Source organism: Streptomyces sp. NPDC045022, from assembly GCF_056432605.1.
Genome location: NZ_JBWKIR010000015.1, coordinates 130,695 through 186,047 on the forward strand (window position 1 = coordinate 130,695; position 55,353 = coordinate 186,047).

Genomic DNA, 55,353 nt, shown 5'->3' on the forward strand with positions numbered 1-55,353 from the left:
GATCAGCAGGCCGGCGCGCGGCCGGGTACGGCGCAGCGGCTCACAGGCGACGGTCACCGCGAGTGGCACCAGCGGGGCCCAGGGCGCGTGCCACAGCACGACCGGGTCCGGGGCCACGCGCGGGTGGATCCCGAGCGCCCACAGCACCGCTCCGCCGAGCAGCCCGCCCACGGCGATGCGCCAGTCGTCGCGATGGGGACGGCGGAGCACGAGGGGCATGCCTCCATCCAACACGGCCCTCCACCGCTCCGCCTGCTCCCCGGGAACGGTCCCGAACTGCGACTTTCGCTTACGGCGGTCTCGTCAGCGGTGACGACGACCCGTGTGCCGGCCCACGGGAGCCTGGAGGGGTGAGCGAAGGGAGCGAACCATGGTCGTCGCGGTGATCATCGCCTGTGAGGTGGCGTTCTGGGTGCTGCTGGCGGCCGGTCTGGCCTTCCGCTACGCCCTGCGGATGCCGCGCACCGGTCTCGCGCTGCTGCTGTGCGAGCCGCTGCTGGAGCTGGTGCTCTTCGCCGTGACCGCGATCGACCTCAAGAACGGCGCCGAACCCGACTGGCGGCACGGCCTCGCCGCCGTCTACATCGGCTTCACGGCCGGCCTCGGTCACTCCACCGTCAAGTGGGCCGACGCGCGGATCGCCCACCGCTTCGCCGGGGGCCCGCCCCCGGTCGGGCCCCCGAGGCACGGCACGGCCCGCGCCGTCCACGAATGGAAGGTCGCGGGCCGTTGGATCCTGGCCGCGACGGTCGCCCTCGCCCTGCTCCAGGGGGCCGTCTGGTACGTCGGCGGGGACGGGGACACCGGCTCCCTGCGGACCTGGCAGGTGCGGATGCTGTGGGTGATCGGCATCAACCTGATCATCGCCGCGAGCTACACGCTCCTCCCGAAGCGGCAACCGAAGCGGCAACCGAAGCGGCAACCGGAACCGGAACCGGCCGAGCGGCGCTAGCGTTCCCCGCCCGGTACCCACAGCACGTCCCCGGCCTCCCCGTTCGCCGCCCGGGCCAGGATGAACAGCAGGTCGGAGAGGCGGTTGAGGTAGGTCGCGGTCAGCGGGTTCATGGACTCCCCGTGGACCTCCAGGGCCGCCCAGGTGGAGCGCTCGGCCCGGCGGACGACCGTACAGGCCTGGTGCAGCAGTGCCGCGCCCGGTGTACCCCCGGGCAGGATGAAGGAGCGCAGCTTCGCCAGGCGCTCGTTGAAGCGGTCGCAGTCCGCCTCCAGCTTGTCGATGTAGAACTGCTCCACCCTGAGCGGCGGGAACTCCGGGTTCTCCACCACCGGCGTCGACAGGTCCGCGCCCACGTCGAACAGGTCGTTCTGCACGCGGGTGAGAACCTTGACGACCTCCTCGTCCAGCCGCCCCAGCGCGATCGCGCTGCCGATCACCGCGTTGGCCTCGTTGGCGTCCGCGTACGCGGAGATCCGGAGGTCCGTCTTGGGCACCCGGCTCATGTCGCCGAGGTTGGTGGTGCCCTTGTCGCCGGTCCTGGTGTAGATGCGTGTCAGATTGACCATGTGGCCAGCGTAGTTACGCTCCCGCGGTCCGGAAGACGCGTGTGCCCACTGTCACGGCGAGCGCCGCGAAGCCGACGGCGACGAGGACGCCGTACAGCACGTGCGCGCTCGTGTACTGACCCGCGTACGCGTCGCGCACCGCGTCCACCAGATAGCGGAACGGCATGAGGTGCGAGAGCACGTCCAGCCAGGCCGGGGCGAGGGTCATGGGCAGCAGCAGACCGGACAGCAGCATCGACGGCATCGACACCGCGTTGATCAACGGGCCGAACTCCTGCGGGGTGCGGACCTTCATCCCGAGCGCGTACGACAGCGAGGCCAGCGAGAGCGTGAGCAGCGCGACGAAGGCGAAGCCGATCAGGACGCCGGCGAGCGGTGCGCGCAGGCCCATCACCAGCGCGGCCAGCACCAGCAGCACCGCCTGGAAGACGAAGACCGTGGCGTCGCGCAGCACCCGGCCGAGGAGCAGGGCGAGCCGGCTGACCGGGGTCACCCGCATCCGCTCCACCACCCCTTGACCCTTCTCGATGATGACCGTGAAGCCCGCGAACAGGGCTCCGAAAAGGCCGAGTTGGAGCAACAGACCGGGGACGAGCACCTGCCAGGAGCCGCTCTCGCCGCCCAGCGGCAGGTCGGTGAGCAGCGGGCCGAAGAAGAGCAGATACAGCAGGGGCGTCAGCACCCCGAAGAGCAGGGCGAAGCGGGAGCGCAGGGACTGGCGCAGATAACGGCCGTAGACGAGGGCCGTGTCGTGAACGAGCATTCCGGGGTCCTATACGGCTAGGGGGGCGGCGTCGGCCGACGGGGACGGTCCGCGGCCGGTGACGGCGAGGAAGGTGTCCTGGAGCGTGGCGTCGAGCGAGCCGCCGTGCTCCAGCTTGAGCGCGCTCGGTGTGCCCTCAGCCACGACCACGCCCTGGTCGACGATCACCAGGCGGTCTGCGAGGGCGTCGGCCTCGTCCAGGTAGTGGGTGGTCAGGAAGACGGTGGTGCCGTACGTGTCGCGCAGCCGGCGGACCAGGTCCCACAGGTCGGCACGGCTGCCGGGGTCCAGGCCGGTCGTCGGCTCGTCGAGGAAGAGCACCTTCGGGCGGTGGGTGAGCGCCATCGCGATGTCCAGCCGGCGCCGCTGGCCGCCCGAGAGCGCGCCGGTTCTCCGGTCGAGGAGCCCGGCGAGATCCAGTTCCCGGCACAGCTCCCCGGCTCGTTCGACCGCCTCGGCCTTCGACAGGCGGTACATCCGGCCCTGGGTGACCAGCTCCTCCCGCACGGTGATCTGCGGATCGACTCCGCCGGACTGGGCGACGTAGCCGCTCACCCGGCGCACCCCGGCCGGGTCGGTCGCCAGGTCGTGTCCGGCGACGGTGGCCGCGCCCCCGGTGGGCTTCAGCAGGGTGGTCAGCATCCGCAGGGTGGTCGTCTTGCCGGCGCCGTTGGGTCCGAGGAAGCCGAGGATCTCGCCCTGCTGGACGGCGAGGTCGACGCACCGCACGGCGGGCACGGGCCCGGCTTTGGTCTGGAAGGTGCGGGCGAGGCCCGCCGCACTGATGACTGCTGGCATGCCCCCAGAAAAACAGAGACCGTGTAATTTTGCAATGACACCAAGTTTTCACCAGCTCCAGCGAAGTTAGGATGCGGGCATGGCCGAGGGACTCAGGGAGCGGAAGAAGCGGCAGACCAGGCAGTACATCTCGGATGTCGCCACGGGCCTGTTCGTCGAGCGCGGCTTCGACGCGGTGACGGTCGCCGAGATCGCCGAGGCCGCCAACGTCTCCGTCAACACCGTCTACAACTACTTCCCCGCCAAGGAGGACCTCTTCTTCGACCGCTCGGCCGGCGTGGCCGACCGGCTCGCGCGCTGGGTCCGCGGGCGCCCCGTCGGCGAGCCGGCCGCCGGCGCGGTCCTGCGGGAGCTGCGCGAGGAGATCGAGGCGGTCTCGCCCCGGGTCGGCCTCATCCCCGGATACGCGGCCTTCATGAAGGTCATCGAAGAGGCACCCGCCCTGCGCTCCCGGCTGTGGGCCCTCGCCCAGGAGGTGCAGGCCAACCTGGAGCAGGCCCTGCGCGAGGAGACAGGCGCCGCCGCCGACGACGAGCTGCCCCACCTGATGGCTGGCCAGATCGCCTGGGTGCACGGCACGGTCGTCGCGGTCATCGGCCGCGAGATGGTCAAGGGGCGCGAACCACGCGAAGTGTCCCGAGAGGTACTCGCCCTCCTCGACGACATGGAGGACCTGTTGAGTGAAAGGGTCCTCAACTACGCCGTCCGGGGTGCGCCCTGAACGGCGACCGGCCCGCGGGCATGCAGGTCACAGGGCCTGGAGACCTGGGCGCCGGCCGGTCCGTGAAGCGCCAACGAGCATGAACCCGCGAGCAGTTGGCGCTCCGGCCACCAGGACCGCGATCCCGTCCGGCCGGCCGGCGGGAGGATCGCCGAGTCCGTCGATCGAGACGTGACGGGTGTCTCACGCGCTGAGACAGTGACACGCATTACTTACCGTCCTCAACAGGGCACCTGAGCGCTATGGTCCGCCGAGGAGGCAGACGTCAACAGGGTTCAAGGGAGTCGGAGTGGCACGGAAGCTCGCTGTCATCGGAGCCGGTCTCATGGGGTCCGGGATCGCCCAGGTCGCCGCGCAGGCCGGCTGGGACGTCGTCCTGCGTGACGTCACCGACGAGGCACTGGGACGTGGCACCGACGGCATCAAGGCGTCGTACGACAAGTTCGTCGGCAAGGGCAAGCTGGAGGCGCGCGACGCCGAGGCCGCCCTGGCCCGCATCACCCCGACCACCGATCTGGACGCGGCCGCCGACGCCGACGTCGTCGTGGAGGCCGTCTTCGAGAAGCTGGAGGTCAAGCACGAGATCTTCCGCGCGCTCGACAAGATCGTGCGCGAGGACACCGTGCTGGCCTCCAACACCTCCGCCATCCCGATCACCAAGATCGCGGCGGCCACCGAGCACCCCGAGCGGGTCGTCGGTGTGCACTTCTTCTCGCCGGTGCCGATGATGCAGCTCGTCGAGCTGGTCCGCGGCTACAAGACGAGCGACGAAACCCTCGCCACCGCCCGGGATTTCGCCGAGTCGGTCGGCAAGACCTGCATCGTCGTCAACCGGGACGTCGCCGGCTTCGTCACCACCCGGCTGATCTCCGCCCTCGTCGTCGAGGCGACCAAGCTCTACGAGTCGGGTGTCGCGACCGCCGAGGACATCGACCTCGCCTGCAAACTGGGCTTCGGCCACGCCATGGGCCCGCTCGCCACCGCGGACCTCACCGGCGTGGACATCCTGCTGCACGCCACCAGCAACATCTACACCGAGTCCCAGGACGAGAAGTTCGCCCCGCCGGAGCTGATGCGCCGGATGGTGGACGCCGGTGACATCGGCCGCAAGAGCGGGCAGGGCTTCTACACGTACTGAGAAGCAGCGATGCGTCGTACCGGTACCCGTCCGGACGACGTACCGAGGCCATCCGTACACACATATGGCGGACAATCACCCCGGGAGCGTCACTCCCAGGGGTGAATTCGGTATCGGTTCGCTTACAAGCAGCAACCGCACCGCCACTCACACAGTCAGACGTTGCACAGCACCGTCACGGAGTACGCCAACCGCATTCAACGGGGAGCGCATATGTACATCAGGGGCGACCACGCCGAGCTGGTCGTCGGGGGCCGCCTCGACGTCCGCAGCGCGGCGGACGCCCGTACGGTCCTGCACTCGGCCGTCGACGACGGAGTCGGAGACCTGGTGCTCGACCTGTCCGAACTGGACTCCTGGGACGCCACCGGCCTCGGGGTGATCATGGGTGCCCACCGGCGGGCCGGCCGCTGCGGTCGCCGGCTGGTGCTGCGCGACGTACCACCGCAGATGCAGCGCCTGTTGGTGGCCACCCGGCTGCACCGCATCCTCGCCATCGAGGGCGGCATCGGCGTGGAGTCGCTGCCTCGGGTGTAATGCCCGGTTCCGGTGTGAACCGGGCGACGAGGGAGACCCGGGCGCAGCCGCCGAAGCGCACGTCGGGGGCAATCCTCACAAGACCGTGACGTCTCGGACCGCACGGCACCCCGCCCTGTCGGAGATACTGGCCGAAGGTTTAGGGTTCGGTCGCCCGCCGCCTCGCAACCCTCGACCGAGCGGGCCCGGACCAGAAGCGACAGCGCGGTGTGCGGCAGGCCGGGAGGGGCCGGATCACGGGCACACGACGCTTTTGGGGGGCTTGAACCCATGGACCCGAACACCCCGGGACCCGAGGAGCACGGCCAGGCACACAGCCGCCGTCCGCCCCGGGAATCCCTCACCTCCGACATCGTCCCGAACTCGCCCGCGCTCGTCCGCACGGCGCGGCTGGTCTCCGGCGACCTGCTGCTGACCGTCAACCCGGTCGACGGCAGCGAGATAGAGTCCTGCCCGCCCGCCGAACGTCCCGGCCGGCCCCGCAAGCGCCCCGCCGCCGAGCGCGCCGAGGCCGAGCGTGCCGCCCGGCCGCCGGTGCCGCCCGGACCCGCCCAGCCGACGTACTCGCTGCTGGAGCGCCAGGACGAACGCGAGCGGCTGGTCCGGCTGCTGGCCCGGGGCCGTTCCGTACGGCTGACCGGACCCGGCGGCTCCGGCCGTACCGCCCTTCTCGACCTGGTCGCCGAGGACTGCCACGACCTCGCCCCCGACGGTGTGGTCCGGCTGAGCGGCTTCCACCGCACGGCCGGAGAGGTCCTGTACGACCTCTTCCACACCGTCTACGACGCCCCCCGGTACCGCCCGGAACGGGACGAACTGCTCCCCCTGATGCGGGAGATCGGCGCGGTCGTCGTCCTGGACGACGTCGAGTTCGGCGGCACCGCCCTGGACGAACTGCTCGACGCCACCCCCGAGTGCGCCTTCCTGCTGGGCGCCACCCCCGACATCCCCGCGCCCTCCGCCGAGTCGGAGGTCGAGGAGGTCTTCCTCAGCGGCCTCGACCGCGCCGCGGGCGTGGAGATCCTGGAGCGGACCGTCGGCCGGGTCCTCACCGAGGAGGAGGCCAACTGGGCCGGCGACCTCTGGTTCGAGTCCGAAGGGCTGCCGCTGAGGTTCGTCCAGGCCGGCGCCCTGCTAGGGCAGCGCGACCAGCTGCGGGCCAGCACCGGGGCGGTGGACGAGTACGGCGTCTTCGAGGACGCACGCCGGCCGGCGGACATGCCCGTGGACCTCGAGGAGGGCGTCCCGCTGCCCTCCCTCGGCGAGGCCGCGGCCCCCGCCCCGCTGCTGGCCTCCCGGCTCAGCGCCTCCGCCCGCGGCGCCCTCCGCTTCGCGGTCGCCCTCGGCGGCGAGGTGCCCCACCAGGCACACCTGCCGGCCCTGGTCGGCGACACGCACGCCGACGCCGCCCTCGGTGAACTGGCGGCCTGCGGACTGGTCTCCCCGGTCGGCTCCCGCTACCGCCTCGCCGCCGGTGTACAGACCCAGCTGGAGGCCGCCGGATACGCCGACGACGCACCGGCCCAGGCACTCACCGCCGCCCGGCACTACGCCTGGTGGGCCGGCCACCCCTCGGTCACGCCCGAGCGGGTGTGCATGGAGGCCGACGCGGTGCTGGCCGCGCTCGCCGCCGTCGTGCCGCAGACCGCCCCGCCCGCCGAGGGCGAGGAGTCCTGCGCGATACGGCTCGCCCGGACGGCCGCGCCCGCCTTCGCCGCCGGACTCCACTGGACCGCCTGGGAACGGGCCCTGCGCTCCGGCGCGGAAGCCTCCCGGTCGGACGGCGAGGTGTCCGAACAAGCCTATTTCCACCATGAGTTGGGCGTCCTCGCGCTCTGCGGCGGGCAGCTCGACCGGGCGCGCTCCGAACTGGAGGCCTCCATCGGGCTGCGCGGGGCGCTCGCCGACAAGCGGGGCACCGTGGCCGGCCGGCGGGCGCTGGCCCTGGTCGCCGACCGCTCGGGCGAGGTCCCGGGGCTGGCGGCCACGGCGGGCGAGGAGACGCCCGAGGTACGGCACGAGGAGTCGACACCGCCGCCGTACGGCCTCGTCGGCGCCCCCCTGGTCACCCATCAGCCCCCGGCCCCCAAGCCACAGGGCTTCCGGCGCCTGGCCCGCCGCAACATGGTGGCGGCCGGCTCGGGCGCACTGCTCGCCGCCGTCCTCGGCACGGTCGTCACCCTCGGCATGACGTCGAACGACGACGCGGGCAAGAACCCGGCCGGCAAGGTCGACGTAAACCCGTCGGCGAGCCAGGATGTGGACGACGGCAGTCTGGGCGCGGACCCGAAGGACCCCGGCGGGGACGGCGGCACCGGCACGACGACCGGCCGCCCCACGGCACCGGGCCCCGACGGCACGTACGGCACGGCGGACGACCCGGCGCCGCCGGCGGACACGGCCCGGCCGTCGGAGAGCGTCAAGCCGTCCGGCTCCGGCACCTCCTCCGGCTCACCGTCCAAGCCGCCCAAGCCGTCGGGGTCGTCGACCTCGCCGGGCGGCGGTACGACGGGCGGCTCCACCGGCGGTACGACGGGCGGCTCCACCGGCGGTACCACGGGCGGTTCCACCACCGGCGGTACGACGGGTGGGACCACGGGGGGTACGCCCACCGGCGGTTCCACCGGCGGCAGCAGCACCGGCAGTACCACGGGCGGTTCCACCACCGGCGGTACGACGACGGGTGGCGGCACGGGGGGTACGTCCACCGGCGGCACCACGGGGGGCGACACCGGCGGGACGACGAGCGGCACGGACGGGGGCACGACGACCGGCACCGACGGCGGGACGTCGAGCAGCGCGTCGGCGAGCGCGCCGCAGGGCGGCGGCACGGGATCGCCGGACGGCTCCGCTCTGGTGATGTAGCGCGGGCCGCCCCACTGCGTCCGCCGCGACGGCGCGGTTGCGCGCCGTCGCGGCGGGGAGGCTACGGAGGCGGAGCCGCGGTCAGAACAGCCGCAGTTTGTCGTCCTCGATGCCGCGGAGCGCGTTGTAGTCGAGGATCTGGCAGTTGATGCCTCGGTCGGTGGCGAGGACGCGGGCCTGGGGCTTGATCTCCTGCGCGGCGAAGACGCCACGGACCGGAGCCAGGTGCGGGTCGCGGTTCAACAGCTCCAGGTACCGCGTGAGTTGCTCCACGCCGTCGATCTCACCGCGCCGCTTGATCTCCACGGCGACGGTCTGACCGTCGGCGTCCCGGCAGAGGATGTCCACCGGGCCGATCGCCGTCATGTACTCGCGGCGGATGAGCGAGTAGCCCTCGCCGAGCGTCTCGATGCGGTCGGCGAGCAGTTCCTGGAGGTGTGCTTCCACGCCGTCCTTGATCAGGCCGGGGTCCACGCCGAGTTCGTGCGAGGAGTCGTGGAGGATCTCCTCCATCGTGATGATCAGTTTCTCGCCCGCTTTGTTGACGACGGTCCACACACCCTCGTCCTCACCCGCGCCCTCCTTCAGCGTGCAGGGCGGCGACATCCAGTTGAGGGGCTTGTAGGCCCGGTCGTCGGCGTGGATGGAGACGCTGCCGTCCGCCTTGACCAGGATCAGGCGGGGCGCCGAGGGCAGGTGGGCGGTGAGCCGGCCGGCGTAGTCGACCGAGCACCGGGCAATGACGAGACGCATGGTCGGCAACGCTACTCGACGCCCGTCGGTGCGCGCGATCCGCCCGCCCCCCTCCCCGGGGAACACCCCATATGTCCCTGGAAACTCTTGTTCATCCCTGGCCGATTGTGGGCGTAACGGGACCGCTTCATATACGCAATCTGCTGGTGTGGTCACCGACGGTTGCCTACCGTAGTGAACTGGAGGTCGCGATGCCTGTACTGAGCGTGTTCGAAATCGCGAACTCCCTTATCTGTCCGGCAACCCCTGCTCTTTCGGGGGTGCGAGAGGAGAACCCATGTCGCTCGACGTCTCACCGGCCCTACTCGAACAGGCCGAGCGAGGCGAGGTCGACGAAGCAGCATTCGTCGACTGCGTCCGGACCTCCCTGCCCTACGCATGGGAGATGATCAGCTCCCTGGTGGCCCAGCTGAAGGTGGACGGCGGAACCTTCGCCGACAACCAGACGCCCCCGCCGGACGAGCAGGCACGCGGTCAGCTGCTGCGTGCGCTCGCGAGCGACGCCATACGCGGCGCGCTGCAGCGGCACTTCGGTGTGCGGCTGGCCTTCCAGAACTGCCACCGCGTGGCGGTGTTCCCGCTGGACGCCTCGGTGGACGAGACGTTGGCGCGCTTCACGTCGCCGCGTAACCAGTTGCTCAACCAGTCGCCGGAGCTTCGCGACTGCTGACCGGCGCTTCCGGTACGGCCGAGGCGCCGAGCCGCTTGCTTGCCGCTCCATCCGGGGGAGGTGCGTTCAGTACTGGGGCGGCAAGCCCCCCAGGTGGCTTGCGCGCTGGGGGCGGGTCAGCGCAACTGGGGCAGCACCTCGAGGCCGAGGCGGCGCAGATTCTCCTCCGTGGCGGCGAGGTCGCCCGAGCCCTCCATGAGGAGGGCGAAGCGGGAGATGCCGGTGCGCTCCGAGGTGGCCGCGAGCCGGTCGGCGGCGAGCCGCGGGGTGCCCACCGGGTGCAGCCCGCAGAGCAGTTCGGTGTAGGCGTGCGGGTCGCGCATCGCGCGGGCCCGTCCGTCCACCGTCACATGGGCCTCCAGGCCCTGCTTCAGCCAGCCCGGCATCGCCTTCTGCAGGCTCTCCACGGCGTCCGTGCGCCGGTCCGCGAGCTGGCATACCCCGGCCGACACATGGGCGGCAGCCGCGATCTCCTCGGCCGGCCGGCCCGCCGCGCGGGCACAGCGCCGCCACAGGGCGACCATCTCGGCCTTCTCCTCGTCTCCGACGTGCATCCCGAGCAGCATGGGCAGCCCGCGCTCGGCGGCCAGCCGCACGCTCGCCGGCGAGGTGCACGCGATCACGACCTCGGGCCCCGGGGCGTCCGTCAACGCCTCCGACGGGCGGGGCACGACCGGCACCTCGCGGAAGGAGAACCGCTCGCCGCAGGCCCCCACGGACGGTTCGCGCAGCCAGCGCAGCAGCAGATCGAGTGACTCCGGGAATCCGTGTTCGTACGCCTCGAGGCCCATTCCGAAGACCTCCAGGTCGACCCAGGGCCCGCCGCGGCCCACGCCCAGCGTGAACCGTCCGCCGCTCGTCACGTGCAGCAGCGCGGCCTGTTCGCCGAGGGCGACCGGGTGCGCGGTGGGCAGTACGCTGACCGCCGTGCCGACGCGGATGCGGCGGGTGCGACCCAGCAGCAGGGCGGCCAGGGTGACCGCCGAGGGGCATGTGCCGTAGGGCACGAAATGGTGCTCGGCCAGCCAGACGGTGTCCAGCCCGGCCTGCTCGGCGACCTCCGCCGAGCGGATCGCCCGGTGCAGGGCCTCCCCCTGGCCCTGGCCCGGGAACTGGGCGGCCAGCACAAAACTTCCTACGCGCATCGCTCTTCCTGCTTCCTTGGCTCCGACCCGGAGCTCCCCCACCCGGCATAACCGTCTGACACGTGCCCAGGACACGGTCTGGCGGAGAGATTTGCGGATTGTCTGCAGAATGGGCCGCCCTGGAGGGGGACTTGTACGGGTTGGTGCCGTACGCGTACCCCTCTCGGCGGCGCGTAGGCTGGACGTAGCCCGTGCTTCCTGTATAGCTCCGAGAGGTGTCCCGTGTCCCCGCGTCGCAACCGACCGAAGGCAGCCGGATCGTCGGGCCGGAGCGCCGAGGACGACCGCGCTGGCCGGTACGGCGGCTGGCAGTCCACGGAGAGCTGGCAGGGTGACGAGTGGAGCGTGCGCCATGTCGCGGGCGCCAGCGCGGCGGGCAAGGCGTACCGCTGCCCCGGTTGTGAGCAGATGATCCCCTCCGGCGTTCCGCACGTGGTGGCCTGGCCGGGGCACGCGGGCGTCGATGACCGCCGGCACTGGCACAAGGCGTGCTGGAACGCGAAGGACCGCCGCACCACGCGGGTGCAGCGGTCCCGTAACGCGCCGAGGTTCTAGCAGCGGCTAGACGTCCCGGTTCTGCAGCAGCGCGTACGCCCCGGCGTAGGCCGCCGCCGTCAGACCCAGGATGATCCACAGCGGGTCCCAGCCCGTGGGGCCGGAACGGGACAGCGAGTTGTCGTAGAAGACACCGAGCTGGCTCGGGATGGAGTACTCGAACAGCCACTCCTGCACCTTGTGCAGCGAGGACGAGGCCATGAAGAGCGCGATCACCAGCGGCGCGAGCACCGCCGCGATCATGATGGTGATGGCGCCCGCCGAGTGCCGGATGACCGAGCCGACGAGCAGCGAGAGCAGCCCGAGCAGCGCGATGTAGAGGCTGACGCCGACGGTGTCCTTGAGCCAGTCCCCGCCGGTCGGGGTCCGGGCGCCGGTGTTGCTCAGCATGGACGCGTGGAGCATGGCCACGAAGCCGGACGCGGCCAGCGTGACGACGAAGGCGACGGCGAGGAACACGATCGACTTGGCGGCGAGCACCCGGCCCCGGCTCGGGCACGCGGTCGCCGTCGTGCGGATCATGCCGGTGCCGTACTCGGAGGCCGTGGTCAGCACGCCCAGCGTGATGATGCACATGCTGCCGAGAAGCAGTCCGAAGAACCCGAACGACAGCGGATTCTCGCCGGTCAGGCTCGTCGAGTCGGAGTGGCCCTCGACCACCGCGCCGGCCAGCAGGCCGATGCCGACGACGAGCAGCAGGAACACGCCGAGCGTCCACATCGTCGACCGCACCGACTTGATCTTCGTCCACTCGGAGGCCAGCGCGTGCCCGAGGTGGGTGCGCACGACCGGGATCGGCGAGGTGTAGCCGGGATACGTGCCGCCGGGCGCCGCCTGCCAGTCGGGCGCGGCAGCGGGGGCCTGCGGCAGCGGGGGCTGGTGGGTGCTCATCGGGTGACGTCCTTGGGCTGGGTCTGGGCCGGGTCGGCAGGGGCGGAGGAGGCGGCCGGGGCCGGCGGAACCGCGGCGGCGGCCGGTGCGGCGGCGTGCACCGGGGGAGCGGCGGCGGGGGCCTGCTGCGGCGCGGGCGGGGCGGCGGCCGCGCCGGCCGGGGCCCCCGGAGCCGTGGCCGGCGGCTGGCCCTGCGAGGCGGGCTGGGCCGTGGCGGGCTGCGGGGCGTGCGCGGCGGACTGGGCCGTGGCGGGCTGGGCCTGGGCGGCAGGCTGTGCCTGGGCCGGCTGCGGCGCCGGGGCGGGCTGCTGGGCGTGGGCGTACGGGTTGGGGACCGGGGTGCCGGGAGCGGCGCCGTACGGCCCCGCGGGTGCAGCCGGCATCGCGAACGGCTGCCCGCCCTGCTGGGGCGGCGGCGGGGCGTACCAGCCGGGCTGGCCCTGGCCGGGCACCGGCATGGGCGGCTGGGCGCCTGGCGGCAGCGGCTGCCGCAGGCCCGCCTTCTGGTCGACGGTCGAGCGGTAGTCGACGGCGCCCTGCGTCATCCGCATGTACGCCTCCTCCAGCGAGGCCTGGTGCGGCGACAGCTCCCACAGCCGGACGCCCGCCTCGTGCGCCAGGTCGCTGATCCGGGGCAGCGGCAGCCCGGTCACGCGCAGCGCGCCGTCCTGCTCCGGCAGGACGTGGCCACCGGCCTCGGTGAGCGCGGAGGAGAGCTTCTCGCGCACCTGCGGCTCGGTGTCCGGGGTGCGCACGCGCGCGAAGTCCGCGGAGTTGGCCGAGATGAAGTCCGTCACGCTCATGTCGGCGAGCAGCTGTCCGCGGCCGATGACGATGAGGTGGTCGGCGGTGAGCGCCATCTCACTCATCAGGTGCGAGGAGACGAAGACCGTACGGCCCTCGGAGGCGAGGGCCCTCATCAGGTTGCGGACCCAGAGGATGCCCTCGGGGTCGAGGCCGTTGACCGGCTCGTCGAAGAGCAGCACCTGCGGGTCGCCGAGCAGCGCGACGGCGATGCCCAGGCGCTGGCCCATGCCGAGCGAGAAGCCCTTGGAGCGCTTTTTGGCCACGTCCTGCAGGCCGACGACCCCGAGCACCTCGTCCACCCGCCGGGCCGGGATGCCCGACAGCTGGGCCAGGCTCAGCAGGTGGTTGCGGGCGGACCGGCCGCCGTGCACGGCCTTGGCGTCGAGCAGCGCGCCGACCTGCCGCGGGGCGTTGGGCAGCTTGCGGTACGGGTAGCCGCCGATCGTCACCGAGCCGGACGTGGGATTGTCCAGCCCGAGGATCATCCGCATCGTCGTCGACTTGCCCGAGCCGTTCGGCCCGAGGAAGCCGGTGACGGCTCCCGGCCGCACCTGGAAGGAAAGGTTGTACACGGCGGTCTTGTCGCCGTACCGCTTCGTCAGGCCTACAGCCTCGATCATGCTCCGCACCCATCGAATGGTTCAGGACAGCGGGGCACACGCCCCCGTAAGGGTTAGGAGGATATCGAGGCGCTGACGGTTCCGCCCAAAACAAGGTAAAGGCAGAACATGACGGTGTGTGACAGGGGTGTCTACTGGGCGTCCCGGCGTTCGAGGAGGACGTAACCGCCCGTGAGCGCGGCGATCACCCACAGCACCATGATCCCGAGCCCGCCCCAGGGGCCGTAGGGCGTGTCGTCGACGATCGGCACCACCCGCATGACACGGCTGCCGGCCTGGTCGGGCAGGAAACGGCCGATCTTCTTCGTGGCGTCGACATTGCCGAGGATGTTGGAGATCAGGAAGAAGAAGGGCATCAGGATGCCCAGCGACAGCATCGGCGAGCGCAGCATCGCGGCGACACCCATGGAGAAGAGCGCGATCAGGGCCATGTACAGGCCGCCGCCGAACACCGCGCGCAGCACCCCCGGGTCGCCGATCGCGGCCCGGTGCGAGCCGAGCATCGCCTGCCCGAGGAAGAACGCGGCGAAGCTCGTCACCAGACCGACGACCAGCGCGAGCGCGGTGGCCACCGCGATCTTGCTGAACAGGAAGGTGCCGCGCCGCGGCACGGCGGCCAGCGAGACCCGGATCATGCCGGTGCTGTACTCGTTCGAGACGACCAGCACACCGAACACGATCATGGCGAGCTGGCCGAGGGTCATGCCCGCGAAGCTGATGACCGTCGGGTCGAAGGAGAGCCGCTCGCGCACGGGCATGTTGTCGTACTGGCTCCTCGACAGCGCCGAGATCAGCATCCCCAGCGCGATGGTGACGACCACCGCCAGCGACAGCGTCCACACCGTGGACGCCACCGACCGGATCTTGGTCCACTCGGACCGGATGACCTGGACGGCCGCCATGGTTCAGGCCCCTTTCCAGCCGGCGCCCCAGTCCTGCGGTGCGGGACCGGGACCGGCATGCGCGTGGTACTCCACCGTCTCCGCCGTCAGCTGCATGAACGCCTCCTCCAGCGAGGCCTGCCGCGGGCTCAGCTCATGCAGCACGAGCCCGTACCGGGCCGCCAGCTCGCCGATCCGCTCGGCCTTGCCGCCCTCCACCTCCAGGGCCCCGCTCCCCGCCTCCACCGCGGTGATTCCGGCCTCGTACAGCACGTCGAGCAGCCGCTCGCGCTGCGGGGAGCGGATCCGGACGTACGACCGCGAGTTCTGCCGGATGAAGTCGGCCATGGTGGTGTCCGCGAGCAACCGGCCCCGCCCGATGACGACCAGGTGATCCGCCGTCAGCGCCATCTCGCTCATCAGGTGGCTCGAGACGAACACCGTCCGCCCCTGCGAGGCCAGCGACTTCATCAGGGTCCGGATCCAGTGGATGCCCTCCGGGTCGAGCCCGTTGACCGGCTCGTCGAACATCAGGATCCGCGGATCGCCGAGCAGCGCCCCGGCGATCCCGAGCCGCTGCCCCATGCCCAGTGAGAATCCCTTGGCCTTCTTCCGCGCCACCGCGGTGAGCCCGACGGTGTCCAGCACCTCCGCCACCCGGCGCCGGGGAATCCCGTTGCTCTGGGCGAGGCACAGCAGATGGTTGTAGGCGCTCCGGCCACCGTGCACGGCCTTCGCGTCCAGCAGGGCGCCGAGGTACGTCAGCGGGTCCTTGAGCCGGTCGTAGTGCCTGCCGTCGATACGGACGTCGCCGGCGGTGGGGTGGTCGAGCCCGAGGATCATCCGCATGGTCGTGGACTTCCCGGCACCGTTGGGCCCGAGGAACCCGGTGACGATGCCCGGCCTGACCGTGAACGTCAGATGGTCGACCGCCACCTTGTCGCCGTACCGCTTGGTCAGCCCTTCCAGCTCGATCATGCGGCCACGCTAGGACGGGGTCCGGGGCCCTGCCACTCGGAGCGGTCGGCTCGGGGCACGGCCGTGCGCGGGGGTCCCCCTTCCCGGGCCGGACGGGTGCGCACCTGCCTGCGGTCCGCCCCGCCCCCCGAGGCCTGCGCTCCTTCCCTCACGCTACGCGCCACCCAAGGATTCACCCGGAACGGACGCCGGACACCGGTGTCCGACCGCGCCTTCGGACCCGCGCACACGAAAAGGGACGGCGGGACCTGGTCCCGTCGCCCCTCTCGGTGTGGTGCGGCTACCGGAAACTACCGGGACTGCTGCGCCGGGACGCCCCGGGAGATCGGCTCGTCGTCGGTCGACGTGCCGGCCGCGGCCACCGCGGCGCCGGTCAGCGTGGCGAGCATCTCGCGGACGTTCGTCAGCTGGGCGTTGATGGAGTCGCGGCGGTTGGTGAGGGCGGCCAGCTCGCGCTCGGATTCCGAACGGATCCGGTCGGCCTTGGCGTTGGCGTCGGCCACGATGTCCTCGGCCTGGCGCTGGGCCGTCTCCACCGTCTGGCGGGCGCGGCGCTCGGCGTCCGTGCGCAGCTTCTCCGCCTCCAGGCGCAGCTGCTCGGCGCGGTGCTCGATCTCGGCGAGACGCTTCTCGGCCTTCTGCTGACGCGAGGCCAGGTCACGCTCGGACTGCTCGCGGCGCTTGGCCAGGTTCGTCTCGAAGTCGGCGGCGGCCTGGGCGGCCTTGGCGCGGGTCTCCTCGAAGAGGGCGTCCGCCTCCTCGCGCTTGGACTGCGCGTCCTTCTGCGCCTCGGAACGCAGCTGGGAGGCGTCGGCCTTGGCCTTCTCGACGATCCGGACGCCCTCGTCCTCGGCCTTCGCCTTGCGCTCGGTGGCGTAGGTCTCGGCGTCGTTGCGGACCTGCTGGGCCGCCGACTCGGCGAGGTCGCGGTGCTGCTCGGCCGCGCGCCGGGCCTCCTCACGCAGCTCCTTGGCCTCTTCCTCGGCCAGGCGCAGGATCTTCTCGACCCGCGCGCCGAGACCCGCGTACGACGGCTCGGCGTCGGTGACCTGTGCCTGGGCGTTCTGCGTTTCGAGGTGCAGCTCCTCGATGCGCTTCTCCAGGGCGGTGATGCGGGCGAGAGCGCTGTCACGGTCGGAGACGAGCTTGGAGATACGTTCGTCCACCTGAGCGCGGTCGTACCCACGCCGCACAAGCTCGAAGCCGTAGGGGGAAGTGTCGCTCATGGGGTTCCTGTCGAATGAGACCGGTGAGGTGATAAGGGAATCCTAGGGGCCGAAGCGGTGTGTCATCGAGCGGATACGGTTTTGATCCGGAGAATGGCACCTCTTTTGAGTGGCTGACCGCCGGACGGCTTGCCAAGGAATCGGGCAAAGCCCCCAGAACGCAACGGAACGCACCTCGTCCGCTAGCCGTCTGACGACTTGCCACCCGATCGGGGGGCGCCCACGGTCGCGCCCGCCTTGACCCCGCCGTCCTTGCCGGCCGACGGGGCCTCGAAGGACTCCAGCGCCTCCAGGACGTCCTGGACACGGGAGATCTCGGCGTTGATGTCCTCGCGCCGCCGCACCAGGATCTCCAGCTCGCGCTTGCCCTCCTCGACCGTGTGCAGGGCCTCGCGGATCGCCTCCGCCTTCAGCTCCTCGGCCTCCTTGACCAGCCTGGCCTTCTTCAGCTCGGCCTCCTTGAGCAGCCCCTCCGCCTTCTTGACGGCGGCGATGCGCACCTTGCCCGCCTCCGAGCTGGCCTCCGACACCAGCTCCTTGGCCTTCGCCTGTGCCTTCTCCAGCTGCTCCTCGGCCGCCTTGATGAGCGCGTCGCAGCGGTCGCCGGCGGTCTTCATCGTCTCGGCGGCCTCGCGGCGGGCCCGCTCGTGCAGGTCCTCGATCTCGGTGGTGATGCGGTCGCGCAGCTCCTCCGCCCGCTCCCTTATGGCGGTGGCGTCCCGGCGGGCACCGACCAGCAGCTCGTCGGCGTCCGTACGGGCCTTCTCCACCAGGGAGTTGCCCTCTACGGTCGCCTCGGAGAGGATCCGCTCGGCCTCGCTGCGGGCGGCGCCGACCATCGTGTCGGCCTGCGACTCGGCGTCCGCGGTGGTCTGCAGCGCCTGCTGCTGCGCCTCGGTGAGCAGCTTGTCGGCCTCGGCCGTGGTCTCCGTGATGAGCTTGTCGACCTGCTCGGCCGCCTCCGAACGCCGCTTGTTGGCGTCCTTGCGGGCCTCGTCGAGGGTCCGCTCGGACTGCTCGCGCGCGGAGTTGACGAGCCGCTCGGCCTCCGCCGCCGCGTCCGCCCTGACCCGCTCGGCCTCGGCCCGCACCCGCTCGGCGTGCGCCTGCGCGGAGCCGACCGTCTCGGCGGCCTCCGCCCGCAGCCGCTCGGCCTCGCCGGTGGCGTCCCCGATGAGCTGCTCGGCCCCGGCCACGGCCTCCGTACGGACCCGGTCGGCCTCGGCGAGGGCCTCGGTGCGCACCCGGCCGGCCTCGGCGGCGGTCTCCGTCGTGAGCCGCTCGGCCTCGGTGATCGCCTCCGTGCGCACCCGGTCGGCCTCCGCGACCGTCTCGGTCTGCAGCCGCTCGGCCTCGTTGCGGGCCTCGGTGATGAGGGTGTCCGCCTGGGTCGCCGCGTCGGAGCGGATGCGGTTGGCGTCCTCGCGGGCGTCCGCCCGGGTACGGGCGGCCGCCTGGTCGGCCTCGGCGAGCGCGTCCGACGCCTCGGTGCGCACCCGCTGGGCGTAGTCCGACGCGTCCGAGCGCAGCCGCTCGGCCTCCTCGATCGCCTCCGCGACCGTACGCTCGGCGAGCGCCTGGGCGGCCTCGGACTCCTCGTTCGCCTGGCGCCGGATCCGGGAGGCGTCTTCGCCGGCCCGGTCCCGCTCGGCGTAGGCGTCGGTGCGGACCCGGTCCGCCTCCTCCTCGGCCTCCCGGCGGGTACGGTCCGCGGCGTGCTCGGCGGCCGAACGCAGCCCGGCGATCTCCTCCTGTGCCTGCTCGTGCAGCCCGGCGACGGAGTCCCGCACCTGCTGGGCGTGCTGCTCGGCGGCGGCGACCATCTCGGTGGCGCGCCGGTCGGCCTCCTCGACCAGCCGGGTCGCCTCGGCCTGTGCCTCCTCGACCCGCCTGCGCGCCGAGGCCAGCAGCTCCTCGCTCTGCGCGCGGGCCCGCTCACGCTCCTGGTCGGCCTCCTCCCGGGCGGCACCGAGGAGTTCCTCGGCCTCTCGGCGGCGCCGGGCGGCCTCCTCCTGCGCGGCGGCCAGCGTCTCGGACGCCTCGTTGCCGAGCCGCTCGGCGGCGGCCTGGGCCTCCGCGCGCACCCGGTCGGCGGTGTCCTGCGCCTCCACCTTCAGCCGCTCGGCCTCGGCGGCGGCCTCGGAGCGCAGCCGTACGGCGATGGCCTCGCCCTCGGCGCGGGAGGCGGACGCGTCGGACGCCGCCTCGTCGCGCAGCCGGTCCGCCTCCGCCTCGGCCTGCTGCTGCAGGCTGCGGATCCGCTCGGCGGACTCCGAGCGAAGCCGCTCGCTCTCCTCGGCGGCCTCCCGGCGGATCCGGGCGGCCTCCTCCCGGGCGTCGGTGAGCGCCTGTTCGGCGGCGGCCAGCCGCTCCTGGCCCTCGGTCTGCAGCCGGGTCAGTTCCTCGGCGGCCTCGGTGCGGCGGGCCTCGACGGCCCGCTCGGTCTCCTCGCGCAGCTCCCGCGCCGCCCGCTCGGCGTCCGCCCTGACCGACTCGGCCTGCTCGTCGGCCTCGGCGCGCAGCCGTTCGGCCTCCTTGCGGGTGCGTTCCAGGGTCTCCTCGGCCTGCCGGCGCAGCGCCGTGGCGCGCTCGATGGCCTCGGTGCGGACCTTCTCGCTGTCGGTGGTCGCCTTCTGCCGCAGCTCGTCGGCGTCCGCCTTGGCCTTGGCCAGCAGCTCCTCGGCGGACCTGGCCGCCTCCTCGATCTGCGCCACCGCCTCCCGGCGGGCCTCGGCGCGGATCGACTCGCCCTCGGCGACCGCGTCGGCGCGCAGCTGCTCGGCCTCGCCGCGCAGCCGGCGGGCCTCCTCCTGCAGCTCGACCGTCTTGGCGCGGTACTCCTTGGTGTCGTCCTTCGCCGCGCCCTTGAGCTGCTCGGCGATGTCGTGCGCCTCGGCCCGCAGCCGGTCCGCCTCGGTCTCGGCCTCCGTACGGATCCGCTCGGCCTCCTCGGCGGCGGCCCTGGTGGTCTTCTGGGCGTCCTCGGACGCCTTGTTCAGGACGTCCTCGGCGGTCCTGGCCGCCTTGGACAGCTGGCTGGCCGTCTCCTCCGCGGTGATGGAGCGGGCCTTCTCGGCGGCCTCGGCGACGATCTTCTCGGCCTCGGCCCGCGCGTCGGCGACCAGCTGCTCGGCCTCGGACTTGGTGTTCTCGGCCTCCTTGGTGGCCTCTTCGACCAACCGGGCGACCTGCTCCTTGGCGGTGCGCGTCCGCGTCTCGTTGGCGGCCTCGGCGCTCGAGAGGGTCTTGGCGGCCGACTCCTTCGCCTCGGTGACCACCTTCTCGGCCTCGGCCTGCGCCTTGCGCAGCGCCTCCTCGGCAGCCGTCATCCGCTCCTCGGCGGCCCGGCTCAGCTCGGCGGCCTGGCGGCGGGCGGTGTCCGACTCGGTGACGGTGGCGGTGCGCAGCTGCTCGGCGTGCTCGGTGGCCTCCTGGGCCTGCGTGGAGGCGGCGTTCAGCAGGCGCTCGGCGTCCGTGCGGGCGCGCCGCAGGATCTGCTCGGCCTCCGCTCGGGCGGCCTCGGCGTCGCTCTGCAGCCGCTCACGGGCCTCCCGGGTCAGCCGCTCGGCCTCCGCACGGGCGGTGGCCATGGCCTGCTCGGCCTCGGCGCGGGACTCCTCCAGCAGCCGGCGGGCCTGCTGCTCGGTGCGGGCCCGGAGCTGCTCCGCCCAGGCCACGTTCTCGTTGACGTGCGACTCGACGGTGGCGCGGCGCTCGGCCAGCTCCTGGTCGAGCTGCTGGCGCCGGGTCACCGCCTCCTGGTGCAGCTCGGCCTGGAGCCGGGCGGCCTGCTCGGCGTGCTCCTGCAGGATGCGCTGGGTCTGCGCGCGTGCCTGGCTCAGCTCACGCTCGGCGTCCTGGCGCAGCTGCTCGGCCTGCATCTGGGCGTTGCGGAGCAACTGCTCGGCCTGGTAGCCGATGTCACCGCCGTCGTAGGCGGGCCGGGTCATGAGGGTGCGCCGCGCCTCGTGCAGCTTGGCGCGCAGCACCTCGACCTGGTAGCCGAGGTCCTCGGCGTGCTGGATCGCCTTTTCCCGCTCGGTCTTCAGCCGCTTCATCTCGGCTTCGAACCGAGAGAGGTGGTCGACGTCAGCCGCCGGCTCTCGCTCCTGGCTCTCGTAGCCCCGCACTGCGCGGTCCCATCCGTCCCCTGGTCGGCTTCTGCAACGAGCTCCGTTCATCCGCCGAACGGGGCCCCCGGGGAATGGTGTCAGATCAACGGCGGAGCACGGGCTGCTGCCCCGACGCTCGTCCCCCGAAAACCGGACCCCGGCATGCGGTCGCCCCGGCATACAGAGACGACCGCCCCCAACCCTACCGGCCCTTATGTACGGGGGTCAGTGCTCGGGGGACTCAACAGGGGCCGAAGTGACCAGTTCCGTGAGGACGCCATGACAGTCCTTGGGGTGCAGGAAGGTGATTCGCGACCCCATGGAACCGCGCCGTGGCTCCTCGTACAGGACGCGTACGCCCTTGTCCCGGATGTCCTCGGAGTCGGTGTCCACGTCCGCCGTGCCGAAGGCGATGTGGTGGACGCCCTCCCCGTTCTTCGCCAGCCACTTGCCGACCGCCGAGTCCTCGCGGGTCGGTTCCAGCAGCTGGAGGTAGGAGGCGCCGCCGTCGGACGTCTCGTTGATCTTGAGCATGGCCTCGCGCACGCCCTGCTCCTCGTTGACCTCGGTGTGGAAGACCTCGAAGCCGTAGGTGGCCCGGTAGAACTCGACGGTCGCGTCGAGGTCGTGGCAGGCGATCCCGATGTGGTCGATTCGCGTCAGCATGGATTCAGTGCAGCGCTCATCGGGTGGTTACGCAACGTGCGCGCGATCACACCGACGGGCCGATGACGGCACGGAGTGCCACTCAGTACATTCGAAGTAAACCCTCGTTCACTCCTCGGCTGTGCAGGCCGGTAAGGGGATCGCAGCTCATGTCTTCTGGAACGACCAGCTCTGTGATTGTCGCGGGCGCCCGTACGCCCATGGGACGACTGCTGGGCTCCCTCAAGTCCTTCTCCGGAGCCGACCTCGGCGGCTTCGCGATCAAGGCCGCCCTCGACCGTGCGGGGATCGGCGGCGACCAGGTGCAGTACGTGATCATGGGCCAGGTGCTGCAGGCCGGGGCGGGGCAGATCCCGGCGCGCCAGGCGGCGGTCAAGGCCGGCATCCCGATGAGCGTCCCGGCGCTCACCATCAACAAGGTCTGCCTGTCCGGCCTGGACGCCATCGCGCTGGCCGACCAGCTGATCCGCGCGGGTGAATTCGACATCGTCGTCGCCGGCGGCCAGGAGTCCATGACCAACGCTCCGCACCTGCTGCCGAAGTCCCGCGAGGGCTTCAAGTACGGCGCGGTCGAGATGCTCGACGCGATGGCCTACGACGGCCTGACCGACTCCTTCGAGGGCATCGCCATGGGCGAGTCCACGGAGAAGCACAACACGCGCCTCGGCATCAAGCGCCCCGAGCAGGACGAGATCGCCGCCCTGTCCCACCAGCGGGCCGCCGCGGCACAGAAGAACGGCGTCTTCGAGGCCGAGATCACCCCGGTGGAGATCCCGCAGCGCAAGGGCGAGCCGGTCGTCTTCAGCAAGGACGAGGGCATCCGCGGCGACACCACCGCCGAGTCGCTCGGCAAGCTGCGCCCGGCGTTCAGCAAGGACGGCACGATCACCGCCGGCACCTCCTCGCAGATCTCGGACGGTGCGGCGGCCGTGGTCGTGATGAGCAAGGCCAAGGCCGAGGAGCTGGGCCTGGAGTGGCTCGCGGAGATCGGCGCCCACGGCAATGTGGCCGGCCCGGACAACTCCCTGCAGTCCCAGCCGTCCAACGCCATCCAGCACGCCCTGAAGAAGGAGGGCCTGGAGGTGTCCGACCTGGACCTCATCGAGATCAACGAGGCCTTCGCCGCGGTCGCCGTGCAGTCAATGAAGGACCTCGGCGTGTCCACGGAAAAGGTGAATGTCAACGGCGGCGCCATCGCGCTCGGTCACCCGATCGGCATGTCCGGCGCCCGTCTCGTGCTCCACTTGGCGCTGGAGCTCAAGCGGCGGGGCGGCGGTGTCGGCGCGGCCGCGCTGTGCGGTGGCGGTGGCCAGGGTGACGCGCTGATCGTGCGGGTACCGAAGGCCTGAGCGGTACTTTTCGGGGTTCCTCCGGTTCCTCCGGTTCCGCCGGGTTCCGCTGAGTTTCTCTAGGTGAACGGAGCTGTGATGCAGGACGTCTCCTCTCTGGTGGCCCAGGCCAGGGAAGGCCGGCCGCGGGCCGTGGCCCGGCTGATCTCCCTGGTGGAGGGGGCGTCCCCGCAGCTCAGGGAGGTCATGGCGGCGCTCGCCCCGCTGACCGGCAACGCCTACGTGGTGGGCCTCACGGGCTCACCGGGCGTCGGCAAGTCCACCTCGACCTCCGCGCTCGTCACGGCGTACCGCAAACAGGGCAAGCGGGTCGGCGTCCTGGCCGTCGACCCGTCGTCCCCGTTCTCCGGGGGCGCCCTGCTCGGCGACCGCGTCCGCATGTCGGATCACGCCTCCGACCCCGGCGTCTACATTCGCTCGATGGCCACCCGGGGCCACCTGGGCGGCCTGGCCTGGGCCGCACCGCAGGCGATCCGCGTACTGGACGCGGCGGGCTGCGAGGTGATCCTGGTGGAGACGGTCGGCGTCGGCCAGTCGGAGGTGGAGATCGCCTCCCAGGCGGACACCTCCGTGGTCCTCCTGGCCCCCGGCATGGGCGACGGCATCCAGGCGGCGAAGGCCGGCATCCTCGAGATCGGCGACGTCTACGTCGTCAACAAGGCCGACCGCGACGGCGCTGACGCCACGGCTCGCGAACTGAACCACATGCTGGGCCTCGGCGAGTCCCGCGGTCCCGGCGACTGGCGCCCGCCGATCGTGAAGACGGTCGCCGCGCGCTCCGAGGGCGTGGACGAGGTCGTCGAAGCCCTGGAGAAGCACCGCGCCTGGATGGAGGAGCGCGGCGTCCTCGCCGAGCGCCGCAGGGCCCGCGCGGCCCGCGAGGTGGAGACCATCGCGGTCACCGCGCTGCGCGAACGCATCGGCGACCTGCACGGCGACCGCCGCCTCAGCGCCCTGGCCGAGCGCATCGTGGCCGGTGAACTGGACCCGTACCGCGCGGCGGACGAGCTGGTGGCGGGTCTGACGGAGGGCTGAGGGTCGCCGACCCGGAGATCACGCTGCTAGGGCCTTTCGTTTGGATCATGCCGGGCTCGCGGGGCCTGGCGCCGCACCTCGCCGCGTTGTCGTCGGTTGCCATGGCTCCGCCATGACGCCCTCCTCCGCCTTGCGATGCACGGCGCCAGGCCCCGCTCCCTGATCCGGCATGATCCAAACGAAAGGCCCTAGGATGACCGGCATGTTCCTCTCCTTGGCGTAGGGCGCGCACCGGATCGCGGGGCCGGAAGTGACGGCCACCGCGTCCTTCGGTGTCCCCTCCTCCGCCTCCCCCAGAGGAACTTCGGCGTGTCCACGCATCCCTCGCGGCCCTCGTACGCCGCTGTCCTGCGCCTCCCGCACGCGCGGCGCACCTTCGCCTCCGCCCTGACCGCCCGCCTGTCCTACGGCACCGTCGCTCTCGCGGTGCTGCTGTCCGTCACCCGCTGCACCGGGTCCTACGCCGTCTCCGGCGTGGTGATGTCCCTGTTCGGCGCCACGACGGTCTTCCTGATGCCGCTACGGGCGTCCCTCGTCGACCGGCACGGCCCGCGCCGTGCCCTCCCGCCCATGTCGGTCCTCCACGGCACTGCGCTGTGCGTCCTGGCGGTCCTCACCTGGCGCCCCGGAGCCGCTCCCGCGGCCCTCGCCGCGGCCGCGGCCCTCGCCGGCGCCTGCGCACCCCCGCTGGGCCCGACCATGCGCGCCCTGTGGAGCGGACTGGTCCCGGACCGGGGGCTGTTGCCGCGCGCCTACAGCCTGGACGCAGTCGCCGAGGAACTGCTCTTCGTCTCCGGGCCGGCCCTGGTCGGCGCGCTGCTGGCCGTCGCGCCCCCGGCGTCCGGCATCGTGCTCAGCGCGTTCCTGAACGTCGCGGGCACCTGCGTCTTCGTCACCTCCCCGGCGCTGCCGGGTCCACGCTCCCGGCCCCGCGGGCAGCGGCCCGGCGGTGTCCGCGGTCTGCTGCCCCCGATCGCCGTCGCGCTGGGCGCCGGACTGGCCCTCAGCGGTGTCGAGCTGCTGGTGCCGGCCTTCGCCACCGAGCGGTCGTACGGCATCGCCCTGGTGCCCTGGGTCCTGGGCGCCCTGTCGGCGGGCAGCGCGGTGGGCGGCCTGGCCAACGGGGCGGTGGAGTGGCGGACGCCGGCCCGTGTACGGCTGTGCCGGCTCGCTGCGGGCCTCGGCCTGGTGATCGCGGCGGCGGGCCTGGCCCCCGGCCTGTGGACCCTCACGGCGGCCATGGCCTGCGCCGGAGCCTTCGTCGCCCCGACCCTGACGACGGCGTACCTGCTGGCCGAGGAGACGGCACCGAAGGGCGCCGGCACCCAGGCCGGCGCCTGGGTCAACACCGCGGTCAACGCGGGCAGCTCCGGGGGAGCGCTGGGGGCGGGCCTGCTGGTCGGCCACCTTCGGCTCGAGCTCTGCTTCCTGCTGGCGGGCGCGACCGCCCTCGTCTGCGCCGTCCTGGCCGCCGCGGTCGCACCCCGCCGGTGCCGGGTCCTCCCCGAGCTTCGTGCCGAGCGGCTCAGGGGCGCCCCCGCTGCCCCCTCAGATGCTCGGCGATCGGCTTGAGCGCCTTGTCCAGCTCGGTCAGCGCATCCGGCGAGAGCAGATCGATGAAGTGCCGCCGCACGGACGCCACATGGTGCGGCGCCACCTTCTTCATCGTCTCCATGCCGTGCTCGGTCAGCACGGCGTACAGCCCCCGCCGGTCGGACTCGCAGTTCTCGCGGCGCACCAGATTCGCGTTCTCCATCCGCGTGATCTGGTGCGACAGCCGGCTCTTGGACTGCAGGGTCGCGGAGGCGAGGTCACTCATCCGCATCCGTACGTCGTCCGACTCGGACAGGTTCACGAGGATCTCGTAGTCGTTCATGGTCAGGCCGAACGGCTGCAGATCCTTTTCGAGCTGGTACGTCAACAGCCTGTTGACCTCCAGGTGGGTGCGCCAGGCGCACTGCTCCGCATCGGTCAGCCAGCGCGTGGCCGTCTCGGTCTCCATAAATGAAGTCTACCTAAGAAGTTGAATGACGAACTACTTCGGGTGGTGTGACAGTGCGCACGCGTTCGACGTCACACTCCGCAGACTACCGCTCACAGCCCGAAGCGACGCTGGAGGTCCCCCAGCTGTCCGGGAAGGCGCGGTGCGCCCGACGATTGCGGACCGTGTCCACGCGGTGCCGGTCCGCCACCACCCGGCACCCCCGGCTGGGGCGGGACCACCCCCGTGGCCGCCTCGGCCATGAGGGTCTCCGTCGACTGCAGCAGGACCGTCCCCGCGCCCACGAACTCGAACTGGTGCTCCTCGCCGGACACCCCGCCCAGCCCCGTCATCGCACGTAGACCGCCCAGTACGCCCGTCAGGTACCCGTGGTCGTAGTGATGACACGGAGACGGGCAGTCGGCCCACCCGACGAGGGCCTGAGGGTCGACCCGGATCGGGGGTTCCATGAACACCACCGGACCGTTAGATGCGGCCACGAACTTTCCGGTTCCGATCAGGGTCAGAAAGCCCGGCACGATCGACTGCTTGAGCGCGAGACTTGGCTGAAAAGCGAGCAGGTTGCCCGCGCGAATGGTCAAGTTCCCGTCGTCCAGGTCATAGGAATTGACATCGAAGGCCCGGTCAGCCAGCAGCATCTTGCCGGAGCCCGCCGCCACGACCCAGTCGCTCGCGTGCAGTGGCGAATGGAACGAGGTACGGACAAGTCGGTCGAGTCGGCCATGCCCGATGCCGTTGAACTCGATCGCCCCGTAGTAGGCGATCATCTTGCCCTTCTGCAGGAACCACTGCCCGCTCTTGAGCTCGACACAGAACGTGTACGTGTTCACGTTGTCGTCGGCGGGCAGGGTCGCCGGGTCGTGGACCACCGGGCCGCCGGGGGTTCCGTACGCGCTCACAGCTTCTCCTCCGAGGCCTGGACGTACACCGTGCCGCTGCCGCTCAGCTCGAGCTGGAAGGCCTCGCCGGAGCCCCGGCCCACCATGTCCCGCCAGCCGAGCGCGGTGGACAGCTTGTTGCGGACGTCGCCGTGGTGGGCGACGTAGGCCTGCGGATCGACATGGACCGGGCGCTGCGGGGTGATCGGGATCTCGAAGACGCCGCCGTGCGCCATCACGGCGACGGAGCCGCCGCCCTGGAGGGTGGTGGTGAACAGCCCCTGCCCGGTGGCCTGGCCCCGGACCAGGCCCATGACCCCGCCCTGTGAGCCCATGAACATCGTGCCCTGCCGCAGCGTGCCCTCGAAGGCGAGCAGCCGGTCGGCCTCGACGTACAGGGTGTCGCCGGAGAGGTCGATGACGTGGACGTGGTGGCCGCCGTGCCCGAAGAAGACGGTGCCGCTGCCCTCGACCGACATGAGCGGGGTCGCCTCGCCGGCCACCCGGCGCCCGATCATGGACATCAGTCCGCCCTGGCCGCCCTGGACGCTGGGCGTGAAGGACACGTCCCCCTTGTAGGCGAGCATCGCCCCGCGCTGGCTGAACAGCCGCTGCCCGGGCAGCACGGTCGCCTCGACCATCTTGGAGTTGATCTCTCGGAAGGCCATGTCACAGATCCCCCGCGATCGTGTTCCGCTCGCTCGGCTGCACGTACACGAGCCCGTCGCCCTCGAAGCGGATCTGGAAAGCCTCGCCGCCGCCCTCCCCGAGGAGCGTGCGGAACGTCACACCGGACTGGAAGGACTGCCGCACATCGCCCTGGTGGGCGATGTAGGCGCCCGGGTCGACGATCAGTGGGTACTGCGGGCCGACCCGGAGCACCACGGCCGGCCCGTCGGACGTGATCGCCGCCTGGCCGTGCCCCTCGACGGTCGTCGTGAACAGGCCGCTGCCCTGCGAGGCGCCGCGCAGCCCCGTGAACGTCGTGCCCGTCCGGAGCCCCGCGTCGGTCGCCAGCAGGTTGCTCGACTCGACGTAGAGCTTGTCCCCCTGGAGGGCGACCAGGTTGATCTCGGCGGCCCGGTCCGCGAACCAGCAGGTCCCGTGCCCCCTCACCTCCATCACCGTCATCTGCTCGCCGGTGAGCCGCCGGGTCACCATCCCCCGCAGCCCCTCGCCGCCACCGCTCAGCTTCTTGAAGGCCATCTGCCCGTCGTACGCGACCATCGAGCCGTTCTTCGCCTTCACGGCGTCCCCGGTCATGTCGACGGCGAGCACCTTGCTCCCTTGGAGCCGGAACATCGCCACCCAGCGAAAGTAGCGGCGACGCGGGCGGGCGGAACAGAGCCCGTGGGTGGAGAGCCACCCTGGACGGTCCCCTGGGGGCGCCGTTTGTCACAATGGGGGAGCGCTTGTGCGTGCGTTCACAAACCGGCAGTCCGCAACCGGCAGCCGTCGTCGAAACTCCCACCGAAGGTGATCCGTGGACATCAAGACCGCCACCGCCCTCCGCCGCCTCCGCCTGGTCTCCGCCCCCGAGGCCGTGTCCTTCCTGATCCTGCTCGTCTGCTCGGTGCTCAAGCGGACCACGGACTTCAACGCGGTCCCCGTGATGGGCGCGGTCCACGGTGTTCTCTTCGTCCTGTACGTGATCTTCTGGGCGGACGCCTGGAACCGTGCCAAGTGGCCGCTGAGGACCGCGGCCTTCTACTTCGTCCTCTCGGTGCTGCCCACCGGCGGCTTCTTCGCCGAGCGCAGGCTGCGCCGTGAGGCCGAGGACGCCGTCATCGCGGCCCGGGCCCGCAACGAAGGAGTCGTCAACGCATGATCGTCGCCTTCTCCGTGACGCCCCTCGGCGTCGGCGAGGACGTGGGGGAGCACGTCGCCGAGGCCGTGCGCGTGGTCCGCGAGTCGGGCCTGCCGAACCGCACCGACGCCATGTTCACGTCCATCGAGGGGGAGTGGGACGAGGTCATGGACGTCGTCAAGCGTGCCGTCGCCGCCGTGGAGGAGCGCGCCCCGCGCGTCTCGCTCGTCCTCAAGGCGGACATCCGGCCCGGTGTGACCGACGGCCTCACCTCCAAGGTCGAGACCGTCGAGCGGCACCTGGCGGAGTAATCCCGGCACGAGCCCCCACCCGCGAGACCCCGGCCCCTGGAGGCCGGGGTTTTCCGTGCGGGCGACCGAAAGCCGAGACAAGGCTGCCCGGCATATGACCGGCCGGTAGGGTCTGATGACGTGCCGAAGCCACTCAGCCTCCCGTTCGACCCCATCGCCCGTGCCGACGAGCTCTGGAAGCAGCGCTGGGGAAACGTGCCGTCCATGGCCGCGATCACCTCGATCATGCGTGCCCAGCAGATCCTGCTGGCCGAGGTGGACGCGGTGGTCAAGCCGTACGAGCTGACGTTCGCCCGCTACGAGGCGCTGGTGCTGCTCACCTTCTCCAAGGCCGGTGAGCTGCCGATGTCCAAGATCGGCGAGCGGCTCATGGTGCATCCCACGTCCGTGACGAACACCGTGGACCGCCTGGTGAGGTCCGGTCTGGTCGCCAAGCGCCCCAACCCCAACGACGGCCGCGGCACCCTCGCCGTCATCACCGACAAGGGTCGAGAGGTGGTCGAGGCGGCCACCCGCGACCTCATGGCCATGGACTTCGGGCTCGGGGTGTACGACGCGGAGGAGTGCAAGGAGATCTTCGCGATGCTCCGCCCGCTGCGGATCGCGGCGGACGACTTCGACGCGGAGTGACCCGGGGCAAGATCTCCCGGAACGGGTGGTTACGCTCGACCGCATGAAAAAGAGCGTGCTGACCCGCTACCGCGTCATGGCCTACATCACCGGTGCCCTGCTGGTGCTGCTGTGCCTGAGCATGATCGCGAAGTACGGGCTGGACGTCGACGGTGCCGCCGACCTCACCAGGGTCGTCGCCATCGCCCACGGCTGGCTGTACGTCGTCTACCTCATCTTCGCCTTCGACCTGGGCTCCAAGGCGAAGTGGCCGGTCGGCAAGCAGCTGTGGGTGCTGCTCGCGGGGACCATCCCCACCGCGGCCTTCTTCGTCGAGCGGAAGATCAGCCACGAGCTGGAGGCCGGGGCCGACGACCGGGCCCCGGCCGTCGCCAAGGCGTAAGCCCCTACCGCCGTACGAGTGCCGTACGGCGGTCAGCCATCGACATTTACTAGGACGTCCTAGTAAATTCGAAGGTATGGACGCTCACGCCATCGAGGAGGGCCGCCGACGCTGGCAGGCCCGCTACGACGCCGCGCGCAAGCGCGACGCTGACTTCACCACGCTCTCCGGTGACCCCGTGGAGCCGGTGTACGGGCCCCGACCGGGCGACACCTATGACGGATTCGAGCGGATCGGCTGGCCCGGGGAGTACCCCTTCACGCGCGGGCTCCATCCGACCGGCTACCGCGGGCGTACCTGGACCATCCGGCAGTTCGCCGGGTTCGGCAACGCCGAGCAGACCAACGAGCGGTACAAGATGATCCTCGCCGCCGGTGGCGGGGGCCTGTCCGTCGCCTTCGACATGCCGACGCTGATGGGCCGCGACTCCGACGACCCCCGCTCGCTCGGCGAGGTCGGGCACTGCGGCGTCGCGATCGACTCCGCCGCCGACATGGAGGTGCTGTTCAAGGACATCCCGCTCGGGGACGTCACCACCTCCATGACCATCAGCGGGCCCGCCGTGCCCGTCTTCTGCATGTACCTGGTCGCCGCCGAGCGGCAGGGCGTGGATCCCGGGGTGCTCAACGGGACCCTGCAGACCGACATCTTCAAGGAGTACATCGCGCAGAAGGAGTGGCTCTTCCAGCCGGAGCCGCATCTGCGCCTGATCGGCGACCTGATGGAGTACTGCGCCGCCGGCATCCCCGCGTACAAGCCGCTGTCCGTCTCCGGCTACCACATCCGCGAGGCCGGGGCCACGGCCGCGCAGGAGCTGGCGTACACGCTCGCCGACGGCTTCGGATACGTGGAGCTGGGGCTCTCGCGCGGGCTCGACGTGGACGTCTTCGCGCCGGGTCTGTCCTTCTTCTTCGACGCGCACGTGGACTTCTTCGAGGAGATCGCCAAGTTCCGTGCCGCGCGGCGGATCTGGGCCCGCTGGATGCGGGACGTGTACGGCGCGCGGAGCGACAAGGCGCAGTGGCTGCGCTTCCACACCCAGACGGCCGGGGTCTCGCTGACCGCGCAGCAGCCGTACAACAACGTGGTGCGCACGGCCGTGGAGGCGCTGGCCGCAGTGCTCGGCGGCACCAACTCCCTGCACACCAACGCCCTGGACGAGACCCTCGCGCTGCCCAGCGAGCAGGCCGCCGAGATCGCGCTGCGCACCCAGCAGGTGCTGATGGAGGAGACCGGGGTCGCCAATGTGGCCGACCCGCTGGGTGGTTCGTGGTTCGTCGAGCAGCTGACCGACCGCATCGAGGCGGACGCGGAGAAGATCTTCGAGCAGATCAGGGAACGGGGCCTCAGGGCGCACCCGGACGGGCGGCACCCGATCGGGCCGATCACCTCCGGCATCCTGCGCGGGATCGAGGACGGCTGGTTCACCGGGGAGATCGCGGAGTCCGCCTTCCAGTACCAGCGGGCCCTGGAGAAGGGCGAGAAGCGGGTCGTGGGCGTCAACGTCCACACCGGATCGGTCACCGGCGACCTGGAGATCCTGCGGGTCAGCCATGAGGTGGAGCGGGAGCAGGTGCGGGTGCTGGGCGAGCGGAAGTCCGCTCGGGACGAGTCCGCCGTCCGCTCGGCCCTCGACGCCATGCTGGCCGCCGCCCGCGACGGTTCCAACATGATCGGACCGATGCTCGACGCGGTCCGCGCGGAGGCGACCCTGGGCGAGATCTGCGGGACGCTGCGGGACGAGTGGGGGGTGTACACGGAGCCCGCGGGCTTCTAGGCGCCGTCGCCTGGTGCGGGCGTACCAGGGGGCTCCGCCCCCTGGACCCCCGGCCTATGCCCACCCACCACCCGACCCGGTCGGCCGGGTGGTGGCCGTCGCGCGGGGCTCGGTCGGTCGGGTGGTGGCCGTCGCGGGCGGGACCGGCCCGGTGGTGGGCGTCGCGCGGGGCTCGGTCGGTCGGGTGGTGGCCGTCGCGGGCGGCACCGGCCCGGTGGTGGGCGTCGCGCCGGGCTCGGTCGGCCCGGTGGTGGGTGTCGTGTTGGGCTCGGTCGGCCGGGTGGTGGCGGTCGCGCCGGGGTTGGTCGGCCGGGTGGTGGCCGTTGCGCGGGGCTCGGTCGGTCGGGTGGTGGCCGTCGCGGGCGGGACCGGCCCGGTGGTGGGCGTCGCGCCGGGCTCGGTCGGCGGTGGTGGATGTTGCGCCCGGCTCGGTCGGCCCGGTGGTGGCCGTCGCGCCGGGCTCGGTCGGTCAGGTGGTGCGGGTTTCGTCCGGCTCGGTCGGTCGGGTGGTGGCCGTCTCGGGGGGGACGGGAGTGGGTGTCTCGGGTGAGGTCAAGCCCAGGAGCAGCATGCGGGTGAAACTGCGTACCCAGTCCTCGTCGGCCGGTTTGCCGCTCACCAGGGTGCGGTGGACCACCGCTCCCGCCACCACGTCGAAGATGAGGTCCACCGTTCGGGTGGCTTCGGCGGGATCCGGCTCCGGGGGAAGTTCACCACGGCGCTGGGCCCGCGCGCGCCCCTCCAATACCAGACACATCTGGCGGTCGACGATGGACGCGCGGATGCGCTCCCGCAGGGCGTCGTCGCGGGTCGACTCCGCGATCACCGCCATCAGGCCGCTCTTGGCCTCCGGGCGGGCCAGGATGGCCGCGAACTGCAGCACCACACCCTCGATGTCGGCGGCGAGGCTGCCGCGGTCGGGGAGCCGGAGTTCGTCGAACAACTCCGCCACGGCGTCGACGACCAGTTCGTTCTTGCCGGCCCAGCGGCGGTACAGCGTGGTCTTCGCGACCCCGGCCCGCGTCGCCACGTCTCCCAGGGTGAGCTTGGACCAGCCCAGTTCCACCAGCGCCTCCCGTGTCGCGGCCAGGATCGCGGTGTCCGCGGCGGCGCTGCGCGGACGTCCGGTACGGCTGGCGGGGGTGCGGCTCTGCATCCCCTGACCATAAACCGACGGTTCCTGTGGCGTCGTGAGGGAGATCACCGGGGTGTGGTGTCGCGAGGTGCCCGCATGCCATTACGCTACGAGTCGTAGCGAAAGCTGGCGACGGACGTACGCGAGCGACGACCACGGCGTGGGGTGGGGACCCGGCGCCGGACACACCTCTTTTTTCATTCCGGCGCGGTAACGGGGGAGGATAGGCGCATGCAGCCACGGAACATGTCCATGAGCGGCGTCGTCGACCTCGCCGCGGTCAAGGCGGCCCAAGAGGCCAAGGCCAAGGCCGAGCAGGCGCGCGCCGAAGCCGCCCGGCAGGGCGGGGCGGGGGCCGTCTCCCCGGCCGATCTCGTCATCGACGTCGATGAGGCCGGATTCGAGCGGGATGTCCTGCAACGATCCGCCGAAGTGCCGGTCGTCATCGACTTCTGGGCCGAGTGGTGTCAGCCCTGCAAGCAGCTGAGCCCGGTCCTGGAGCGGCTGGCCGTCGAGTACAACGGGCGCTTCCTGCTCGCCAAGATCGACGTCGACGCCAACCAGCTCCTGATGCAGCAGTTCGGGGTGCAGGGCATCCCGGCCGTGTTCGCCGTCGTCGCGGGGCAGGCGCTGCCGCTGTTCCAGGGGGCGGCCGACGAGCAGCAGATCCGGCAGACCCTGGACCAGCTGGTGCAGGTCGCCGAGCAGCGGTTCGGGCTGACCGGCCTGACCGTCGACCCGGACGCCGAGTCGGGCGGCGCCCCCGCCGCCGCGGTGGCGGAGGGGCCCTACGAGGCGACGCTGAACGCCGCCGCGCAGGCCCTGGACGCCGGCGACCTGGGCGGTGCCATCCAGGCCTACAAGAACGTGCTCGCCGACGACCCGGCCCACCCGGAGGCCAAACTCGGCCTCGCGCAGGCCGAGTTGCTCCAGCGGGTGCAGGGTTTCGATCCGCAGAAGGTGCGTCAGGAGGCGGCCGAGAGACCGGCCGACGCGGACGCGCAGATCGCCGCCGCCGACCTGGATCTGGTGGGCGGGCATGTCGAGGACGCCTTCGGGCGGCTGATCGAGACCGTGCAGCGCACGGCGGGTGACGGCCGGGACGCGGTACGGCGCCGACTGCTGGAGTTGTTCGAGGTCGTGGGTCCGGAGGACCCGAGGGTGATCATGGCGCGCCGGGCGCTGGCACGGGCGCTGTTCTGACCAGTCACTAAACGCCACGGCTCGTGACGCCGGGGTGAAAGATTCACCGATGAGCTGTCGGAGCGGCCGCGCTTTACCAAAACTTGGTAATCGCGGCCGCTGTTACTCGCAGTAAATCGAGGCCGTTGGTCTGTCTGGATTCGTCCAGGGATCAACGGCTTTGCTCTGCCCTTTGCTGCCACCGAGCGTGGCGCTCCGAGACCGGTCGGTCGTTGCCCGGTTACCCGGCCGTTACTAGCCAGTAACGAACCCCCTTGTGCCGGGGCCGAGAATGCACCACGATCGGCGACGCTCGGTCCATTCCCGCACCCCGGCAGCCGGCCGGGTCACGGGAGACTCTGGGTCCCCACCGAGCAGAGCCGGCGGCAGTGGCGCCGGCTCTAGGGCAGGGGGGTCTTCGCCGGCCGGTGAAGCCTGTCCAGCAAGGTTGTGCGTGATGCGTGTCAGGCGCGACCAGTGGTTGTCGCTCGGGGGTGATCGCCGGTGATTCGGGCGCGATGCGCGCCTCCGAGTACGGGCGCTCTCCTTCCCGAGGACGTAGCACTTCTCCCATCCCTGCCCGGCTAGCCGCCGACTGTGGCGAGTCCGGGAACAGGAGATGTACGTCCGAGAAGGAGGAAATATGGAGTCCCAGGTGCGTGGCGGGACCAGATGGAAGCGGTTCGCTGTGGTCATGGTGCCCAGCGTCGCCGCCACGGCGTGCATAGGTGTGGCCCTCGCACAGGGCGCTCTCGCCGCTTCGTTCAGCGTTTCGGGCCAGCAGTTCAAGGTGACGGCCGACCAGCTCCACGGCGAGGGTTTCGCGCAGTACGGGGCGATCGACAGTGGCTACACGCTCGACGGGAAGAAGACGGCCCACGCCGTCGCCGTCTCGTCGTTCAAGGACGCCACGATCACCAACATGTGCCAGTCCGTGGTCACGCCCGACGTGCCGCTGCTCGGCTCGATCACCCTCCGCCTGGAGGCGGGCGGGGCCGGGCACGACAAGGTGCAGGCCAACAACCTGTACATCGACGTCGACGACCTGAGCGCCGACGCGACCTTCCACGGTATCGACATCGGTGTGGCCGCCAAGGACGCCAGCAAGGGTCCGGGCATGAAGGGCAACGGCGAGCAGGCCAACCCGTACGGCTTCGCTCAGCAGGCCGACTCGGCAGACCTGGCCGGCGTGAAGCAGACGGCGTGGGCGACCACCGCCGGCACCTTCAAGCTCAGCGGTCTGCACATGTCGCTCCACAAGGGCGACGGCAAGGGAATCGAGTGCTACTAGGCACTCCTTGACGGGCGGGGGAGCCGACGGCGCCCCCGCCCGTTCCACCTTCGGCCGCGTCTTCACGCGCGGCACACTTCACCACCACAGCAACGCCGCACCAGGGAGCTGTTTTCCATGAGCGCCGAGACTCCTGCCGCCGCACCCGGCCAGTTCACCCGCCGGAGGCTGCAGTTCCGCGCCTGGCGGGGCACGCGTCCGTTCTGGGCCGGTCTGTTCGTCTTGCTCAGCGGCCTGCCGATCATGTACTTCCCGTACTTCCATCTTCAGCTCGGTCATCTGACGCTGGCGATGGCGACCACGGCGGGGGCCGGCTCTCTGATCATCGGCGTGCTGCTGGTCGTACTGGGCATCAGCCTCTGGTTCCAGAAGCACGTGCGGACGTTCGCGGGTATCGCCGCGATCCTGCTGGCGCTGGTGTCCCTCCCCGTGTCCAACTTCGGCGGCTTCGTCATGGGCTTCCTGCTCGCCCTCATCGGCGGAGCGATGGCCGTGGCCTGGGCGCCGGGCGTGCCCGAGCAGCCGCAGCCGCCGGCCGAGGCCGCACCGGGCCAGGGCGGTGCTCCGGAGGCGGCTTCGCTGCCCCACCAGGGCATGGGCCAGGCGAGTGAGTCGAACGACCTGTCAGGAACGAGCCCGGCCAACGGGGCGAACGGGAGGCACAGTGCCGGCTGACGAGGTGACCCGCGTGACCGATGTGGACGGGTCCCGCGCGAGAACCGGGCCCCGCCACGCGGCCCCCAAGAAGCCGCTGTTCACCAGGTTCCACATGCCGGCCGGCAAGGCGATAGCCTCCGTGGCGATGCCGACCGCTGTGCTCATGGGCATGGGCTTCACGTCTTCGCTCGCCCTTGCCGACAACAACGGCAGCCCGGCTCCGTCGACCTCGGCCAAGAGCCTGACGGCCGACGAGTACAAGGACTGCGTCAAGGCGCTGGAGGACTCCGGGGACGCCTCGGCCTCACCGTCGCCGTCCGCCTCGGACAGCAAGACCGCGGACACCGCCACGCCCTCGACGGACACCGGCGCCAAGGACGCGACCGACGGCAAGGACGCCACTGACACGGGCAAGGCCTCTTCGCCGGATTCAGGTTCCGGCGACAAGGCCACGCCCAAGCCGTCCCAGACCTCCGGCTCGGCCGACTCCGGCTCCGGTTCCGGCTCCTCGGACACCGGCACCGGATCGGGCACCGGCACCGGATCGGACACCGGCACCGCACCGGGCTCCGGCGGCGACACGGCCACGCCCAGCCCGTCCGCGTCCGAGAGCCACGGCGGCCTGCTGGACACCATCGGCGACATCCTCACCGGCGGCAAGGAGGACTCCGGTACGTCCTCCGCGAGCCCCACGCCGTCGGCGTCCCCGTCGTCCGCGTCCCCGTCGTCCGGCGCGCCCGCCGCCCCGACCGCCAAGAGCGACTCGCCGGCGTCCGGGTCCGGCACGGGCAGCGCCTCCGACACCGTCAAGGACACCGTCTCCGAGGCCGGCAAGACGGTCCAGGACACGGTGAAGAACACCACCGACACGGCGGCCAAGACGGCCGAGGACACCGCCAAGGCGGCCCAGGACGCGACCGGGTCGGCGACGCCGACCCCGTCCGCGAGCGCCGGCACCTCCGCGGACGACTGCCCGGTGGCGACCGACGACGAGAGCGGCGTCGACAACAAGACCCCGGTGGCGGACGACCCCTGGTACCTCAACGCCAGCTCCCTGCTGCTCAAGGGCGCCGACTACCAGGGCGTCGTCGAGGTGAAGACGGCCAACGGCACCAAGAAGAAGGTGCTCAAGTACGTCATCTCCGGCGGCACGGACATCGGCGACCTGCACCAGACGGTGAACGACAAGCAGGCCGGCAAGACCTACCACGTGCAGGCGTCCAAGGGCTCGACGTCCACCATCCGCGACGGCGACACCGTGATGTACACCGAGAGCATCTCGGGCAACCTGTTCGGGCTGATCCCGATCACCTTCAGCCCCGACAGCCCACCGCCGCTGAACATCCCGCTGATCTACTTCACCAACGTCAAGGTGGTCCAGGCGGCCCAGTTCGGCGGCACCCTGCACATACCCGGCATGCACGTGTTCACGACCGACTGAGCGGTCGCACAAGCCCGTTCGGGAGCCGCACACGGCTGAGGGCGCCCCCTGTCCCAGGGGGCGCCCTCAGTGCCGTACAGGGCCCTTGCGGCGCTTGTCAGTTGCTGCCGCCGAGGTGGTGGACGCGGAGCATGTTGGTGGTGCCCGGGACACCGGGGGGCGAGCCGGCGGTGATGATCACGGTGTCGCCCGCGTCGAACCGGCCCAGCTTGGCGACCTCCTGGTCCACCAGGTCGACCATCTCGTCGGTGCTGTTCACGAACGGCACGACGTGCGACTCCACGCCCCAGCTCAGGGTGAGCTGGTTGCGGGTGGCCTCCTCGGTGGTGAAGGCGATGATCGGCTGGCAGGCGCGGTAGCGGGAGAGCCGGCGCGCGGTGTCACCCGAGTTGGTGAAGGCGATCAGGCCCTTGCCGCCGAGGAAGTCGGCGATCTCGGCGGCCGCGCGGGCCACCGAACCGCCCTGCGTACGCGGCTTCTTGCCCGGCACCAGCGGCTGCAGGCCCTTGGAGAGCAGCTCCTGCTCGGCCGCCTGGACGATCTTCGACATGGTCTTGACCGTCTCGATCGGGTACGCGCCCACGCTCGACTCGGCCGACAGCATGACCGCGTCGGCACCGTCCAGAATCGCGTTGGCCACGTCGGAGGCCTCGGCGCGGGTCGGGCGCGAGTTGGTGATCATCGACTCCATCATCTGGGTCGCCACGATCACCGGCTTGGCGTTGCGCCGGCACAGCTCGATGAGGCGCTTCTGCACCATGGGGACCTTCTCGAGCGGGTACTCGACGGCGAGGTCACCACGGGCGACCATCACGGCGTCGAACGCCGCGACGACGTCCTCCATGTTCTCGACCGCCTGGGGCTTCTCCACCTTGGCGATGACGGGGACGCGGCGGCCCTCCTCGTCCATGACCTTGTGGACGTCCTGGACGTCCTTGGCGTCCCGGACGAAGGACAGGGCGACCATGTCGCAGCCCATGCGGAGGGCGAAGCGCAGGTCCTCGACGTCCTTCTCGCTCAGTGCGGGCACGTTGACGGCCGCGCCGGGCAGGTTGATGCCCTTGTGGTCGGAGACGACACCGCCCTCGATGACGATGGTCCGCACCCGGGGGCCCTCGACGTCCAGGACCTTCAGCTCGACGTTGCCGTCGTTGATCAGGATCTGGTCGCCGCGCGAGACGTCGCCCGGCAGCCCCTTGTACGTCGTACCGCACATGTGCTTGTCGCCCGGTACGTCCTCGGTCGTGATGACGAACTCGTCACCGCGCTCCAGCTCGACCGGACCCTCGGCGAAGGTCTCCAGACGGATCTTCGGGCCCTGCAGGTCGGCGAGGACACCGATGGCCCGGCGGGTCTCCTTGGCCGCGGCGCGGACGCGGTCGTACCGCGCCTGGTGCTCGGCGTGGGTGCCGTGGCTGAAGTTGAAACGGGCTACGTTCATGCCCGCCTCGATCATGGCGACGAGCATCTCGTGGGAGTCGACCGCGGGGCCGAGAGTACAGACGATTTTCGAACGGCGCATGGGGCGATCCTATCGGTTTGTTTCGCTACGGAATATTCCGTCTGGCGGAAGATACAAATGAGTGCCACACCGCTCAGGTGCTATTCAGTTGTTCTTTCCGACCAGTGCGTAGGTCTGCGTCGCGATCTCCAGTTCCTCGTCCGTCGGCACCACGGCCACGGCCACCCGCGCCGAGTCGGGCGAAATCAGCCGCGGCTCCCCGCCGCGCACGGCGTTGCGGTCCGGGTCGACCGCCAGGCCCAGGCTCCCCAGGCCCCCGATCGCGGCCTCCCGCACCGGCGCCGCGTTCTCGCCGACCCCGGCGGTGAAGGCCACCGCGTCGACCGTACCGAGCACGGCGTAATAGGCGCCGATGTACTTCCTGAGCCGGTGAACGTAAATGTCGAAGGCGAGCGCGGCCTCTTCGTCACCCTCGTCGATCCGGCGGCGGATCTCCCGCATGTCGTTGTCCCCGCACAGACCGAACAGGCCGCTCCTCTTGTTCAGAAGAGTGTCGATCTCGTCCATGGACATTCCGCCAACACGTGCCAAATGGAAGATGACCGCCGGATCCAGATCACCGGATCGCGTACCCATCACGAGGCCCTCCAAAGGCGTCAGACCCATGGAGGTGTCCACGCACCGGCCCCCCGCGACCGCGGACGCCGATGCGCCGTTGCCCAGGTGCAGGACGATGACGTTGACCTCGGACGGGTCCTTGCCCAGCAGCCGCGCGGTCTCCCGCGAGACGTACGCGTGCGAGGTGCCGTGGAAGCCGTAGCGGCGGATGCGGTGGCGGTCGGCGATCTTCGGATCGATCGCGTAACGCGCCGCGGACTCCGGCATGGTCGTGTGGAACGCCGTGTCGAAGACGGCGACCTGGGGCAGGTCGGGCCGCAGCGCCTGCGCGGTGCGGATGCCGGTGAGGTTCGCCGGGTTGTGCAGCGGGGCGACCGGGATCAGCCGCTCGATCTCGGAGAGCACCTCGTCGTCGATGACGGTGGGCTCGGTGAAGAACATCCCGCCGTGCACCACCCGGTGCCCGATCGCGGCCAGTTCCGGCGAGTCCAGTCCGAGCCCGTCCCGGCCCAGCTCCTCGGCGACCGCCTTCAGGGCGGCGTCGTGGTCGGCGATCGGCCCGCTGTGCTCGCGGGTGTCACCGGTGGTGAGGCAGGCGTGCTCGAGCCGGGAGGTCTGCTCGCCGATGCGCTCGACCAGGCCCACGGCCAGCCGGCTGCTGTCCCGCATGTCCAGCAGCTGGTACTTCACCGACGAGGAGCCGGAGTTGAGGACGAGGACGCGGGTGGGGGTGCTCACTGCTCGGATGCCTTCCCGTCGAGGGTCTGGGCCTGGATGGCCGTGATGGCGACGGTCGTCACGATGTCCTGGACGAGCGCGCCCCGGGACAGGTCGTTGACCGGCTTGCGCAGTCCCTGCAGGACCGGGCCGACGGCGATCGCGCCGGCCGAGCGCTGCACGGCCTTGTAGGTGTTGTTGCCGGTGTTGAGATCGGGGAAGATCAGCACGCTGGCCTGCCCCGCGACCTCGGAGCCGGGCAGCTTGGTGGCGGCGACGGACGGCTCCACGGCCGCGTCGTACTGGATCGGCCCCTCGATCTTCAGGTCCGGCCGCCGCGAGCGCGCCAGCTCGGTCGCCGCGCGCACCTTGTCCACGTCGGCGCCCGAACCGGACGTACCCGTCGAGTACGACAGCATCGCGATCCGCGGCTCCACGCCGAACTGCGCCGCCGTCCCCGCCGACTGGATGGCGATGTCCGCCAGCTGCTCGGCGTTCGGGTCCGGGTTCACCGCGCAGTCGCCGTAGACCAGCACCTTGTCGGCCAGGCACATGAAGAAGACGGAGGAGACGATCGAGGAGTCCGGCTTCGTCTTGATGATCTCGAAAGCGGGCCGGATGGTGGCCGCCGTGGAGTGCACCGAGCCGGACACCATGCCGTCCGCCAGGCCCTCCTGGACCATCAGGGTGCCGAAGTAGTTCGCGTCCGAGACGACGTCGTAGGCCAGCTCCACCGTCACGCCCTTGTGGGCGCGCAGCCGGGCGTACCGCTCGGCGAAGGAGTCGCGCAGCTCGGCGGTGGCCGGGTCGATCAGCTGGGTGTCGCCGAGGTCGATACCCAGGTCGGCGGCCTTCTTGCGGATCTGGTCGACCGGGCCGAGCAGGGTCAGGTCGCACACCCCGCGGCGCAGCAGCACCTCCGCCGCGTGCAGCACCCGCTCCTCGGTGCCCTCCGGGAGCACGACCCGCCGCTTGTCGGAGCGGGCCTGCTCCAGCAGCTTGTGCTCGAACATCATCGGGGTCACCCGGTCGCTGCTCGGTGCCGAGACCCGGCGGGCCAGATCGGCGGTGTCGGCGTACCGCTCGAACAGGCCGAGCGCGGTCTCCGCCTTGCGCGGGGTGGCCGCGTTCAGCTTGCCCTCCAGGGAGAACAGCTGCTCGGCGGTGGGGAAGCTGTTGCCGGTCACCGAGAGCACCGGCGTGCCGGGGGCGAGCCGGGCGGCGAGGGTGAGGATCTCCTCGCTCGGCACCTCGTTCAGGGTGAGCAGCACACCGGCTATCGGCGGGGTGCCGGCGCTGTGCGCGGCCAGCGAGCCGACGACCAGATCGGCGCGGTCGCCCGGGGTGACGACCAGGCAGCCCGGGGTCAGGGCGCCCAGGAAGTTCGGCAGCATCGCACCGCCGAAGACGAAGCCCAGCGCGTCCCGGGCGAGCCCCGAGTCGTCGCCGAGCAGCACCTTCGCGCCGAGGGTCTGGCCGATCTGCGCGACCGTCGGCGCGGACAGCGCGGGCTCGTCGGGCACCACGTAGCAGGGCACCGGCAGCCGGTTCGCGAGCCGCTCGGCGATCTCGTCGCGGTCCTCGCGGGCGACCCGGTTGGTGACCATGGCGAGCACGTCGCAGCCGAGGCCGTCGTAGGCGCGGTAGGCGTTGCGCGTCTCGGCGAGCACCGCCTCGGCGCTCTGCTTGCGGCCGCCGACCACCGGGATCACGGACGCGCCGAACTCGTTGGCGAGGCGGGCGTTGAGCGACAGCTCGTCCGGCAGCTGGGTGTCGGCGAAGTCGGTGCCGAGGACGAGGACGACGTCGTAGTCCCGCGCCACCAGGTGGAAGCGGTCGACGAGCGTGGAGACCAGCTCGTCGGTGCCCTGCTCGGCCTGGAGCGCGGACGCCTCGGGGTAGTCCATGCCGTAGACGGTCGCCGGGTCCTGCGACAGGCGGTACCGCGCCCGCAGCAACTCGAACAGCCGATCGGGGCCGTCATGGACGAGTGGACGGAAGACCCCCACCCGGTCGACCTGCCGGGTGAGGAGTTCCATGACTCCCAGCTCCACGACCTGACGGCCGTCACCGCGGTCGATCCCGGTCACGTACACGCTGCGCGTCACGTGTCCACTCCGTTCCTCATGTCTTGTATGGCCGTCTACGGCATAAAAATCGCCCACCAAGGTGAGCAGAACCCTCTTGACAATACCCCCGCTGCCGGATAAGGCGCCCGTCAGGACTTCAGTGCCCCTGTGGACGTGAAACAATCGACACCGGCTCACCGGTACCGACAGCGAGCAGGAGACACAGCACGATGCGCATCGGAGTTCTCACCGCAGGCGGCGACTGCCCCGGCCTGAACGCCGTGATCCGCTCGGTCGTGCACCGGGCGGTGACACAGTACGACGACGAGGTCATCGGCTTCGAGGACGGCTACCGGGGTCTGCTCGACCGGCACTACCGCTCACTCGACCTGGACGCGGTCAGCGGCATCCTGGCCCGCGGCGGCACCATCCTCGGCTCCTCCCGGCTGGAGCGCGACCGGCTGCGCGAGGCCTGCTCCCGGGCCACCGACATGGTCGAGGAGTTCGGCATCGACGCGCTGATCCCGATCGGCGGCGAGGGCACCCTGACGGCGGCCCGCATGCTCTCCGACGCGGGCCTGCCGGTCGTCGGCGTCCCCAAGACGATCGACAACGACATCTCCTCCACCGACCGCACCTTCGGCTTCGACACGGCCGTCGGTGTGGCGACCGAGGCGATGGACCGCCTGAAGACCACCGCCGAGTCCCACCAGCGCGTGATGGTCGTCGAGGTCATGGGCCGGCACGCCGGCTGGATCGCCCTGGAGTCCGGCATGGCCGCCGGCGCCCACGGCATCTGCCTGCCCGAGCGCCCCTTCGACCCCGCCGACCTGGTCAAGTTGGTCGAGGAGCGCTTCGCCCGCGGCAAGAAGTTCGCCGTCATCTGCGTCGCTGAGGGCGCCCACCCCGCCGAGGGCACCATGGACTACAGCAAGGGCGCGATCGACCAGTTCGGTCACGAGCGCTTCCAGGGCATCGGCACCGCCCTGGCGTACGAGCTGGAGCGGCGCCTCGGCAAGGAGGCCAAGCCGGTCATCCTCGGTCACGTCCAGCGCGGTGGCGTACCCACCGCCTACGACCGTGTCCTCGCCACCCGCTTCGGCTGGCACGCAGTGGAGGCCGCGCACCGCGGCGAGTTCGGCAGGATGACCGCGCTGCGCGGCACCGATGTCATGATGGTGCCGCTCGCCGAGGCGGTCACGGAGCTGAAGACCGTCCCGAAGGACCGGATGGACGAGGCGGAGTCCGTCTTCTAGGCGCTTGCCCGCCTCGGGGCCGCCTTCCGGGCGGTCCCCGTCTCCCCGCCCGTCCGGGCGGCGCTCCTGACCTCCACGGCCGTCCTTCTACGAGGTCCTGTCCTCCACGGCCGTCCAGAAGTTGTCGACGATCCGGTCGAGGAACTCCCGGCCGGACTCGCTGGCGCTCCTGGTGCCGCCACCCCAGCTGAGGGTGGCGGCCATGTGCCCCTGGTAGTCCTGGTGCAGTTCCTGGAGAACCTCCTCCAGGACGCCCTTGTCCAGGGGGGCCAGTCTGAGCACCGGCCGCACGTAGGCCTGCCAGCGGGTCGTCACCGCGCTGTGCAGCAGATCGGCGAGCTTCCCCTCGCGGCCCGTGACGGCCACGAAGTCCGGCAGGGCGAGGTCGAGCACCCGGGCGAGCCCGGCGGACTGGCGCTCGTTGCCCCGCCAGTCGCCGCGCTCCTCCATGCGCAGATACGCGCGCAGGTCCATGCCGACGGCGTGGGCGACGTTCTCGGGCGCGACGGCCCGGGCCATGCGATGCTCGCGCAGGGTCCGCGGCCGGCCGATGAGTTCGCCCGGGGAACACCACAACACGCCCGCGAGCGCGGTGAGTTCGGGGTTGCCGGGGGTCGCGGTGCCGCGTTCCCAGGCGATCACGAGATCAGGGGTGACGTACGGCAGCCCGTACGAGACACGCAGCCCGTGGGCGACGTGCTCGGGTCCCATGCCGAGCGCGGCGCGGAGCCTGCGGGCGGCCGGGGCGTTGAACGGAGGAGCCGAGGGGTTGGGTTGGGGTGAGGGTTGGCGCACCCGGACAAGGTAGGGGCGCGCCAGGACGCTGACTACGGTCGGTTCCGCCGAGATCACTGATCGTAGGAAGGTACGGCTTGATCGCCGAGAGTGATCTGGCACCCGGTGTCACCCGCGGTGACCTGGTGTTACCCGGTGTCACCCCGGCATCGCACCGCCCTGCGCGAAGCCATCGCCCGGTCGGCGTGCCACAGAACACACAAAAGTCACCGCCCCTGCGAGAGCCACCGGTACACCAGCTCCGGCCGCCCCACCTGCCCGTACAGCGGGCTCCGGCCCGACCGGCCGGTCGCGACCAGGTGTTCCAGATAACGGCGGGCGGTGATCCGTGAGATGCCGACCGCCTCCGCGACCCCGGCGGCCGTCAGTCCTTCCGCCGCCTCCCGCAGCGCGCCGGTCACCCGCTCCAGCGTCGGCCCGCTCAACCCCTTCGGCAGGGCCGCCGGTGACGGGGCGCGGAGCACCGCGAGGGCCCGGTCGACCTCGTCCTGGCCGCTCGCCTCGCCGACCGCCGCCTGGAACTCGGCGTAGCGGACCAGACGGTCCCGGAGGGTCGCGAAGGTGAAGGGCTTCAGGACGTACTGGACGACGCCCAGGGAGACACCCTCGCGGACCACCGCCAGGTCCCGGGCCGAGGTGACCGCTATGACGTCCGCGTGATGGCCGGCCGCGCGCAGGGAGCGGGCGAACTGCAGGCCGTGCACGTCCGGGAGGTGAAGGTCCAGCAGCAGAAGGTCCACCGCGGTGCGGTCCAGGACGCGGCGGGCCTCCGCGCCCGTGTGGGCCTTGCCGACGGCGACGAATCCCGGTACCCGGCCCACGTACATCACGTGCGCGTCGGCGGCCACCGGGTCGTCCTCCACCACCAGCACCCTGATCGGTCGGGTATCCGTCATGTCCTGCCGCCTCCCGGCACCGGGGAGGGACCGGCCGTCGTCGTGCGCAACGGCAACCGCGCCTCGAACACCGCTCCGCCCTCGCCGTCCTCGTCGGACTCCACCACCGTCAACGTGCCCTCGTGGCGGGTCACCGCCTGCCGGACCAGGGCCAGCCCGAGACCTCGCCCGCCGGGCCCGGCCGGCTTCGTCGTGAACCCCCGCTGGAATACCAGCTCCGCATGGGCCGGGTCGACCCCCGGGCCGGTGTCCGTCACCCGCAGGACGAGTTCGGTGTCCGACGCGTACGCCGTCACCGTCACCCGCGCCCCGGCGCTGCCCTGCGCCGCGTCCACCGCGTTGTCGATCAGGTTGCCGAGGACGGTCACGAGGTCCCGGGCGGACACGCTGCCCGGGAGCAGGCCGTCGTCCAGGCGGCTGTCCTGCGACACCAGCAGTTCCACGCCCCGCTCGTTGGCCTGGGCCGTCTTGCCCAGCAGCAGAGCGGCCAGTACCGGTTCGCTCACCGCCGCGACCACCTGGTCGGTCAGGGCCTGGGCCAGCTCCAGCTCCGCTGTCGCGAACTCCACCGCCTCCTCGGCCCGGCCCAGCTCGATCAGCGACACGACCGTGTGCAGACGGTTCGCCGCCTCGTGCGCCTGCGAGCGCAGGGCCTGGGTGAAGCCCCGCTCGGAGTCCAATTCGCCCATGAGTGACTGAAGTTCGGTCACGTCACGGAGAGTGACGACCGTGCCGCGTTGTTCCCCGCCCGACACCGGGGAGGTGTTCACCACCAGGACCCGGGACGCCGTCAGATGGACCTCGTCCACCCGGGGCCCGGACGCCAGCAGCGCGCCCGTCAGCGGGGCCGGCAGACCCAGGTCCGCCACCGAGCGGCCGATCACGTCCTCCTCGCCCACGCCCAGCAGCTCCCGGCCGCCGTCGTTGATCAGCGCCACCCTGTATCGCCCGTCCAGCATCAGCAGGCCCTCGCGTACCGCGTGCAGCGCCGCCTGGTGGTAGTCGTGCATCCGGCTCAGCTCGGTGGCGTTCATGCCGTGGGTGTGCCGGCGCAGCCGGGCGTTGACGACGTACGTGCCGACCGCGCCCAGCAGCAGGGCCCCGCCGGCCACCCCGAGCAGGGCGGTGACCTGGTCCTGCACCCGGGCGCTGATCGCCTCCACCTTGATCCCCGCGCTGACCAGGCCGATGATGCGGCCGTTCTCCTCCACCGGGGTCACCGCGCGGACGGAGGCGCCGAGCGTGCCGGTGTACGTCTCGGTGAAGGTGTGGCCGTGCTGGGCGGGGCCGATGCGGCCGAGGAAGCGCTTGCCGATCTGCTTGCGCTCGGGGTGGGTCCAGCGGATGCCGTCCGGGTTCATGATCGTGACGAAGTCGACGTCCGCGTCCCGCATGACCTGGAGCGCGTACGGCTCCAGCTCGGCCGTCGGGTCGGGGGTGTGGATGGCCGAGCGGACCGAGGGGGCGTCCGCGATCGAGCGGGCCACCGCCGTCACCTGGCGGACCGCCGCGTCCTCGGCCTGCCGCCGGTCGCTGACGTAGGTGAACAGCGCGTACCCGGCCACGACCACCGCTATCAGCACGGCCTGCATGGCGAACAGCTGGCCCGCCAGGCTGCGGGGCCGGCGGAGGGTGGGTACGCGCATGTCTGCAGTGTGCCTCTCGGTCAAGTGTGAACTAAATGAACGGAAGGGTGACCGGCCTCACAGGCCGGGAGATAGTCACGGCATTCCCCAACAACGCCCGGACGTGAGCCGCACGCCGGTTGTTCGCCGACGAAGACGTCAAGGAGGGCAGTCGTGGCCGCCAGCACCCCCGATACGGCACCTGCCGCAGCCCGCGTGAAGCGGGACCGGACCCATTACCTGTACATCGCCGTCATCGTGGCGGTCGCGCTCGGCATCGCCGTGGGCCTCATCTGGCCCGACGCGGGCGTCGAGCTGAAGCCGCTGGGCACCGGATTCGTGAACCTGATCAAGATGATGATCTCGCCGATCATCTTCTGCACGATCGTGCTCGGGATCGGTTCCGTACGGAAGGCCGCCAAGGTCGGCGCCGTCGGCGGTATCGCCCTCGGCTACTTCCTCGTGATGTCGCTCGTCGCGCTCGCCATCGGCCTCGTCGTCGGCAACGTGCTGCACCCGGGCGACGGGCTGCACCTGACCGACGCGCTCAAGCACACCGGGCACGCCCAGGTCTCCAGCGACGCGCTGCCGCCCGTCGACTTCGTGCTGTCGATCATCCCGATCACGTTCGTGTCCGCCTTCACCGAGGGCCAGGTCCTCCAGACGCTGCTGGTGGCCCTGCTCGCCGGGTTCGCGCTGCAGTCCATGGGGTCGGCCGGGCAGCCGGTGCTGCGCGGCATCGAGCACATCCAGCGGCTCGTCTTCCGCGTCCTGTCCATGGTCATGTGGGCCGCGCCGATCGGTGCGTTCGGCGCCATCGCGGCGGTCGTCGGTTCGGCCGGCCTGGACGCGCTGAAGAGCCTCGCCGTTCTGATGCTGGGCTTCTACCTCACCTGCTTCCTGTTCGTCTTCATCGTGCTCGGCGCGCTGCTGCGGATCGTCGCGGGACTGAACGTCCTGTCGCTGTTCAAGTACCTCGCCCGTGAGTTCCTGCTGATCCTGTCCACCTCCTCCTCCGAGTCCGCGCTGCCGCGGCTGATCGCGAAGATGGAGCACCTCGGGGTCAGCAAGCCGGTCGTCGGCATCACCGTGCCGACCGGCTACTCCTTCAACCTCGACGGCACGATGATCTACATGACCATGGCGTCGCTGTACATCGCCGACGCGCTGGGTACGCCGATGTCCATCGGGGAGCAGATTCCGCTGCTGCTCTTCCTGCTGTTGGCCTCGAAGGGCGCGGCGGGTGTCAGCGGTGCGGGTCTGGCCACCCTCGCCGGTGGTCTGCAGTCGCACAAGCCCGCGCTGGTCGACGGCGTCGGCCTGATCGTCGGCATCGACCGCTTCATGAGCGAGGCGCGGGCACTGACGAACTTCGCGGGCAACGCGGTCGCCACCGTGCTGGTGGGGACCTGGACCAAGGAGATCGACAAGGGCCGGGTGCGCCGAGTGCTCTCCGGTGAGCTGCCGTTCGACGAGACGACGCTTCTCGACGAGGGCGGGGCGGCGGGCACCAGGGTTCCCGAGCCCCGGGAAGAGGAGCTGGCCAAGGCATAGGGCCTCTCGTTTCGATCATGCCGGGCGCGGCGAGTCACCCGGCTGCGGGTCGGTGACGACCGGCCGCACGGCTCCCCGCGCCCCTCAGGGGGCGCTGCCCCTCGCCCCCTCGCGAGGCGCCCCCCTCACTCCGGACGTCCGGCCCCGCCTGAACCGGGGCCGGGCGTCCGGGCACCGCCGCCGGGCGGCCGAGTCTCCCCCGTACCTCGGCCGCCCGGCCCCTTTTCCATCCACTCACTCACCTCGGCCACCAGCGCGGTGGCCGTCGAGGCGGGCACGCCCGCCGCGGTCAGCACGGTGACCGTGGCCGAGCGGCCCGCCTCGTGCGCTGTCAGCAGCCCGTCGTTCACCGCCTCCATCACCGCGAACAGCATCTGCTCGTGCACGTACGCCAGCGCCGGCGCGGGCAGCGGGGAGCTGAACACGCCCTGGTCCAGGCCCCGCTGGAGGAGCCGGACCTTGGCCTCGCGCAGCGGTGCGAGGCGTTCGCGGATGCCCTGGACGGTGACCGTGCGCTGGGCCAGGGCGACCAGCAGCCGGTAGCGGTCGGCGATCTCCCAGATCGCGAGCACCGAGCGGGCCACCGCCTCCGCCGGGTCGCCCACCGCGTCCCGGGCGCGCGTGTCCGCGTCCGCCAGCGCCTCCACGGCCCCGTCGACCAGCGTGCTGATCAACGCCTCCCGGCTGGGGAAGTGGCCGTACACGGTGCGTCGTACGACGCCCGCGGCGCGCGCGATCTGGTCCATGGAGGCGTCGGGGTCGCGCAGCAGTTCCGCGAGGGCGACGTCGAGGATGCGGCGCCGGTTGGCGTCGGCGCGGCTGTTACCCGTGGTCATGGCGGTCATTGTGCCTTCCCCGGCGGACTTGCACAGCGTTGTGCAACGACGTACATTGCACATGGTTGTGCAATTGCACGTCACTGTGCAAGTCAATGTGCGCAACCCCGTGCAAGTTCTCGTCGCACACCTGAGGAAGGCGATCCCTGCCATGCGACTCGTCATGACCGAACCGGTCGAGAGGATGGACCGGCCCTACGCCCGGCGCTGGTGGGCACTGCTGGTGCTCTGCCTGAGCCTGCTGATCATCGTGATGGCGAACACCGCCCTCACGGTCGCGGCGCCCGACATGACGAAGGACCTCGGGCTCTCCAGCGCCGACCTGCAGTGGGTGATCGACGGCTACACCGTCCCCTACGCGGCGCTGATGCTGCTGCTCGGCGCGATCGGCGACAAGTACAGCCGGCGCGGGGCGCTCGTCCTCGGACTGGTCGTCTTCGGCGGGGGTGCCGTCTTCGGATACCTCGCCGACGGCTCCGCCACCGTCATCGCGGCCCGTGCCGTGATGGGCGTCGGCGCGGCGCTGATCATGCCGGCCACGCTCTCGCTGCTCGCCGCGACCTTCCCGCGGGCGGAACGGGCCAAGGCCATCACGCTGTGGACCGCCACCGCCGGGCTCGCCATCGCCGCCGGACCGGTGGTCGCCGGCGCCCTGCTGCGGGAGCACGGCTGGTCCTCGACCTTCCTGATCAACGTCCCCATCGCCGCGGTCGCCATCATCGGCGCCCTGGTCCTCGTACCGCCGTCCAGGGCCGGGCACCACGACCGCATCGACTACGTCGGCGGCCTGCTGTCGGTGATCTGGACCGGCTCGCTGATCTACATGATCATCGAAGGCCCGCACTTCGGCTGGGGCGTCAAGGCCGTGAGCGCCGCGGTCGTCGCGGGTGTCGGCCTGCTCGGCTTCGTCGTCTGGGAGCTGCGCCACCCCCGCCCGATCCTCGACGTCCGCCGCTTCACCAACCGCCGCTTCGCGGGCTCCAACCTCGCCGTCGCCCTGTTCTTCCTCGCCGTCTTCGGCGCCTTCTACTACCTCACCCAGCACCTTCAGTTCGTCCTCGGCTACGACGCCCTGGAGACCGGCGTGCGCATGCTGCCGCTGGCCGGCGCCGTCTTCGCCGGCTCGGCCCTGACCGGCTGGCTCACCCCCCGTGTCGGCATGAAGTGGACCGTCAGCGCGGGCATGGTCGGCGGTACGACCGCCCTCGCGCTGCTGACGCGGGTGGACGCGGGCTCGGCGTACGGCGACTTCGTGGCTCCCCTGATCATCCTGGGCCTCGCCATCGGCCTCGCCCTCTCGCCCTGCACCGACGCCATCATGGGCGCGTTCCCGGAGTCGGAGCTGGGCGTCGGCGGCGCCGTCAACGACACCTCCCTGGAACTGGGCGGCTCGCTCGGCATCGCCATCCTCGGCTCGCTGCTCGCGACCTCCTACGGCGACCACCTCACCGACGCCACCGCCGGCAGCAAGCTCCCGGCGAGCGCCCTGGACACCGCGCGGGACTCGGTCGGCGCCGGGTACGCCGTCGCGCAGGGCATCGGCGAGAAGGCGCACCGGCTGGGCGCTCAGGCGGCGCGGGCCAAGGACCCGCAGCAGGCCGCGCAGCTCAAGCAGCAGGCCGCCGAACTCGCCGGCGGAGCCCGTCGGATGGCCGACGCGGTGGGCTCCGCCTTCTCCGACGCCGTGGCCCACACCAGCCTGGTCGGCGCGGTGATCCTGGGCATCGGCACGATCCTTGTGGCCTTCCTGCTGCCGCGCCGCGAGGCCGCCGTACCCGAGGTGAAGGAAGAGGAGAGGGAACTCGCGGACAGCAGGGCCGGCTGACCACCGCCTGCTCCCATCCACTAACGTGCCGCTCCGGATCACCGGAACGGCACGTTAGTGCGTGGCGTCTGTATGTGTATGGAGGCACGGGGGATGAAGATCGACTGGGACCGGCGGACCTGCGCGCGCAAGGGCCATGTGACCTACGCGCCCGACGATCCCCGGCTGCGGGTACGGCTGCACGCCCCGACCGCGCTCGGGGACGTGTGGCGCTGCCTGCGCTGCGGTGACTTCGTGCTCGGCGAGCCGCGCGGCTCGGGACCGGCTTCGGACGCCCCGCTGGTTCCGCGCGGCAAGGTGCTGCGGGACCTGTTCATCCTGCGCTTCCTGGCGATCGAGCGGGCCGTGCGCGGGGTGTTCATCGTGCTCGTCGCGGTCGCGGTGTGGAAGTTCAGCAACAGCCAGGACGCGGTGCGCCGGCTCTTCAACGAGTACCTGGACGTCTTCCGCCCGGTGTTCCGGCACTTCCACTACGACCTCGACCACTCACCGGTCGTCGGTTCCATCCAGAAGGTCTTCGGCTACCGGCACTCCACGCTGCTGCTGGTGGCCGGACTCCTGCTGGCCTACGCGCTGATCGAACTGATCGAGGCGGTCGGTCTCTGGTACGCCAAGCGCTGGGCGGAGTACCTGACGGTGGTCGCGACGGCCGCCTTCCTCCCGCTGGAGATCTACGAACTCACCGAGCACATCAGCTGGCTGAAGATCACCACGCTCGTCCTCAACATCCTCGCGGTCCTCTACATCGCCCTGACCAAGCGCCTGTTCGGCCTGCGCGGAGGACGCCGCAGATTCGACGAGGAGCGACACAGCGCCTCCCTGATGGAGGTGGAGGAATCGGCCGGAATGACCGTCTGAGGGCTGCCCCGCCGATGCCCACGGTGCGACTGGAGAGAAGATGATCAAGCGAGTGGGCTTCTACCAGGAGTTCGGCGACCACGGCCACCCGTCGGCCCTCGCCCCTTCCCTTCGTGATGCGGTCAGCACCGAGGGGGCTTGGGACGAGGACCGGATCGTCGCCTACCTGGAATCGTCCACCGAGATCTACTCCACCATGGGGGCGGAGCGGGACGTGATCACCGGTGACGCGTGGATTCCCGGCGCGGGATCGCTGGTCACCGACGGTAGCTGGCTGTGGCCTGTCGAGCTGGTGCACTACGTACGCCATCACCACATCGCTCTCACCCCCGAGTTCCTCGCCCACATCCGGGACAACGGCTACGCAAGCCCTGCCCTTTCCCAGGAGCAGGCCCTCGAGATCTTCAACGAGTACTTCGGCCGGACGCCTCGGACGGCACCGGCGCACAGCACACCGCCCTGAAGCCCTTCTTCGTCTGGTAGGGCGATCTCCGCCTGGCGCGGGGTCGGTTCCGGGGGCCAGCTGTCCGTCTGGCCGGACATCGTCGGGATCCGGCGGGACCGCCTGTCCGCCCACCCGGAACTGGCCGCCGCGAAGTCCACGGCGTACGGCCTGCCGGGGGTCTTCCACCGGCCTGAGCGATGACCGCCGCCTGACGGCGGACGCGAGTCGGCCACCCGGTGTGGCCCCGGCAGGGTGCGGGTCAGTTGTCCCTGTCCTTCCGCAGGGCCTCGGCGACCGCCCCCGGCAGCCACTGCCGTACGTCGCCGAAGGGGAAGCCGAGCCGTGCGGCGCGGGAGTTGTCCATGCCGTAGTGGCGGCGGAAGGCGAACGGGGAGACCTCCGCGCCTTCCTTCACCTCGAACACCGCCTCGCCCGTACCGAGCTGGGAAACCACCTCCGTGCAGAGTTGCGCAACCGTCAGCTCGCCGTGCGAGGCCGCGTTGACCGGCCCCGAGAAGTCCTCGCCCGCCGTCCAGAACAGGAAGTCGGCGATCTCCTCGACGTGGATGTAGGTGGCCGGATGCGTCACAGGTGGTACGGCGATGGGGGCGCCGGTGCGCACGCGTTCGGTGTAGTGGGCGAGGCGGCCGGTGAAGTCGTCGTCACCGCCCAGCACATGGGCCACCCGGACCGAGACGAAGGGGAACCCCGGGTCGGCCGCGAACACCGCCTCAGCCTGCCGCTTCCCCTCACCGTAGTGCCGCTCCAGGAACTCGCCGTCGTCCCAGGGCAGTGCGAGGTCGACCGCGACCGTACGCGGATCCACCGCGCTCTCCGGCACCGGCGCAGGGGAGTCCTGGTGCTCGTAGACCTCCACCGTCGAGGTCATCACATAGCGCCCGGTGCGGCCCGTGAGGACGCGGCGGGCGATCTCCGCCTGGCGCGGGGTGTAACAGACCTGGTCGACGACGACGTCGAAGGTCCGGCCGCCCAGGGCCTCCGTCAGCGCCCGTTCGTCGTTCCGGTCGGCCGTCAGACGGGCCGCTCCCGGCGGTGGGGCCGACGATCCCCGGTTGAGGACCGTGACCCGGTCGCCGGCCGCCAGCAGGCGTGCGATGAGCCGCTTGCCGAAATAGCGGTTGCCGCCGATGACCAGTACCTCTCGTGCTTTTCGCATGACCATAATTCTCCGGGCGTCACAGCAGCCTCTGAAGGGGGAGACATGGGAGATACGGCCACCGCACCGAAAGAACCACGGCATCTGCGAGCCGTCGCCGGTGAAACAGCGATGGCCTTCGACGCGCTGGACCGGCAGATCCTCGAGCTGCTGCAGACCGACGGGCGGATCAAGCTCAGCGAGCTGGGCCGGCGGGTCAGCCTGAGCCCGGCGGCCGTCGCCGAGCGGGTGCGCCGACTGGAGGCGGCCGGGGTGGTCGAGGGGTACGGCGCCCAGGTCGCGCCCGGCCGGCTCGGCTACGGCATCCAGGCCTTCATCCGGGTCGACCCGCACGGCGGCTACACCCTCAAGCACCCGCGGACCCTGGAGCTGCTCGACCGCCCGGAGATCACCGAGGCGCATCACGTCGTCGGCGAGGACTGCTGGATCCTCAAGGCCGCCGTCACCGACACCGTGCACCTGGAGGAGATCCTGGAGCAGACGTCGGCGCTGGGGCGGACGACGACCTCGATCGTCCTGTCCTCACCCGTCCGCCGCAAGCCGCTGCTGCCTCCCGCCTTGACTTGACGTCGACGTCAACACCTACGGTCGTGGACATGCGAATCGGCGAGCTGGCCGCACGGGCCGGGACCACCACCCGCACCCTGCGCTACTACGAGACACGGGGACTGCTGCCCGCCCGGCGCGACGACAAGGGTTACCGCACGTACGACGAGAGCGACCTGCGGCTGCTGCGGCAGATCCGGACGCTGCAGGACTTCGGGTTCGACCTGGAGGAGACGCGGCCGTTCCTGGAGTGCCTGCGCGCCGGGCACCCGGCGGGTGACTCCTGCCCGGCCTCGCTCGTGGTCTACCGGCGCAAGCTGGACGAGCTGGACGCGCTCATCGGGCAATTGGCGGCGGTGCGGGAGACGGTCGCGGGACAGCTGCGCCGGGCCGAGCGGGCCCGGGACGAGCTGGCCGCCGAGGCGCTGGTTCCGGGGGGCCCGGAACCCGTGTGTGAGCTGGGAGGGTGACGCGATGAGCCTGGTGAGCGGACTGGCCGAGGTGACGGACGACAACTTCGAGACGGAGGTGCTCGGCGCCGGCCTGCCGGTGCTGGTGCAGTTCACGGCCGACTGGTGCGGGCCCTGCCGGCAGCTGGCGCCGGTGCTGAGGGACATCGCGACCGAGGAGGGCGACCGGCTGAAGATCGTCCAGCTGGACGTCGACCGCAATCCGGAGACGACGATCGCCTACGGCGTCCTGTCCACGCCGACCCTCCTGGTGTTCCGGGAAGGTGAGCCGGTGCGCTCGATGGTCGGGGTGCGGCCCAAGCGCCGGCTGCTGGAGGAACTCGCGGACGTGCTGTAAAGGGACCTGCTGTAGCGCGAGGGTCCCGCCCACAAAGAATCCCCCGAGCAATTGCGCTCGGGGGATTTCTGTGCGTATATTCAATGGTTCGCGTCTTCGATTCGGGAAGGCGCGGGAAGTTCAATGACCAGAGTATATCCGGGCGGGAGCGGAATTGTCAAACACCGACTTTCCAGATGATGAATTGCGGCACGAGCAGGAATTCATCGACGGACTGTACGCGCGCGTGGACGTGTTGCGCGGCGAGACCGAGACCTCGGTCGCGGACGCGCTCGCCCAGGGCGACAAGCCCATGCAGGCCCGGCTGGAGCGGGACATCCTGGTCGCCGAGCGCTCGGGGCTG

53 protein-coding genes and 1 pseudogene (2 of these 54 running past the window's edge) are annotated in these 55,353 nt (G+C 71.2%); 28 read left to right on the top strand and 26 right to left on the bottom strand.

From position 1 onward, the window contains the following. Positions 1–219 carry the 5' portion of a sensor histidine kinase gene (locus tag AC07C1_RS25755; RefSeq protein WP_478942606.1) on the bottom strand. The gene continues 954 nt to the left of window position 1, outside the view, so the window shows 219 of its 1,173 coding nt (coding positions 1–219); its start codon is at positions 217–219; the stop codon falls past the left edge of the window. 151 nt (positions 220–370) lie between these two features. Between AC07C1_RS25755 and AC07C1_RS25760 the strand changes: the two genes are divergently transcribed. Beyond that, on the top strand, positions 371–952 hold the full coding sequence (locus AC07C1_RS25760) for a hypothetical protein (RefSeq protein ID WP_478942608.1): 582 nt from the start codon (positions 371–373) through the stop codon (positions 950–952). Here the strand turns inward: AC07C1_RS25760 and AC07C1_RS25765 are convergent. From AC07C1_RS25765 to AC07C1_RS25775, 3 genes are read right to left on the bottom strand one after another with little or no spacing between them, the layout of a single operon-like run. After that, positions 949–1,521, bottom strand: a complete 573-nt coding sequence (locus AC07C1_RS25765; protein ID WP_478942609.1) for a cob(I)yrinic acid a,c-diamide adenosyltransferase — start codon at positions 1,519–1,521, stop codon at positions 949–951. The two genes, AC07C1_RS25760 and AC07C1_RS25765, sit on opposite strands and share 4 nt — an antisense overlap. A 13-nt stretch (positions 1,522–1,534) precedes the next feature. Beyond that, complete coding sequence (locus AC07C1_RS25770) at positions 1,535–2,284, bottom strand: ABC transporter permease (protein ID WP_478942611.1); 750 nt, start codon at positions 2,282–2,284, stop codon at positions 1,535–1,537. A 9-nt stretch (positions 2,285–2,293) separates the two neighbouring features. Continuing rightward, entirely contained in the window at positions 2,294–3,082 is a 789-nt protein-coding gene (locus tag AC07C1_RS25775) for an ABC transporter ATP-binding protein (protein ID WP_478942613.1), read from the bottom strand. A gap of 79 nt (positions 3,083–3,161) precedes the next feature. Between AC07C1_RS25775 and AC07C1_RS25780 the strand changes: the two genes are divergently transcribed. From AC07C1_RS25780 to AC07C1_RS25795, 4 genes are all read left to right on the top strand, one after another. Beyond that, positions 3,162–3,803, top strand: coding sequence for a TetR/AcrR family transcriptional regulator (locus tag AC07C1_RS25780; RefSeq protein WP_478942614.1), 642 nt, complete (start codon positions 3,162–3,164; stop codon positions 3,801–3,803). A gap of 289 nt (positions 3,804–4,092) precedes the next feature. Continuing rightward, the gene (locus tag AC07C1_RS25785) at positions 4,093–4,941 is read left to right on the top strand and encodes a 3-hydroxyacyl-CoA dehydrogenase family protein (RefSeq protein WP_478942616.1); all 849 of its coding nucleotides are present in this window, start codon (positions 4,093–4,095) and stop codon (positions 4,939–4,941) included. 213 nt (positions 4,942–5,154) lie between these two features. Further along, a complete protein-coding gene (locus tag AC07C1_RS25790) occupies positions 5,155–5,478 on the top strand; it encodes an STAS domain-containing protein (RefSeq protein WP_031040714.1) in 324 nt (107 codons plus the stop codon). A gap of 270 nt (positions 5,479–5,748) precedes the next feature. Next, entirely contained in the window at positions 5,749–8,343 is a 2,595-nt protein-coding gene (locus AC07C1_RS25795) for an ATP-binding protein (protein ID WP_478942618.1), read from the top strand. An 81-nt stretch (positions 8,344–8,424) separates the two neighbouring features. Here the strand turns inward: AC07C1_RS25795 and nucS are convergent, their stop codons facing one another. Then, positions 8,425–9,096 (bottom strand): endonuclease NucS, encoded by a 672-nt coding sequence (nucS, locus tag AC07C1_RS25800; protein ID WP_478942620.1) that lies wholly within the window; start codon positions 9,094–9,096, stop codon positions 8,425–8,427. Positions 9,097–9,373: 277 nt separating this feature from the next. On the opposite strand from nucS, the gene AC07C1_RS25805 reads away from it, so the two are divergent. Next, positions 9,374–9,766 carry an SCO5389 family protein gene (locus AC07C1_RS25805; protein ID WP_478942622.1) on the top strand — a complete coding sequence of 131 codons (393 nt, stop codon included), beginning with the start codon at positions 9,374–9,376 and terminating at the stop codon, positions 9,764–9,766. Positions 9,767–9,882: 116 nt separating this feature from the next. Here the strand turns inward: AC07C1_RS25805 and AC07C1_RS25810 are convergent, their stop codons facing one another. Further along, positions 9,883–10,911, bottom strand: coding sequence for an LLM class flavin-dependent oxidoreductase (locus tag AC07C1_RS25810; protein ID WP_478942623.1), 1,029 nt, complete (start codon positions 10,909–10,911; stop codon positions 9,883–9,885). A gap of 222 nt (positions 10,912–11,133) precedes the next feature. On the opposite strand from AC07C1_RS25810, the gene AC07C1_RS25815 reads away from it, so the two are divergent. After that, positions 11,134–11,466 carry an ATP/GTP-binding protein gene (locus tag AC07C1_RS25815; protein WP_478942625.1) on the top strand — a complete coding sequence of 111 codons (333 nt, stop codon included), beginning with the start codon at positions 11,134–11,136 and terminating at the stop codon, positions 11,464–11,466. Positions 11,467–11,472: 6 nt separating this feature from the next. Here AC07C1_RS25815 and AC07C1_RS25820 read toward each other — a convergent pair whose 3' ends face one another. From AC07C1_RS25820 to mce, 7 genes are all read right to left on the bottom strand, one after another. Then, on the bottom strand, positions 11,473–12,357 hold the full coding sequence (locus AC07C1_RS25820) for an ABC transporter permease (protein ID WP_478942627.1): 885 nt from the start codon (positions 12,355–12,357) through the stop codon (positions 11,473–11,475). Further along, on the bottom strand, positions 12,354–13,784 hold the full coding sequence (locus AC07C1_RS25825; protein WP_478942629.1) for an ABC transporter ATP-binding protein: 1,431 nt from the start codon (positions 13,782–13,784) through the stop codon (positions 12,354–12,356). The genes AC07C1_RS25820 and AC07C1_RS25825 overlap by 4 nt, the downstream gene beginning before the upstream one ends. A 131-nt stretch (positions 13,785–13,915) precedes the next feature. Next, positions 13,916–14,686, bottom strand: coding sequence for an ABC transporter permease (locus AC07C1_RS25830; protein WP_478942631.1), 771 nt, complete (start codon positions 14,684–14,686; stop codon positions 13,916–13,918). Between the two features lie 3 nt (positions 14,687–14,689). Next, positions 14,690–15,643: an ABC transporter ATP-binding protein gene (locus AC07C1_RS25835; RefSeq protein WP_478942633.1), complete on the bottom strand. Its 954-nt coding sequence runs from the start codon at positions 15,641–15,643 to the stop codon at positions 14,690–14,692. Positions 15,644–15,933: 290 nt separating this feature from the next. Continuing rightward, positions 15,934–16,869, bottom strand: coding sequence for a cellulose-binding protein (locus AC07C1_RS25840; protein ID WP_478942635.1), 936 nt, complete (start codon positions 16,867–16,869; stop codon positions 15,934–15,936). A 182-nt stretch (positions 16,870–17,051) separates the two neighbouring features. Further along, positions 17,052–20,999 (bottom strand): polarized growth protein Scy, encoded by a 3,948-nt coding sequence (gene scy / locus AC07C1_RS25845; RefSeq protein WP_478942636.1) that lies wholly within the window; start codon positions 20,997–20,999, stop codon positions 17,052–17,054. A gap of 207 nt (positions 21,000–21,206) precedes the next feature. Beyond that, a complete protein-coding gene (gene mce / locus AC07C1_RS25850) occupies positions 21,207–21,647 on the bottom strand; it encodes a methylmalonyl-CoA epimerase (protein WP_478942638.1) in 441 nt (146 codons plus the stop codon). 149 nt (positions 21,648–21,796) lie between these two features. Between mce and AC07C1_RS25855 the strand changes: the two genes are divergently transcribed. From AC07C1_RS25855 to AC07C1_RS25865, 3 genes are all read left to right on the top strand, one after another. Beyond that, the gene (locus AC07C1_RS25855; protein ID WP_478942640.1) at positions 21,797–22,996 is read left to right on the top strand and encodes an acetyl-CoA C-acetyltransferase; all 1,200 of its coding nucleotides are present in this window, start codon (positions 21,797–21,799) and stop codon (positions 22,994–22,996) included. A 78-nt stretch (positions 22,997–23,074) separates the two neighbouring features. Then, on the top strand, positions 23,075–24,031 hold the full coding sequence (gene meaB, locus AC07C1_RS25860) for a methylmalonyl Co-A mutase-associated GTPase MeaB (RefSeq protein ID WP_478942642.1): 957 nt from the start codon (positions 23,075–23,077) through the stop codon (positions 24,029–24,031). 309 nt (positions 24,032–24,340) lie between these two features. Beyond that, complete coding sequence (locus AC07C1_RS25865; protein ID WP_478942644.1) at positions 24,341–25,603, top strand: MFS transporter; 1,263 nt, start codon at positions 24,341–24,343, stop codon at positions 25,601–25,603. On the opposite strand, the gene AC07C1_RS25870 is transcribed toward AC07C1_RS25865, so the two are convergent. The 4 genes from AC07C1_RS25870 to AC07C1_RS25885 form a co-directional block, all read right to left on the bottom strand. After that, a complete protein-coding gene (locus AC07C1_RS25870) occupies positions 25,557–26,033 on the bottom strand; it encodes a MarR family winged helix-turn-helix transcriptional regulator (protein ID WP_478942646.1) in 477 nt (158 codons plus the stop codon). The genes AC07C1_RS25865 and AC07C1_RS25870 overlap by 47 nt on opposite strands. Before the next feature lie 92 nt (positions 26,034–26,125). Continuing rightward, a complete protein-coding gene (locus tag AC07C1_RS25875) occupies positions 26,126–26,932 on the bottom strand; it encodes an AIM24 family protein (protein ID WP_478942648.1) in 807 nt (268 codons plus the stop codon). Further along, positions 26,929–27,579, bottom strand: coding sequence for an AIM24 family protein (locus AC07C1_RS25880; protein WP_478942650.1), 651 nt, complete (start codon positions 27,577–27,579; stop codon positions 26,929–26,931). The genes AC07C1_RS25875 and AC07C1_RS25880 overlap by 4 nt, the downstream gene beginning before the upstream one ends. A 1-nt stretch (position 27,580) precedes the next feature. Beyond that, positions 27,581–28,213 carry an AIM24 family protein gene (locus AC07C1_RS25885; RefSeq protein ID WP_478942718.1) on the bottom strand — a complete coding sequence of 211 codons (633 nt, stop codon included), beginning with the start codon at positions 28,211–28,213 and terminating at the stop codon, positions 27,581–27,583. 181 nt (positions 28,214–28,394) lie between these two features. Here AC07C1_RS25885 and AC07C1_RS25890 point away from each other — a divergent pair, with 181 nt between their 5' ends. The 5 genes from AC07C1_RS25890 (at position 28,395) to AC07C1_RS25910 (ending at position 31,818) form a co-directional block, all read left to right on the top strand. Then, entirely contained in the window at positions 28,395–28,739 is a 345-nt protein-coding gene (locus AC07C1_RS25890; RefSeq protein WP_478942651.1) for a DUF3817 domain-containing protein, read from the top strand. Then, a complete protein-coding gene (locus AC07C1_RS25895; protein ID WP_478942653.1) occupies positions 28,736–29,029 on the top strand; it encodes an MTH1187 family thiamine-binding protein in 294 nt (97 codons plus the stop codon). Before AC07C1_RS25890 ends, AC07C1_RS25895 begins: the two co-directional genes overlap by 4 nt. Before the next feature lie 120 nt (positions 29,030–29,149). Further along, a complete protein-coding gene (locus AC07C1_RS25900) occupies positions 29,150–29,659 on the top strand; it encodes a MarR family winged helix-turn-helix transcriptional regulator (protein ID WP_478942655.1) in 510 nt (169 codons plus the stop codon). 43 nt (positions 29,660–29,702) lie between these two features. Beyond that, positions 29,703–30,041, top strand: coding sequence for a DUF3817 domain-containing protein (locus tag AC07C1_RS25905; protein ID WP_478942657.1), 339 nt, complete (start codon positions 29,703–29,705; stop codon positions 30,039–30,041). 76 nt (positions 30,042–30,117) lie between these two features. Further along, positions 30,118–31,818, top strand: a complete 1,701-nt coding sequence (locus AC07C1_RS25910; RefSeq protein WP_478942658.1) for an acyl-CoA mutase large subunit family protein — start codon at positions 30,118–30,120, stop codon at positions 31,816–31,818. Between the two features lie 469 nt (positions 31,819–32,287). Here AC07C1_RS25910 and AC07C1_RS25915 read toward each other — a convergent pair whose 3' ends face one another. Then, complete coding sequence (locus AC07C1_RS25915; protein ID WP_478942660.1) at positions 32,288–32,974, bottom strand: TetR/AcrR family transcriptional regulator; 687 nt, start codon at positions 32,972–32,974, stop codon at positions 32,288–32,290. A gap of 210 nt (positions 32,975–33,184) precedes the next feature. Between AC07C1_RS25915 and AC07C1_RS25920 the strand changes: the two genes are divergently transcribed. From AC07C1_RS25920 to AC07C1_RS25935, 4 genes are all read left to right on the top strand, one after another. Beyond that, entirely contained in the window at positions 33,185–34,156 is a 972-nt protein-coding gene (locus AC07C1_RS25920; RefSeq protein WP_478942662.1) for a tetratricopeptide repeat protein, read from the top strand. Between the two features lie 622 nt (positions 34,157–34,778). Beyond that, a complete protein-coding gene (locus AC07C1_RS25925) occupies positions 34,779–35,426 on the top strand; it encodes a DUF6230 family protein (protein ID WP_478942664.1) in 648 nt (215 codons plus the stop codon). Positions 35,427–35,543: 117 nt separating this feature from the next. Further along, on the top strand, positions 35,544–36,101 hold the full coding sequence (locus AC07C1_RS25930; RefSeq protein ID WP_478942666.1) for a DUF6114 domain-containing protein: 558 nt from the start codon (positions 35,544–35,546) through the stop codon (positions 36,099–36,101). Beyond that, positions 36,091–37,524 (top strand): hypothetical protein, encoded by a 1,434-nt coding sequence (locus tag AC07C1_RS25935; RefSeq protein ID WP_478942668.1) that lies wholly within the window; start codon positions 36,091–36,093, stop codon positions 37,522–37,524. The genes AC07C1_RS25930 and AC07C1_RS25935 overlap by 11 nt, the downstream gene beginning before the upstream one ends. Positions 37,525–37,621: 97 nt before the next feature. Here the strand turns inward: AC07C1_RS25935 and pyk are convergent, their stop codons facing one another. The 3 genes from pyk to pta form a co-directional block, all read right to left on the bottom strand. Then, positions 37,622–39,046, bottom strand: a complete 1,425-nt coding sequence (gene pyk, locus AC07C1_RS25940; protein WP_478942670.1) for a pyruvate kinase — start codon at positions 39,044–39,046, stop codon at positions 37,622–37,624. Positions 39,047–39,130: 84 nt separating this feature from the next. Continuing rightward, positions 39,131–40,342 (bottom strand): acetate kinase, encoded by a 1,212-nt coding sequence (locus tag AC07C1_RS25945; RefSeq protein WP_478942672.1) that lies wholly within the window; start codon positions 40,340–40,342, stop codon positions 39,131–39,133. Beyond that, the gene (gene pta, locus AC07C1_RS25950) at positions 40,339–42,429 is read right to left on the bottom strand and encodes a phosphate acetyltransferase (RefSeq protein WP_478942674.1); all 2,091 of its coding nucleotides are present in this window, start codon (positions 42,427–42,429) and stop codon (positions 40,339–40,341) included. The genes AC07C1_RS25945 and pta overlap by 4 nt, the downstream gene beginning before the upstream one ends. A gap of 191 nt (positions 42,430–42,620) precedes the next feature. On the opposite strand from pta, the gene AC07C1_RS25955 reads away from it, so the two are divergent. Further along, positions 42,621–43,646, top strand: coding sequence for an ATP-dependent 6-phosphofructokinase (locus AC07C1_RS25955; RefSeq protein ID WP_478942676.1), 1,026 nt, complete (start codon positions 42,621–42,623; stop codon positions 43,644–43,646). Between the two features lie 87 nt (positions 43,647–43,733). Here AC07C1_RS25955 and AC07C1_RS25960 read toward each other — a convergent pair whose 3' ends face one another. The 3 genes from AC07C1_RS25960 to AC07C1_RS25970 all read right to left on the bottom strand — a co-directional run bounded on the left by AC07C1_RS25960 (position 43,734) and on the right by AC07C1_RS25970 (position 46,983). Further along, a complete protein-coding gene (locus AC07C1_RS25960; protein WP_478942678.1) occupies positions 43,734–44,441 on the bottom strand; it encodes a helix-turn-helix domain-containing protein in 708 nt (235 codons plus the stop codon). Positions 44,442–44,647: 206 nt separating this feature from the next. Further along, positions 44,648–45,337 carry a response regulator gene (locus AC07C1_RS25965; RefSeq protein WP_478942680.1) on the bottom strand — a complete coding sequence of 230 codons (690 nt, stop codon included), beginning with the start codon at positions 45,335–45,337 and terminating at the stop codon, positions 44,648–44,650. Further along, complete coding sequence (locus AC07C1_RS25970; RefSeq protein ID WP_478942682.1) at positions 45,334–46,983, bottom strand: sensor histidine kinase; 1,650 nt, start codon at positions 46,981–46,983, stop codon at positions 45,334–45,336. The genes AC07C1_RS25965 and AC07C1_RS25970 overlap by 4 nt, the downstream gene beginning before the upstream one ends. Positions 46,984–47,136: 153 nt before the next feature. On the opposite strand from AC07C1_RS25970, the gene AC07C1_RS25975 reads away from it, so the two are divergent. Further along, the gene (locus AC07C1_RS25975; RefSeq protein WP_478942684.1) at positions 47,137–48,516 is read left to right on the top strand and encodes a cation:dicarboxylate symporter family transporter; all 1,380 of its coding nucleotides are present in this window, start codon (positions 47,137–47,139) and stop codon (positions 48,514–48,516) included. A gap of 236 nt (positions 48,517–48,752) precedes the next feature. Here the strand turns inward: AC07C1_RS25975 and AC07C1_RS25980 are convergent. Further along, positions 48,753–49,361, bottom strand: a pseudogene (locus AC07C1_RS25980) (TetR/AcrR family transcriptional regulator); the annotation flags it as partial. A gap of 142 nt (positions 49,362–49,503) precedes the next feature. Here AC07C1_RS25980 and AC07C1_RS25985 point away from each other — a divergent pair. The 3 genes from AC07C1_RS25985 to AC07C1_RS25995 all read left to right on the top strand — a co-directional run bounded on the left by AC07C1_RS25985 (position 49,504) and on the right by AC07C1_RS25995 (position 52,498). Continuing rightward, positions 49,504–51,177, top strand: coding sequence for an MFS transporter (locus AC07C1_RS25985; RefSeq protein ID WP_478942686.1), 1,674 nt, complete (start codon positions 49,504–49,506; stop codon positions 51,175–51,177). Between the two features lie 93 nt (positions 51,178–51,270). Next, positions 51,271–52,035: a DUF2127 domain-containing protein gene (locus tag AC07C1_RS25990; protein WP_478942688.1), complete on the top strand. Its 765-nt coding sequence runs from the start codon at positions 51,271–51,273 to the stop codon at positions 52,033–52,035. 40 nt (positions 52,036–52,075) lie between these two features. Beyond that, entirely contained in the window at positions 52,076–52,498 is a 423-nt protein-coding gene (locus tag AC07C1_RS25995) for a hypothetical protein (protein ID WP_478942689.1), read from the top strand. Between the two features lie 241 nt (positions 52,499–52,739). On the opposite strand, the gene AC07C1_RS26000 is transcribed toward AC07C1_RS25995, so the two are convergent. Continuing rightward, positions 52,740–53,657 (bottom strand): NAD-dependent epimerase/dehydratase family protein, encoded by a 918-nt coding sequence (locus AC07C1_RS26000; RefSeq protein WP_478942691.1) that lies wholly within the window; start codon positions 53,655–53,657, stop codon positions 52,740–52,742. A 45-nt stretch (positions 53,658–53,702) separates the two neighbouring features. On the opposite strand from AC07C1_RS26000, the gene AC07C1_RS26005 reads away from it, so the two are divergent. The 4 genes from AC07C1_RS26005 to AC07C1_RS26020 form a co-directional block, all read left to right on the top strand. Next, entirely contained in the window at positions 53,703–54,224 is a 522-nt protein-coding gene (locus AC07C1_RS26005) for an Lrp/AsnC family transcriptional regulator (protein ID WP_478942692.1), read from the top strand. A 29-nt stretch (positions 54,225–54,253) separates the two neighbouring features. Next, complete coding sequence (locus AC07C1_RS26010) at positions 54,254–54,673, top strand: MerR family transcriptional regulator (RefSeq protein WP_478942694.1); 420 nt, start codon at positions 54,254–54,256, stop codon at positions 54,671–54,673. 4 nt (positions 54,674–54,677) lie between these two features. Continuing rightward, a complete protein-coding gene (gene trxA / locus AC07C1_RS26015) occupies positions 54,678–55,010 on the top strand; it encodes a thioredoxin (RefSeq protein ID WP_478942696.1) in 333 nt (110 codons plus the stop codon). Between the two features lie 184 nt (positions 55,011–55,194). After that, on the top strand, positions 55,195–55,353 hold the 5' portion of the coding sequence (locus tag AC07C1_RS26020) for a HelD family protein (RefSeq protein ID WP_478942698.1). Its footprint extends 2,067 nt past the window's final position; only the first 159 of its 2,226 coding nucleotides appear in the window; its start codon is at positions 55,195–55,197; its stop codon lies beyond the right edge, outside the window.

Excerpts from the sequence above, each read along its gene's own strand:
- AC07C1_RS25955 (WP_478942676.1), top strand. The coding sequence starts at position 42,621 with ATGCGCATCGGAGTTCTCACCGCAGGCGGCGACTGCCCCGGCCTGAAC.
- AC07C1_RS26000 (WP_478942691.1), bottom strand. The coding sequence starts at position 53,657 with ATGCGAAAAGCACGAGAGGTACTGGTCATCGGCGGCAACCGCTATTTC.
- AC07C1_RS25780 (WP_478942614.1), top strand. The coding sequence starts at position 3,162 with ATGGCCGAGGGACTCAGGGAGCGGAAGAAGCGGCAGACCAGGCAGTAC.
- AC07C1_RS25825 (WP_478942629.1), bottom strand. The coding sequence starts at position 13,784 with ATGATCGAGGCTGTAGGCCTGACGAAGCGGTACGGCGACAAGACCGCC.
- AC07C1_RS26010 (WP_478942694.1), top strand. The coding sequence starts at position 54,254 with ATGCGAATCGGCGAGCTGGCCGCACGGGCCGGGACCACCACCCGCACC.
- AC07C1_RS25895 (WP_478942653.1), top strand. The coding sequence starts at position 28,736 with ATGATCGTCGCCTTCTCCGTGACGCCCCTCGGCGTCGGCGAGGACGTG.
- AC07C1_RS26005 (WP_478942692.1), top strand. The coding sequence starts at position 53,703 with ATGGGAGATACGGCCACCGCACCGAAAGAACCACGGCATCTGCGAGCC.
- meaB (WP_478942642.1), top strand. The coding sequence starts at position 23,075 with ATGCAGGACGTCTCCTCTCTGGTGGCCCAGGCCAGGGAAGGCCGGCCG.
- AC07C1_RS25835 (WP_478942633.1), bottom strand. The coding sequence starts at position 15,643 with ATGATCGAGCTGGAAGGGCTGACCAAGCGGTACGGCGACAAGGTGGCG.
- AC07C1_RS25925 (WP_478942664.1), top strand. The coding sequence starts at position 34,779 with ATGGAGTCCCAGGTGCGTGGCGGGACCAGATGGAAGCGGTTCGCTGTG.
- AC07C1_RS25880 (WP_478942650.1), bottom strand. The coding sequence starts at position 27,579 with ATGGCCTTCCGAGAGATCAACTCCAAGATGGTCGAGGCGACCGTGCTG.
- AC07C1_RS25760 (WP_478942608.1), top strand. The coding sequence starts at position 371 with ATGGTCGTCGCGGTGATCATCGCCTGTGAGGTGGCGTTCTGGGTGCTG.
- AC07C1_RS25915 (WP_478942660.1), bottom strand. The coding sequence starts at position 32,974 with ATGCAGAGCCGCACCCCCGCCAGCCGTACCGGACGTCCGCGCAGCGCC.
- AC07C1_RS25990 (WP_478942688.1), top strand. The coding sequence starts at position 51,271 with ATGAAGATCGACTGGGACCGGCGGACCTGCGCGCGCAAGGGCCATGTG.
- AC07C1_RS25805 (WP_478942622.1), top strand. The coding sequence starts at position 9,374 with ATGTCGCTCGACGTCTCACCGGCCCTACTCGAACAGGCCGAGCGAGGC.
- AC07C1_RS25830 (WP_478942631.1), bottom strand. The coding sequence starts at position 14,686 with ATGGCGGCCGTCCAGGTCATCCGGTCCGAGTGGACCAAGATCCGGTCG.
- mce (WP_478942638.1), bottom strand. The coding sequence starts at position 21,647 with ATGCTGACGCGAATCGACCACATCGGGATCGCCTGCCACGACCTCGAC.
- AC07C1_RS25790 (WP_031040714.1), top strand. The coding sequence starts at position 5,155 with ATGTACATCAGGGGCGACCACGCCGAGCTGGTCGTCGGGGGCCGCCTC.
- AC07C1_RS25855 (WP_478942640.1), top strand. The coding sequence starts at position 21,797 with ATGTCTTCTGGAACGACCAGCTCTGTGATTGTCGCGGGCGCCCGTACG.
- AC07C1_RS25930 (WP_478942666.1), top strand. The coding sequence starts at position 35,544 with ATGAGCGCCGAGACTCCTGCCGCCGCACCCGGCCAGTTCACCCGCCGG.
- pyk (WP_478942670.1), bottom strand. The coding sequence starts at position 39,046 with ATGCGCCGTTCGAAAATCGTCTGTACTCTCGGCCCCGCGGTCGACTCC.
- AC07C1_RS25810 (WP_478942623.1), bottom strand. The coding sequence starts at position 10,911 with ATGCGCGTAGGAAGTTTTGTGCTGGCCGCCCAGTTCCCGGGCCAGGGC.
- AC07C1_RS25795 (WP_478942618.1), top strand. The coding sequence starts at position 5,749 with ATGGACCCGAACACCCCGGGACCCGAGGAGCACGGCCAGGCACACAGC.
- AC07C1_RS25775 (WP_478942613.1), bottom strand. The coding sequence starts at position 3,082 with ATGCCAGCAGTCATCAGTGCGGCGGGCCTCGCCCGCACCTTCCAGACC.
- nucS (WP_478942620.1), bottom strand. The coding sequence starts at position 9,096 with ATGCGTCTCGTCATTGCCCGGTGCTCGGTCGACTACGCCGGCCGGCTC.
- AC07C1_RS25910 (WP_478942658.1), top strand. The coding sequence starts at position 30,118 with ATGGACGCTCACGCCATCGAGGAGGGCCGCCGACGCTGGCAGGCCCGC.
- AC07C1_RS25770 (WP_478942611.1), bottom strand. The coding sequence starts at position 2,284 with ATGCTCGTTCACGACACGGCCCTCGTCTACGGCCGTTATCTGCGCCAG.
- AC07C1_RS25920 (WP_478942662.1), top strand. The coding sequence starts at position 33,185 with ATGCAGCCACGGAACATGTCCATGAGCGGCGTCGTCGACCTCGCCGCG.
- AC07C1_RS25995 (WP_478942689.1), top strand. The coding sequence starts at position 52,076 with ATGATCAAGCGAGTGGGCTTCTACCAGGAGTTCGGCGACCACGGCCAC.
- AC07C1_RS25905 (WP_478942657.1), top strand. The coding sequence starts at position 29,703 with ATGAAAAAGAGCGTGCTGACCCGCTACCGCGTCATGGCCTACATCACC.
- AC07C1_RS25985 (WP_478942686.1), top strand. The coding sequence starts at position 49,504 with ATGCGACTCGTCATGACCGAACCGGTCGAGAGGATGGACCGGCCCTAC.
- trxA (WP_478942696.1), top strand. The coding sequence starts at position 54,678 with ATGAGCCTGGTGAGCGGACTGGCCGAGGTGACGGACGACAACTTCGAG.
- AC07C1_RS25870 (WP_478942646.1), bottom strand. The coding sequence starts at position 26,033 with ATGGAGACCGAGACGGCCACGCGCTGGCTGACCGATGCGGAGCAGTGC.
- AC07C1_RS25820 (WP_478942627.1), bottom strand. The coding sequence starts at position 12,357 with ATGAGCACCCACCAGCCCCCGCTGCCGCAGGCCCCCGCTGCCGCGCCC.
- AC07C1_RS25765 (WP_478942609.1), bottom strand. The coding sequence starts at position 1,521 with ATGGTCAATCTGACACGCATCTACACCAGGACCGGCGACAAGGGCACC.
- AC07C1_RS25885 (WP_478942718.1), bottom strand. The coding sequence starts at position 28,213 with ATGTTCCGGCTCCAAGGGAGCAAGGTGCTCGCCGTCGACATGACCGGG.
- AC07C1_RS25970 (WP_478942682.1), bottom strand. The coding sequence starts at position 46,983 with ATGCGCGTACCCACCCTCCGCCGGCCCCGCAGCCTGGCGGGCCAGCTG.
- AC07C1_RS25840 (WP_478942635.1), bottom strand. The coding sequence starts at position 16,869 with ATGAGCGACACTTCCCCCTACGGCTTCGAGCTTGTGCGGCGTGGGTAC.
- AC07C1_RS25965 (WP_478942680.1), bottom strand. The coding sequence starts at position 45,337 with ATGACGGATACCCGACCGATCAGGGTGCTGGTGGTGGAGGACGACCCG.